General features: G+C 42.0%; 48 protein-coding genes and 1 rRNA gene (1 of these 49 cut by a window edge). 28 read left to right on the top strand and 21 right to left on the bottom strand.

The genetic code is table 11. The annotated features are described in order from the left end of the window. The 14 genes from mnmG (at position 1) to glmU (ending at position 12,834) form a co-directional block, all read left to right on the top strand. Positions 1 to 1,896: a tRNA uridine-5-carboxymethylaminomethyl(34) synthesis enzyme MnmG gene (gene mnmG / locus VCASEI_RS12885; protein ID WP_086959098.1), complete on the top strand. Its 1,896-nt coding sequence runs from the start codon at positions 1 to 3 to the stop codon at positions 1,894 to 1,896. Next, complete coding sequence (gene rsmG / locus VCASEI_RS12880; protein WP_086959099.1) at positions 1,893 to 2,543, top strand: 16S rRNA (guanine(527)-N(7))-methyltransferase RsmG; 651 nt, start codon at positions 1,893 to 1,895, stop codon at positions 2,541 to 2,543. Before mnmG ends, rsmG begins: the two co-directional genes overlap by 4 nt. Before the next feature lie 13 nt (positions 2,544 to 2,556). After that, a complete protein-coding gene (locus tag VCASEI_RS12875) occupies positions 2,557 to 3,333 on the top strand; it encodes a ParA family protein (RefSeq protein WP_089110361.1) in 777 nt (258 codons plus the stop codon). A 39-nt stretch (positions 3,334 to 3,372) separates the two neighbouring features. After that, positions 3,373 to 4,251: a ParB/RepB/Spo0J family partition protein gene (locus tag VCASEI_RS12870; protein WP_086959103.1), complete on the top strand. Its 879-nt coding sequence runs from the start codon at positions 3,373 to 3,375 to the stop codon at positions 4,249 to 4,251. 149 nt (positions 4,252 to 4,400) lie between these two features. Continuing rightward, a complete protein-coding gene (locus VCASEI_RS12865) occupies positions 4,401 to 4,745 on the top strand; it encodes an ATP synthase subunit I (RefSeq protein ID WP_086959104.1) in 345 nt (114 codons plus the stop codon). 12 nt (positions 4,746 to 4,757) lie between these two features. Then, entirely contained in the window at positions 4,758 to 5,534 is a 777-nt protein-coding gene (gene atpB / locus VCASEI_RS12860; protein ID WP_089110360.1) for a F0F1 ATP synthase subunit A, read from the top strand. A 35-nt stretch (positions 5,535 to 5,569) separates the two neighbouring features. Beyond that, positions 5,570 to 5,797: a F0F1 ATP synthase subunit C gene (gene atpE / locus VCASEI_RS12855; RefSeq protein WP_086959108.1), complete on the top strand. Its 228-nt coding sequence runs from the start codon at positions 5,570 to 5,572 to the stop codon at positions 5,795 to 5,797. A 51-nt stretch (positions 5,798 to 5,848) separates the two neighbouring features. Then, entirely contained in the window at positions 5,849 to 6,319 is a 471-nt protein-coding gene (gene atpF, locus VCASEI_RS12850; RefSeq protein WP_086959109.1) for a F0F1 ATP synthase subunit B, read from the top strand. Positions 6,320 to 6,334: 15 nt separating this feature from the next. Then, positions 6,335 to 6,865: a F0F1 ATP synthase subunit delta gene (gene atpH / locus VCASEI_RS12845; protein WP_089110359.1), complete on the top strand. Its 531-nt coding sequence runs from the start codon at positions 6,335 to 6,337 to the stop codon at positions 6,863 to 6,865. A 13-nt stretch (positions 6,866 to 6,878) separates the two neighbouring features. Beyond that, positions 6,879 to 8,420 (top strand): F0F1 ATP synthase subunit alpha, encoded by a 1,542-nt coding sequence (gene atpA, locus VCASEI_RS12840; RefSeq protein WP_089110358.1) that lies wholly within the window; start codon positions 6,879 to 6,881, stop codon positions 8,418 to 8,420. A 93-nt stretch (positions 8,421 to 8,513) separates the two neighbouring features. Next, complete coding sequence (gene atpG / locus VCASEI_RS12835) at positions 8,514 to 9,380, top strand: F0F1 ATP synthase subunit gamma (RefSeq protein ID WP_086959115.1); 867 nt, start codon at positions 8,514 to 8,516, stop codon at positions 9,378 to 9,380. A gap of 69 nt (positions 9,381 to 9,449) precedes the next feature. After that, the gene (gene atpD / locus VCASEI_RS12830; protein ID WP_086959117.1) at positions 9,450 to 10,853 is read left to right on the top strand and encodes a F0F1 ATP synthase subunit beta; all 1,404 of its coding nucleotides are present in this window, start codon (positions 9,450 to 9,452) and stop codon (positions 10,851 to 10,853) included. 56 nt (positions 10,854 to 10,909) lie between these two features. Continuing rightward, positions 10,910 to 11,332 carry a F0F1 ATP synthase subunit epsilon gene (locus VCASEI_RS12825; protein ID WP_086959119.1) on the top strand — a complete coding sequence of 141 codons (423 nt, stop codon included), beginning with the start codon at positions 10,910 to 10,912 and terminating at the stop codon, positions 11,330 to 11,332. A 143-nt stretch (positions 11,333 to 11,475) separates the two neighbouring features. Beyond that, positions 11,476 to 12,834: a bifunctional UDP-N-acetylglucosamine diphosphorylase/glucosamine-1-phosphate N-acetyltransferase GlmU gene (gene glmU, locus VCASEI_RS12820; RefSeq protein ID WP_086959121.1), complete on the top strand. Its 1,359-nt coding sequence runs from the start codon at positions 11,476 to 11,478 to the stop codon at positions 12,832 to 12,834. Positions 12,835 to 12,923: 89 nt separating this feature from the next. Here glmU and punC read toward each other — a convergent pair whose 3' ends face one another. Continuing rightward, positions 12,924 to 14,111, bottom strand: coding sequence for a purine nucleoside transporter PunC (gene punC, locus VCASEI_RS12815; protein WP_089110357.1), 1,188 nt, complete (start codon positions 14,109 to 14,111; stop codon positions 12,924 to 12,926). 150 nt (positions 14,112 to 14,261) lie between these two features. On the opposite strand from punC, the gene punR reads away from it, so the two are divergent. Then, positions 14,262 to 15,161, top strand: a complete 900-nt coding sequence (gene punR, locus VCASEI_RS12810) for a DNA-binding transcriptional activator PunR (protein ID WP_089110356.1) — start codon at positions 14,262 to 14,264, stop codon at positions 15,159 to 15,161. A gap of 114 nt (positions 15,162 to 15,275) precedes the next feature. Here the strand turns inward: punR and murP are convergent, their stop codons facing one another. Next, positions 15,276 to 16,724: a PTS N-acetylmuramic acid transporter subunit IIBC gene (gene murP, locus VCASEI_RS12805; protein WP_089110355.1), complete on the bottom strand. Its 1,449-nt coding sequence runs from the start codon at positions 16,722 to 16,724 to the stop codon at positions 15,276 to 15,278. Between the two features lie 56 nt (positions 16,725 to 16,780). After that, positions 16,781 to 17,680 carry an N-acetylmuramic acid 6-phosphate etherase gene (gene murQ, locus VCASEI_RS12800; protein ID WP_089110354.1) on the bottom strand — a complete coding sequence of 300 codons (900 nt, stop codon included), beginning with the start codon at positions 17,678 to 17,680 and terminating at the stop codon, positions 16,781 to 16,783. Positions 17,681 to 17,916: 236 nt separating this feature from the next. On the opposite strand from murQ, the gene VCASEI_RS12795 reads away from it, so the two are divergent. Next, complete coding sequence (locus tag VCASEI_RS12795) at positions 17,917 to 18,771, top strand: SIS domain-containing protein (protein ID WP_089110378.1); 855 nt, start codon at positions 17,917 to 17,919, stop codon at positions 18,769 to 18,771. 79 nt (positions 18,772 to 18,850) lie between these two features. Here VCASEI_RS12795 and ilvA read toward each other — a convergent pair whose 3' ends face one another. From ilvA to ilvG, 5 genes are all read right to left on the bottom strand, one after another. After that, complete coding sequence (ilvA, locus tag VCASEI_RS12790; protein WP_086959134.1) at positions 18,851 to 20,404, bottom strand: threonine ammonia-lyase, biosynthetic; 1,554 nt, start codon at positions 20,402 to 20,404, stop codon at positions 18,851 to 18,853. Positions 20,405 to 20,408: 4 nt separating this feature from the next. Continuing rightward, positions 20,409 to 22,250 carry a dihydroxy-acid dehydratase gene (gene ilvD, locus VCASEI_RS12785; protein ID WP_086959136.1) on the bottom strand — a complete coding sequence of 614 codons (1,842 nt, stop codon included), beginning with the start codon at positions 22,248 to 22,250 and terminating at the stop codon, positions 20,409 to 20,411. Between the two features lie 76 nt (positions 22,251 to 22,326). Continuing rightward, the gene (locus VCASEI_RS12780) at positions 22,327 to 23,265 is read right to left on the bottom strand and encodes a branched-chain amino acid transaminase (RefSeq protein WP_086959138.1); all 939 of its coding nucleotides are present in this window, start codon (positions 23,263 to 23,265) and stop codon (positions 22,327 to 22,329) included. A 30-nt stretch (positions 23,266 to 23,295) separates the two neighbouring features. Continuing rightward, on the bottom strand, positions 23,296 to 23,550 hold the full coding sequence (ilvM, locus tag VCASEI_RS12775; RefSeq protein WP_086959140.1) for an acetolactate synthase 2 small subunit: 255 nt from the start codon (positions 23,548 to 23,550) through the stop codon (positions 23,296 to 23,298). Beyond that, positions 23,550 to 25,196, bottom strand: a complete 1,647-nt coding sequence (gene ilvG / locus VCASEI_RS12770; RefSeq protein ID WP_086959142.1) for an acetolactate synthase 2 catalytic subunit — start codon at positions 25,194 to 25,196, stop codon at positions 23,550 to 23,552. The genes ilvM and ilvG overlap by 1 nt, the downstream gene beginning before the upstream one ends. A 439-nt stretch (positions 25,197 to 25,635) precedes the next feature. On the opposite strand from ilvG, the gene VCASEI_RS12765 reads away from it, so the two are divergent. Next, positions 25,636 to 27,159: a YifB family Mg chelatase-like AAA ATPase gene (locus tag VCASEI_RS12765; RefSeq protein WP_089110353.1), complete on the top strand. Its 1,524-nt coding sequence runs from the start codon at positions 25,636 to 25,638 to the stop codon at positions 27,157 to 27,159. Between the two features lie 83 nt (positions 27,160 to 27,242). Here the strand turns inward: VCASEI_RS12765 and VCASEI_RS12760 are convergent, their stop codons facing one another. From VCASEI_RS12760 to VCASEI_RS19785, 5 genes are all read right to left on the bottom strand, one after another. Next, positions 27,243 to 27,842, bottom strand: a complete 600-nt coding sequence (locus VCASEI_RS12760; protein WP_089110352.1) for a thiol:disulfide interchange protein DsbA/DsbL — start codon at positions 27,840 to 27,842, stop codon at positions 27,243 to 27,245. Positions 27,843 to 27,875: 33 nt separating this feature from the next. Continuing rightward, positions 27,876 to 28,880, bottom strand: a complete 1,005-nt coding sequence (locus VCASEI_RS12755; RefSeq protein WP_170924547.1) for a serine/threonine protein kinase — start codon at positions 28,878 to 28,880, stop codon at positions 27,876 to 27,878. A gap of 107 nt (positions 28,881 to 28,987) precedes the next feature. Then, positions 28,988 to 30,370: a cytochrome c oxidase accessory protein CcoG gene (ccoG, locus tag VCASEI_RS12750; protein ID WP_089110351.1), complete on the bottom strand. Its 1,383-nt coding sequence runs from the start codon at positions 30,368 to 30,370 to the stop codon at positions 28,988 to 28,990. 215 nt (positions 30,371 to 30,585) lie between these two features. Then, entirely contained in the window at positions 30,586 to 30,852 is a 267-nt protein-coding gene (locus tag VCASEI_RS12745) for a YihD family protein (protein ID WP_086959148.1), read from the bottom strand. 110 nt (positions 30,853 to 30,962) lie between these two features. Next, positions 30,963 to 31,088: a hypothetical protein gene (locus VCASEI_RS19785; protein ID WP_258954845.1), complete on the bottom strand. Its 126-nt coding sequence runs from the start codon at positions 31,086 to 31,088 to the stop codon at positions 30,963 to 30,965. 207 nt (positions 31,089 to 31,295) lie between these two features. Here VCASEI_RS19785 and VCASEI_RS12740 point away from each other — a divergent pair, with 207 nt between their 5' ends. Continuing rightward, positions 31,296 to 32,081, top strand: coding sequence for a sporulation protein (locus tag VCASEI_RS12740; protein ID WP_086959150.1), 786 nt, complete (start codon positions 31,296 to 31,298; stop codon positions 32,079 to 32,081). A gap of 104 nt (positions 32,082 to 32,185) precedes the next feature. Continuing rightward, positions 32,186 to 32,845 carry a PAQR family membrane homeostasis protein TrhA gene (gene trhA / locus VCASEI_RS12735; protein WP_086959152.1) on the top strand — a complete coding sequence of 220 codons (660 nt, stop codon included), beginning with the start codon at positions 32,186 to 32,188 and terminating at the stop codon, positions 32,843 to 32,845. A gap of 129 nt (positions 32,846 to 32,974) precedes the next feature. Here the strand turns inward: trhA and VCASEI_RS12730 are convergent, their stop codons facing one another. The 5 genes from VCASEI_RS12730 to def all read right to left on the bottom strand — a co-directional run bounded on the left by VCASEI_RS12730 (position 32,975) and on the right by def (position 38,816). Continuing rightward, complete coding sequence (locus tag VCASEI_RS12730; RefSeq protein ID WP_086959154.1) at positions 32,975 to 34,420, bottom strand: TrkH family potassium uptake protein; 1,446 nt, start codon at positions 34,418 to 34,420, stop codon at positions 32,975 to 32,977. 17 nt (positions 34,421 to 34,437) lie between these two features. Next, positions 34,438 to 35,814 carry a Trk system potassium transporter TrkA gene (gene trkA / locus VCASEI_RS12725; protein ID WP_086959156.1) on the bottom strand — a complete coding sequence of 459 codons (1,377 nt, stop codon included), beginning with the start codon at positions 35,812 to 35,814 and terminating at the stop codon, positions 34,438 to 34,440. 67 nt (positions 35,815 to 35,881) lie between these two features. Continuing rightward, positions 35,882 to 37,162: a 16S rRNA (cytosine(967)-C(5))-methyltransferase RsmB gene (rsmB, locus tag VCASEI_RS12720; RefSeq protein ID WP_086959158.1), complete on the bottom strand. Its 1,281-nt coding sequence runs from the start codon at positions 37,160 to 37,162 to the stop codon at positions 35,882 to 35,884. 97 nt (positions 37,163 to 37,259) lie between these two features. Further along, on the bottom strand, positions 37,260 to 38,222 hold the full coding sequence (gene fmt, locus VCASEI_RS12715) for a methionyl-tRNA formyltransferase (RefSeq protein ID WP_086959160.1): 963 nt from the start codon (positions 38,220 to 38,222) through the stop codon (positions 37,260 to 37,262). Positions 38,223 to 38,300: 78 nt separating this feature from the next. Further along, complete coding sequence (gene def / locus VCASEI_RS12710) at positions 38,301 to 38,816, bottom strand: peptide deformylase (RefSeq protein WP_086959162.1); 516 nt, start codon at positions 38,814 to 38,816, stop codon at positions 38,301 to 38,303. Between the two features lie 131 nt (positions 38,817 to 38,947). Here def and VCASEI_RS12705 point away from each other — a divergent pair, with 131 nt between their 5' ends. Genes VCASEI_RS12705 through VCASEI_RS12690 form a run of 4 tightly spaced genes read left to right on the top strand, consistent with a single transcriptional unit; the run spans position 38,948 to position 42,385 of the window. Continuing rightward, positions 38,948 to 40,096 (top strand): LysM peptidoglycan-binding domain-containing protein, encoded by a 1,149-nt coding sequence (locus tag VCASEI_RS12705; protein WP_089110350.1) that lies wholly within the window; start codon positions 38,948 to 38,950, stop codon positions 40,094 to 40,096. 14 nt (positions 40,097 to 40,110) lie between these two features. Then, positions 40,111 to 41,259, top strand: a complete 1,149-nt coding sequence (dprA, locus tag VCASEI_RS12700) for a DNA-processing protein DprA (protein WP_089110349.1) — start codon at positions 40,111 to 40,113, stop codon at positions 41,257 to 41,259. Between the two features lie 34 nt (positions 41,260 to 41,293). Continuing rightward, on the top strand, positions 41,294 to 41,764 hold the full coding sequence (locus tag VCASEI_RS12695; protein WP_086959167.1) for a DUF494 family protein: 471 nt from the start codon (positions 41,294 to 41,296) through the stop codon (positions 41,762 to 41,764). 15 nt (positions 41,765 to 41,779) lie between these two features. After that, on the top strand, positions 41,780 to 42,385 hold the full coding sequence (locus tag VCASEI_RS12690) for a DNA topoisomerase family protein (RefSeq protein ID WP_089110348.1): 606 nt from the start codon (positions 41,780 to 41,782) through the stop codon (positions 42,383 to 42,385). A 43-nt stretch (positions 42,386 to 42,428) separates the two neighbouring features. Here the strand turns inward: VCASEI_RS12690 and VCASEI_RS12685 are convergent, their stop codons facing one another. Further along, on the bottom strand, positions 42,429 to 43,553 hold the full coding sequence (locus VCASEI_RS12685) for a 5-(carboxyamino)imidazole ribonucleotide synthase (RefSeq protein ID WP_086959171.1): 1,125 nt from the start codon (positions 43,551 to 43,553) through the stop codon (positions 42,429 to 42,431). A gap of 5 nt (positions 43,554 to 43,558) precedes the next feature. After that, positions 43,559 to 44,044: a 5-(carboxyamino)imidazole ribonucleotide mutase gene (purE, locus tag VCASEI_RS12680; RefSeq protein WP_086959173.1), complete on the bottom strand. Its 486-nt coding sequence runs from the start codon at positions 44,042 to 44,044 to the stop codon at positions 43,559 to 43,561. Positions 44,045 to 44,280: 236 nt separating this feature from the next. Between purE and VCASEI_RS12675 the strand changes: the two genes are divergently transcribed. Genes VCASEI_RS12675 through VCASEI_RS12660 form a run of 4 tightly spaced genes read left to right on the top strand, consistent with a single transcriptional unit; the run spans position 44,281 to position 46,882 of the window. Beyond that, positions 44,281 to 44,838, top strand: a complete 558-nt coding sequence (locus VCASEI_RS12675; protein WP_086959189.1) for a Sua5/YciO/YrdC/YwlC family protein — start codon at positions 44,281 to 44,283, stop codon at positions 44,836 to 44,838. Positions 44,839 to 44,841: 3 nt separating this feature from the next. After that, a complete protein-coding gene (hemF, locus tag VCASEI_RS12670; RefSeq protein WP_086959175.1) occupies positions 44,842 to 45,744 on the top strand; it encodes an oxygen-dependent coproporphyrinogen oxidase in 903 nt (300 codons plus the stop codon). A gap of 22 nt (positions 45,745 to 45,766) precedes the next feature. Beyond that, positions 45,767 to 46,600 carry a shikimate dehydrogenase gene (aroE, locus tag VCASEI_RS12665; RefSeq protein ID WP_089110347.1) on the top strand — a complete coding sequence of 278 codons (834 nt, stop codon included), beginning with the start codon at positions 45,767 to 45,769 and terminating at the stop codon, positions 46,598 to 46,600. A 21-nt stretch (positions 46,601 to 46,621) separates the two neighbouring features. Then, positions 46,622 to 46,882 (top strand): DUF1488 family protein, encoded by a 261-nt coding sequence (locus VCASEI_RS12660; protein ID WP_086959177.1) that lies wholly within the window; start codon positions 46,622 to 46,624, stop codon positions 46,880 to 46,882. 9 nt (positions 46,883 to 46,891) lie between these two features. Here the strand turns inward: VCASEI_RS12660 and VCASEI_RS12655 are convergent, their stop codons facing one another. Further along, on the bottom strand, positions 46,892 to 47,431 hold the full coding sequence (locus VCASEI_RS12655) for a gamma carbonic anhydrase family protein (RefSeq protein WP_089110346.1): 540 nt from the start codon (positions 47,429 to 47,431) through the stop codon (positions 46,892 to 46,894). Between the two features lie 591 nt (positions 47,432 to 48,022). Here VCASEI_RS12655 and VCASEI_RS12650 point away from each other — a divergent pair. Further along, positions 48,023 to 48,185 (top strand): 16S ribosomal RNA (locus VCASEI_RS12650) (it continues 1,394 nt past the right edge of the window).

Raw genomic sequence — 48,185 nt, 5'->3', positions numbered from 1 at the left:
ATGTTTTATCACGAAAACTTTGACGTCATCGTCGTTGGTGGTGGCCATGCAGGAACGGAAGCTGCTCTTGCGTCTGCTCGTACAGGCCAAAAAACGTTATTACTAACTCATAACATCGATACTTTAGGTCAGATGTCTTGTAATCCAGCGATTGGTGGGATTGGCAAAGGACACTTGGTAAAAGAAGTGGATGCTCTAGGTGGATTAATGGCTCAAGCTATTGATAAATCAGGAATTCAATTTAGGACGTTGAATGCATCAAAAGGACCCGCAGTTCGTGCTACTAGAGCTCAAGCCGATCGTATTCTATACAAAGCAGCCGTACGTACTACCCTTGAAAATCAGCCTAATCTAACTCTTTTTCAACAAGCCGTTGATGATGTGATCGTTGAAAACGATCAAGTGACCGGCGTCATAACTCAAATGGGTTTAAAGTTTAAAGCCAAAGCAGTGGTATTAACCGTCGGTACTTTCCTTGGCGGAAAAATTCATATTGGCTTAGAAAACTTTTCTGGTGGCCGTGCGGGGGATCCACCCTCTATCGCTTTAGCGCAACGTTTGCGCGATCTTCCATTTAGAGTGGATCGTTTAAAAACAGGGACACCACCTAGGATTGATGCTCGAACCGTTGATCTTGAAAGTCTTGAAAAACAACATGGTGATACCCCGATTCCTGTATTTTCATTTATGGGAAAAGCAAGTGATCACCCTGATCAAATACCGTGTTTCATTACACACACCAATGAAAAAACACATGATGTGATCCGAAAGAATCTTGATCGTAGCCCTATGTACTCAGGGGTTATTGAAGGAATTGGGCCTCGTTACTGCCCATCGATTGAAGATAAAGTCATGCGTTTTGCGGATAAAAACAGCCACCAAATTTTCATTGAACCTGAAGGATTAACCACAACGGAACTGTACCCAAATGGCATATCAACCAGCCTTCCATTTGATGTTCAAGTTAGTATCGTTCAATCAATGAAAGGATTTGAAAATGCTCAAATCATTCGCCCAGGCTACGCGATTGAATATGATTTCTTCGATCCTCGTGATTTAAAGCAAAGTTACGAAACCAAATTTATTGATGGATTATTCTTTGCCGGTCAAATTAACGGTACTACGGGGTATGAAGAAGCCGCTGCACAAGGTTTAATGGCGGGTTTGAATGCATCACTGTATACACAAGGTAAAGAAGGTTGGAATCCACGTCGTGATCAAGCTTATATGGGCGTGTTAATCGATGATCTTTCCACAATGGGTACCAAAGAACCTTACCGTATGTTTACTTCACGTGCGGAATATCGTTTGCTGCTTCGTGAAGATAACGCAGATTTACGTTTAACGGAAAAAGGTCGTGAGTTTGGTTTAGTCGATGATGCTCGTTGGGCACGTTTCAACCAAAAAGTTGAAAATATAGAGTTAGAGCGCCAACGATTGAAAGATATCTGGGTTAATCCTAAATCGGCGAATATTGATCAATTAAACCAATTACTCAAAACAGACATTACCCGTGAAGCGAGCGGTGAAGATCTTTTGCGTCGACCTGAAATGACGTATGAAAAATTAACCTCATTGGATCTTTATATTTCAGAAATGGATGATCAACAAGCCACTGAGCAAGTTGAAATCCAAGTCAAGTATGAAGGGTATATTCAACGTCAAAAAGAAGAAATCGAAAAATCACTCAGACATGAAAATACCAAATTACCGATTGAGTTAGATTATTCTCAGGTGAAAGGGTTATCCAATGAAGTCGTGGCTAAGCTTAATAATACCAAACCCGAAACAATTGGAATTGCCTCACGTATTTCAGGTATTACTCCAGCCGCTATTTCTATTTTGTTGGTACACTTAAAAAAACACGGTCAATTAAAGAAAGGTGATGCAGCATGAATCTCAGTTTAATCAATAAAGAATTGAGAGAAAAATTGGATGCATTATTATCTCAAACTGATCTTGAAGTCAGCCATCAACAAAGGGATCAATTAGTTGGCTATGTGTTATTGCTAGATAAGTGGAATAAAGCATATAACTTGACCTCTGTACGTAATCCAATGGATATGTTAGTGAAACATATTATGGATAGCGCCGTTGTCAGCCCCCATTTATCAGGCTCTCGCTTTATTGATGTAGGTACCGGCCCTGGGCTACCTGGTATTCCTTTGGCTATTTTAAATCCTGATTGCCAATTTACGTTGCTTGATAGCCTTGGTAAAAGAATTCGTTTTATCAAACAAGTACTGCATGAGTTGGCGATAAAAAATGTTAATCCAGTGCAAAGTAGAGTAGAAGAGTTTCAACCTGAAGAAGGCTTTGACGCCGTGATTAGTCGAGCATTTGCTTCCATTATTGATATGGTGGAATGGTGTCATCATCTACCTAAAGTTAATGGTGGGGTTTTTCTTGCGTTAAAAGGACAATTACCTGAAGATGAAATTGCACTGCTACCTAATGCATTCAATGTGCTAGATATTAAAGTATTACAAGTTCCAGAATTAGAGGGTGATCGCCACTTAATCGTTTTGGATAAAAAGGATTAATAACGAGGTATTCGTGGGTAAAATCATTTCAATTGCCAACCAAAAAGGCGGTGTAGGGAAAACGACAACATGTGTCAACCTAGCTGCTTCTATGGCCGCAACTAAAAGAAAAATTCTTGTTATTGACCTTGATCCTCAAGGCAATGCCACAATGGCGAGTGGTATTGATAAATACGATGTCGATTTTACCGCTTACGATCTTCTTGTGGAAGAAACACCATTTAATGAAGTAGTTTGTAAAAATACTCCAGCAGGTTATGACTTAATTGCTGCAAATGGTGATGTAACGGCCGCTGAAATTAAATTAATGGAAGTTTTTTCACGTGAGTTACGACTCAAAAACACATTAGTGAATGTGATAGATCAATATGATTATATTTTTATTGATTGTCCCCCGTCGTTAAATTTATTGACGATTAATGCCATGGCTGCGTCTCAGTCCGTTCTCGTGCCAATGCAATGTGAGTATTTTGCTTTAGAAGGTTTAACGGCGTTGATGGATACCATCAGTAAATTGGCTGCTGTCGTCAATCATGATTTAAAAATAGAAGGTATCCTTCGAACCATGTTCGATCCAAGAAATCGTCTATCTAATGATGTTTCTGAGCAGTTAAAGAAACACTTTGGAGATAAAGTGTATCGTACCGTTATTCCTCGTAATGTGCGTTTAGCAGAAGCGCCTAGTCATGGTAAACCTGCAATGTATTACGATAAATATTCAGCAGGCTCAAAAGCCTACCTGGCTCTTGCTGGCGAAATGCTACGTCGTGAAGAAACATTAATGACATAATGTCATAATCATTTATTGAAGATAAAGGAATCCGCTCAGATGTCTAAACGTGGTTTAGGTAAAGGTCTCGATGCTCTACTTTCTACAAGTTCACTTGCGAGAGAAAAGCAACAAAAAGTAGCGCATAGCCAAGCTTTGTCGTCTGAAGGACAACTGGCCGAAATCTCTATTTCTCAGCTTATTGTCGGAAAATATCAACCAAGAAAAGACATTCAACCTGAAGCGCTGGAAGAATTGTCCTCATCCATTCGTTCACAAGGTATTATTCAGCCTTTAGTCGTACGTAGAGTTTCTGAGTCTCAATTTGAAATTATTGCGGGTGAGCGTCGTTGGCGCGCGGCTAAATTAGCAGGTTTGACTCAAGTTCCTTGTGTGATTAAAAATGTTCAAGACCGTGCTGCTATTGCAATGGCGCTGATTGAAAATATTCAACGTGAAAACTTGAATGCGATTGAAGAAGCACAAGCGTTAGAACGCTTACAACAAGAATTTGAATTAACTCATCAACAAGTGGCTGATGCGATAGGTAAATCTCGTACAGCAGTGACCAATTTATTGCGACTCAATACGCTTGATGACGGCGTAAAACAATGCGTTATATCAAAAGAACTCGAGATGGGTCATGCCAGAGCCTTATTATCACTCGAATTATGTGATCAAAATAATGTTGCAAAAATTGTTGTTGCTAAGAAATTAACCGTTAGACAAACTGAAGCTCTGGTGAAGAAACATTTAGAGCCTAAAACAGAAACAGTCGAAGATACTTCAGCATTGGTTTTTTCAGAACGACTGTCTGAAAAGCTTGGTACAAAGGTGGTTATTCGTCGAAATTCCAAAGGAAAAGGTAAAATTACCATTGATTTTGAGGATATGGAGCAAGTTTTAGGCCTCCTTAACACAAACTTAAGTAGAAATTAACTCTGTTAGTAGAATATCGCTAAACATTTAACAGAATGTAAAAATAATCATTTTACATCTTGCTCTTTTCTGTAATAGAAGCGGAGTAAGGTGTAGTATGTCCTGCGCATACAGCTGAATCAAAATAAATGTAATTGGGTGTAAATAGAATGTTTTATTTAATTTTAACTCAGTTTATTGTTATTGGCGCTTTAAGCTTGATCAGTTTGTATGTTCAGGGAGTAATGGCAAGTCAATCTGCCATTTTTGGGGGGCTGGTGTACTGCATTCCGTATATTGTAACGAGTTTATATTTAAATAAACCTGGTGCAGATACGGCAGCAAAAGTCATGGCGAAAGCCTATATAAGCATAGCTTATAAGTTTGTGATTACCGGCGCTCTATTTGTGTATTTTTTTAAATATACTGAAGTGCACCTTATTACTTTCTTTTTAGGTTATATATTGGCCTTTGTTGTGCAATGCATTATGTCATTTGGTTTTAAACGTAATTAGACAGGATATCTAATGGCTGGTTCAGGTGAACTAACTCCTCAGGAGTACATCTCACACCATTTACAAAACCTACAAGTAGGTAGTGGATTCTGGACATTTAATATTGATTCATTAATTGTATCAGTCGTTTTAGGCTGTGCTTTTTTATGGATCTTTTATCGCGTTGGTCAAAAGGCCACGAGTGGTGTTCCTGGTAAGCTACAATGCTTTATTGAAATGTTGGTTGAGTTTGTCGATGCCTCAGTAAAAGATATTTTTCATGGAAAGAGTGCTCTATTAGCTCCGTTAGCGTTAACCGTATTCGTATGGATTTTCCTAATGAACTTAATGGATCTAATTCCAGTCGATTTTCTTCCTCATACAGCAACTCTCTTAGGTATACCTTATCTTAGAGTTGTACCCACTGCAGACGTAAACATTACCATGTCTATGGCATTAGGTGTGTTCTTATTGATCATTGGTTACAGTATCAAGCTTAAGGGTATTGGTGGATTTGCTAAAGAGTTGGGGTTACAACCGTTTAATCACTGGGCTTTTATTCCAGTAAATCTAGTGTTAGAGACGGTTACATTATTGTCTAAACCTGTTTCTTTAGGGCTGCGTTTATTCGGTAATATGTATGCAGGGGAGTTGATTTTTATTTTGATCGCAGGGCTTTTACCTTGGTGGTCACAATGGCTTCTTTCCGTGCCTTGGGCGATATTCCATATTTTAGTTATCGTTTTACAGGCATTTATCTTTATGACTTTGACGATAGTGTATCTATCTCAAGCATCTGAAGAACATTAAAAAATTATTTAACAAAAAAACTTGGAGTTTTTATTATGGATCTGATTTACATATCTGTTGCAATCATGCTTGGCCTTGCTGCTGTGAGTGCTGCGATTGGTATCGCTCTACTTGGTGGCAAATTTTTGGAAGGTGCAGCTCGTCAGCCCGATCTAATCCCTGTCCTACGTACTCAATTCTTTATCGTTATGGGCCTTGTTGATGCTATTCCTATGATCACTGTAGGTCTTGCACTGTATTTATTGTTTGCGGTTGCCGGATAATTTAGTTACTCAGGTATTGGTTTTTTTACAGCAAACAAAGGAGAGTATGCGGTGGATATAAACGCAACTCTGTTAGGTCAAGCGCTAGCTTTTGCTTTATTTGTGTTGTTCTGCATGAAATTTGTATGGCCTCCACTTATAACAGCTATTGAAAACCGTCAGAAAAGTATTGCTGATGGTTTAGCAGCCGCTGATCGCGCAGCTAAAGATTTAAGCCTGGCACAAGCTAATGCTTCGGACAAATTGAAAGAAGCAAAGAAAGCCGCTGCTGAAATCATCGACCAAGCTAATAAACGTAAAAGTCAAATTTTAGAAGAAAGCCAAACTGAAGCTCAAATAGAGCGTCAGAAGATCTTAGATCAAGGTCAAGCTGAAATTGAAACTGAACGTAACCGAGCTCGTGATGAATTACGTAAACAAGTCGCTGTATTAGCTATAGCCGGTGCTGAGAAAATTTTGGAGCGTTCTATTGATCCGAATGCACACCAAGATATTCTCGATAATATTACTGCAAAACTATAACCAGAGGGGTAGCATATGTCTGATTTGACTACAATCGCACGCCCCTATGCTAAAGCAGCTTTTGAATTTTCGGTTGAGAAAGAAGCAGTAGACCAATGGTCAGAAATGCTTTCTTTTGCCGCAGAAGTCACAAAGAATGAAGATGTTATTGGCTTATTAAATAAAGCGCTTGTCGCTGAACAATTAGCTGAAATCTTTATTTCGATTTGTGCAGAGTTTGATGAACATGGTCAAAACTTTATTAAAGTTCTTGCCAAGAATGGCCGCCTAAAGGCCCTTCCTGAAATCTGTGAAGAGTTTTTAATTCTTAAAAAAGAATTAGACAATCAGGTTGATGTAGAAATAACGTCTGCAACAACATTGACTGAAACACAACTTGCAGAACTCAGCAGCAAACTCGAGCAGCGTCTTGATCGTAAAGTAAAGCTGAATTGCAGTGTAGATGAGACTCTACTTAGTGGAGTTATTATTCGAACCGGAGACTTAATAATCGACAACTCAACTCGCGGTCGTTTGAACCGTTTGAGTGACGCATTAATGTCTTAATGGGGATTGGAGCATGCAACTTAATTCCACAGAAATTAGCGAACTGATCAAACAACGTATCGAGAAATTCGAAGTTGTGAGTGAAGCGCGTAATGAAGGTACTATCGTTTCAGTAAGCGATGGTATTATCCGTATTCACGGCCTAGCGGACGTGATGCAGGGTGAAATGATTGAACTACCGGGTGGCCGTTATGCACTTGCACTTAACCTTGAGCGTGACTCGGTTGGTGCGGTAGTAATGGGTCCGTATGCTAACCTTCAGGAAGGCATGAAAGTAACGGGTACTGGTCGTATCCTTGAAGTACCTGTAGGTCCTGAAATGCTTGGTCGTGTGGTAAACACGCTGGGTGAGCCTATTGATGGTAAAGGTCCTATTGATGCAAAATTAACTTCTCCTGTAGAAGTGATTGCACCAGGTGTTATAGACCGTAAGTCAGTTGATCAACCAGTTCAAACTGGTTATAAGTCTGTTGACTCAATGATTCCAATTGGTCGTGGTCAGCGTGAGCTTATCATCGGTGACCGTCAGACTGGTAAAACAGCGATGGCGATTGATGCTATCATTAATCAACGAGATTCTGGAATCTTCTCTATCTACGTAGCGATTGGCCAAAAAGCCTCTACGATTGCTAACGTAGTACGTAAACTTGAAGAGCACGGCGCACTTGCAAACACTATAGTGGTTGTAGCATCGGCTTCGGAGTCTGCGGCATTGCAATATCTGGCTCCATATTCAGGTTGTGCGATGGGTGAATACTTCCGTGATCGTGGTGAAGATGCACTGATTGTTTATGATGATTTATCTAAACAAGCAGTCGCTTATCGTCAGATTTCTCTACTTCTAAAACGTCCACCTGGCCGCGAAGCCTTCCCAGGTGATGTTTTCTATCTTCACTCTCGTCTTCTCGAGCGTGCATCTCGTGTAAGCGAGCACTATGTAGAAAACTTTACTAAGGGTGAAGTGAAAGGTAAGACCGGTTCTTTAACCGCGCTTCCTATCATTGAAACTCAAGCGGGTGACGTATCTGCATTCGTACCGACTAACGTAATTTCGATTACTGATGGTCAGATCTTCCTACAAACTGAGCTATTTAATGCTGGTATTCGCCCTGCGGTAGATCCAGGTATTTCGGTATCTCGTGTAGGTGGTTCAGCGCAAACTAAGATCATTAAGAAACTGTCTGGTGGTATTCGTACTGCACTTGCACAGTATCGTGAACTAGCAGCGTTTGCTCAGTTCTCATCTGATCTAGATGCAACGACGAAAAGACAGCTAAACCATGGTCAAAAAGTAACTGAATTGATGAAGCAAAAGCAATACGCTCCGTTCTCAGTGTTTGATCAGGCTCTTGTGATTTTTGCTGCTGAGCGCGGTTACCTAACGGATATCGCTCTTAACAAGCTAGCGGATTTTGAATCAGCACTACTGTCGTATGCTCATGGTCAACATGCTGATTTCGTTTCTGAAATCAACAAAACGGGTGCTTATAACGATGATATCGAAGCGAAACTTAAAAAGTTAGTTGATGATTTCATGGCAACCCAGACCTGGTAATTCGTTTGTGATGTGTTGTGCTTTTTATAAAAAGTAGATACATCACTTAATCGAATATCCATAAACGGGCTCTTCTATTAACGGAGAAATACGATGGCCGGCGCAAAAGAAATTCGTACCAAAATTGGTAGTGTTAAAAGCACACAAAAAATTACGAAAGCGATGGAAATGGTAGCAGCTTCCAAAATGCGTCGTTCGCAAGACGCAATGGAATCTTCTCGTCCATATGCACAAACAATGCGTAAAGTGATCGGTCATGTAGCAAACGCTAGTCTTGAGTATAAGCATCCTTATCTCGAAGAGCGTGAAGCTAAAAAAGTTGGTTATATCATTATTTCAACTGATCGTGGTTTATGTGGTGGTTTAAACATTAATTTGTTTAAGAAAACCTTAAATCACATGAAAGATTGGTCTGAAAAAGGCGCAGGTGTTGAAGTTGCGGTAATAGGCACTAAAGCCACTGCCTTTTTCAAAAGCACAGGTACTAAACTATCAGCTCAAATTTCAGGTTTAGGGGATAACCCTAGCTTAGAAGCTTTGATTGGTAGTGTAGGCGTAATGCTACAGAAATATGATGAAGGTGAGTTAGATCGCCTTTACGTGGTATTTAACAGTTTTGTTAATACCATGGTTCAAGAACCAAAGATCGATCAATTGCTACCTTTGCCTAAATCGGATAGCGATGACATGAAACGCACACATTCTTGGGATTACATTTATGAGCCCGAGCCAAAACCATTACTTGATGCCTTGTTGAAACGTTATGTTGAATCGCAAGTGTATCAAGGTGTGGTGGAAAACCTTGCTTGTGAGCAAGCGGCGCGAATGGTGGCGATGAAAGCTGCAACAGATAATGCAAGCAACCTGATTGATGATTTACAACTTGTGTACAACAAAGCCCGTCAAACGGCGATTACACAAGAGTTGTCTGAAATCGTATCAGGTGCAGCAGCGGTTTAGTCTTGTTATTAGACACATGGTTATTAAATTTTAGTGCTTAGGTAATTAAATAGTTTAGAGGATTTAACGATGGCTACAGGTAAGATCGTACAGATCATCGGTGCAGTAGTCGACGTAGAGTTCCCACAGGACAGTGTACCTCGTGTATACGATGCCCTGAATGTTGTAGAGTCAAAAGAACGTCTTGTTCTTGAAGTTCAGCAACAACTTGGCGGTGGCGTGGTTCGCGCAATCGTAATGGGTAGCTCTGATGGTTTACGTCGTGGTTTGGAAGTATCGAATTCAGGTGCTCCAATATCAGTACCAGTAGGAACAAAAACACTTGGTCGCATCATGAACGTGTTAGGTGATGCTATCGATGAGTGTGGTGACATTGGCGCAGAAGAGCATTATGCTATTCACCGCGCAGCACCAAGTTACGAAGAGCAATCTAATGTAACGGAACTGCTAGAAACCGGTGTTAAAGTAATCGACTTAATTTGTCCATTCGCTAAGGGTGGTAAAATCGGTCTATTCGGTGGTGCTGGTGTAGGTAAGACCGTTAATATGATGGAACTTATCAACAATATCGCATTGCAACACTCAGGTTTATCTGTATTTGCCGGTGTTGGTGAGCGTACTCGTGAAGGTAACGATTTCTACTTTGAAATGCAGGAAGCTGGCGTTGTAAACGTTGAAGAACCTGAAAAATCAAAAGTAGCAATGGTTTATGGCCAGATGAATGAGCCACCTGGAAACCGTCTACGCGTAGCATTGACTGGCCTGACTATGGCGGAACGTTTCCGTGATGAAGGTCGTGATGTACTATTGTTCATTGATAACATCTACCGTTATACCCTTGCGGGAACAGAGGTTTCGGCTCTACTAGGTCGTATGCCATCTGCGGTAGGTTATCAACCAACTCTAGCAGAAGAAATGGGTGTTCTTCAGGAACGTATTACTTCGACTAAACAAGGTTCTATTACCTCTGTTCAGGCGGTATACGTACCAGCGGATGACTTAACCGATCCATCTCCTGCGACGACGTTTGCTCACTTGGATGCAACCGTTGTACTTAACCGTAATATCGCAGCAATGGGTCTATACCCTGCGATTGACCCACTCGATTCTTCATCTCGTATGTTGGATCCATTAGTGGTTGGTCAAGAGCACTACGGTATAGCTCAAGGTGTTCAAACAACGCTACAACGTTATAAAGAGTTAAAAGACATCATCGCGATCCTAGGTATGGATGAGTTATCTGAAGAAGATAAGCAACTTGTATCTCGTGCTCGTAAGATTGAACGTTTCTTAACTCAGCCTTATCACGTTGCTGAAGTATTTACTGGCGACCCTGGTGTGTATGTTTCATTAAAAGAAACATTGCGCGGCTTTAAAGGTCTGATTGCTGGTGATTACGATGATATTCCAGAGCAAGCGTTCATGTACTGCGGTACGATTGACGATGCTGTTGAGAATGCTAAGAAGCTTTAAGTTTATAAAAACTCAACTCAAGTTTTATTAAGTTATAAAGCGAATTAGGAGGCAACATGGCTATGACTTTTCATCTAGACATCGTAAGTGCTGAGAAGAAACTTTTTTCAGGTACGGTTGAGTCTTTTATGGTGACAGGTAGTGAAGGTGAACTTGGGATTTATCCTGGGCACACCCCGCTTCTGACTGCTATTAAGCCTGGCATGGTGCGTTTAGTGAAACAACACGGTCACGAAGAAATTATTTATATTTCTGGTGGTATGGTCGAAGTTCAGCCGGGTATTGCAACTGTACTGGCTGATACGGCGATTCGTGGTGAAGAGCTTGATGCCGCTAAGGCTGAAGAAGCCAAACGCAAAGCTGAAGAGAATATTCAAAATCAGCATGGCGATATTGACTTCGCACAAGCGGCAAGTGATTTAGCGAAAGCGATTGCTCAGCTACGAGTTATTGAGTTAACTCGTCAGTCTCGCCGCTAGTTATTAGCATTAGCAGAGTAGATAAAAGGCGACCATTGGTCGCCTTTTTTATAGTTATTTGATTTGAGTTTTACTAAATTTTAATCAAAAAATTATATTAGTGAGTTAACATTCTTAGAGTGAATCAATATAAGGGAATTTAAATGAATTTTAGCGCTGTTATTCTTGCTGCGGGTAAAGGCACTCGCATGTATTCTGAAAAACCAAAAGTCTTGCATACTTTAGCCGGTCGTCCAATGGCTAAGCATGTTATTGATACTTGTACGGGTCTTGGCGCAAAAAACATTCATTTGGTTTATGGTCATGCTGGCGATCAAATGAAGCAAGTATTAGGGAAAGAACCCGTTAATTGGATTTTGCAAGCAGACCAATTAGGGACTGGGCATGCCGTTAATCAAGCTGCCCCTGATTTTTCTGACGATGAAAAAGTGTTAGTACTTTATGGTGATGTTCCGCTGATTTCTCGAGAAACCATTGAAAACCTTTTAGAAGCTCAGCCTACAGGCGGTATTGCATTATTAACAGTTATCTTAGATAAACCAGTAGGTTATGGTCGTATTATTCGTAAAAATGGCCCTGTTGTGGCGATTGTTGAACAAAAAGATGCCACTGAAGAACAAAAACAGATAAAAGAAGTCAATACTGGTGTCATGGTGGCAACCGGTGGTGATCTTAAGCGTTGGCTATCGGCGTTAAAAAATGAAAACGCCCAAGGTGAGTATTATCTGACAGATGTGATTGCAGCGGCTCATAGTGAAGGTCGTGCAGTTGAAGCTGTGCATCCTGTTAACCCGATTGAAGTGGAAGGGGTTAATGATCGCTCTCAACTTGCACGCTTAGAGCGAGCTTATCAATCAATGCAAGCACAAATCTTGTTAGAACAAGGGGTTATGCTACGTGATCCTGCTCGTTTTGATCTGCGTGGTGAATTGCAATGTGGTATGGACACTGAAATTGATGTGAACGTGATTATTGAAGGCAGTGTGAGTCTAGGTCATAACGTCTTTATCGGGGCAGGTTGTGTTCTAAAAGATTGTGAAATCGATGATAACAGTGTGATCAGTCCATACACCGTGATTGATGGTGCAACGGTGGGTGAAGAATGTACAGTTGGCCCATTTGCACGTTTACGTCCCGGGACTGAGCTTAAAAATAAAGCGCATGTGGGTAATTTTGTTGAAATTAAAAATTCGAGTTTAGGGGAATTATCGAAAGCGGGTCATTTAACTTATCTCGGCGATGCTGAGATTGGTGAGCGTGTTAATGTTGGTGCTGGTGTTATTACGTGTAATTACGATGGCGCAAACAAATTTAAAACGATTATTGGTGATGATGTCTTTGTTGGCTCCGATGCACAATTAATCGCACCAGTGACCATTGCGAATGGGGCAACGATAGGAGCGGGTACTACGCTGACTAAAAATGTTGCTGAAGGTGAGTTAGTGATCACTCGAGCCAAAGAGCGTGTGATTACTGATTGGAAACGCCCAACTAAGAAATAAAAATATTACCAATACCAAAAAGCCACGATTTCTCTGTGAAGTCGTGGCTTTTTATTTTTGAGGCGGTTTTTTATTGTGGGTGTCGTCGATTAACGCTCTTCAACAAACTCTACCGCATCAGCTTTCTTAGAAACTGATAAGAAGTACCCAACCAATAAACCTAGGGTACATAAAATTGCTGTAATGCCAGTTGTTGGTAGTGCTTGGCTAGCGTAAGTTGCGACTAGGGCACTGGCTAAGCCACTAATACAAATCTGTAGGCTATTTTGCAAACCAGCCGCGGTAGCTGGGCTATTTTTACAACTGGATAAAGCACGGTTAACCACGATTGGGTAAAGCGCGCCATTAGCCACTGCAATAAAACAAAATGGAATTAATACCGGCCAAATAGTACTGATGGTCATATGAGAGGCAACAAACATGATGACAGCAGAAACAGTGAACAGCCCTAGTAAAACTTTTAATACTTTTGCATCGCCAAGTTTGGTTACGTAACGTTTACCAAAATAGCCACCAGCCATAAAAGCAATGGTTTGAGGAATAAAGCTTAATCCAATGTCTTTCGCATCATAACCCATTGATGTCATGATTTCTGGCATACCGGTAAGATAGGCAAAGAAACAGGCTGAAGCCATGGCGAACATCATCACATTCCCCAAGTACACTCGAGAGTTAAATAGCGCTTTGATATCCTGCTTGATTGAAGTCTGTTTCGGTTCTTCGGCTTCATCTTTTGGCTGAGCAAGAGTAAACCAAGTTAATGCTGCGCCGACAACAGTTAAAAAGATGAAAATACTCGACCAACCAAAATGTGCCATTAAAAACACGCCAAGTTGTGGTGCAATAGCGGGAGAAAGCGCTACTAGTGGCATGATAGATGCAAATACTTGTTGGCTCATCGAGCTTGAATAGCGCTTAATCACCATCGCTTGCCAAATTACCGCTGGCGCACAAACTCCAATCGCTTGAATAAAGCGTAGGGTTAACAATTGCCACACTTCTTGGCTAAAACCTAACCCCAGTGATGCTAAAGAAAACAGCACTAAACCAGTGGCTAGCGTATTACGATGACCAAACTTATCAGACGCTAAACCCCATAATAGTTGACCTGAAGCCATGCCGGCTAAAAAGATCGATAAAGATAAAGCAATCGATTCTGGGCCAGTTGAAAAGTGGGCTTCTAGGGTCTTAAATGCCGGCAAGTACATGTCGGTGGCAACGAAGCCCAACATGGATAAGGCAGCAAGATAAAATAATTGTGTTTTTGCGATATTCATAAAACGACCATTGAATGTGGGTAAATAGGCTGGATGCCAATCTTAATGAGCGGATTATAAATTCTTCTATCTGAGAAATTAAACGTTATAATTTTAATCTACCATTCAAATTTTTTGATAGGTAAGTAAGTCGGTTTATTGGGAAAGAGTATGTATTCAAAACAGTCACTACAAATGCTTGATACTGTAGCGCGTATGGGCAGTTTTACTGCAGCGGCAGAGCAATTACACAAAGTCCCTTCCGCGATAAGTTATGCGGTACGTCAGGTCGAAAAAGAGCTTGGTGTGAAACTATTTCATCGATTAACTCGCAAAGTGGAATTAACCGAAGCCGGTGAACATTTTATTAAAGAAGCGCGCCAGTTATTGCGTCAAATGGAAGAAGTGAAAGCGCAAACCAAGCGAGTCGAAAGTGGCTACCATAAAACAGTTAAATTAACCATAGATAATATTGTTAAGCTTGAGCAGTTAAAGCCTTTAATTGAAGATTTTTATAACACTTTCGATTATGCCGAATTGCAGATCAACATGGAGGTGTTTAATGGTTCATGGGAAGCAATTTCTGAAGGGCGCGCTGATGTCGTGATTGGAGCAACTTCGGCGATTCCAGTCAGTGGCGATTATGGTGTCAAACCTATGGGCAGTATTGATTGGGCGTATGTAATGGCCGCCGATCATCCATTAGCGAGTCAAAGCGAACTAACCGATGAAGATTTAGCTGCGATTCCCGCGATTTGTTTAGATGATACCTCGACCATATTACCCAAGCGTCATACTTGGCATTCCGCACAGCAGCGTCGTTTATTACTGCCTAATTGGTTTAGCGCGATTGAGTGTTTAAAAAACAAAGTCGGAATGGGGTATATGCCACGTCATATGGCGACGTTTTTTATCGAGCAAGGCGATTTAATTGAAGTGAATCTAACCGGTGATAAACCCTTAAGTGCCTGTTGTTTAGTATGGCGTAAAAATCAAGATAACAAGCTGGTGGAGTGGTTAATTGATTATCTCGGCGACAGCCAAAAAATGTATCAAGATTGGCTTAAGTGAGCCGTTATTGGTTGGTATTGATATTAGTTGAGCAAATAAAAAAGCGCCTTTACCGGATGGTTTAGTCGTAAAGGCGCAAGCTAGAGTCTAGGGGGGGATCTAGCTAAAATAAGGTTAACTTAAATCCACATCTTTGGTGCCAAAGAAGTAGGTGGCAAGGAAGCCAACAACGTAAGAAATCAGTAGGCCAACTAAGAACACCATCATAGCTGGGAAGATACCACTAGCCGATGTCATCAGTGGCAGAGCAACAATACCAGATGGGCCAAACACCGTATTTAGGCCAACAGGCAATCCAAGATAAGAGACTAAGCCAATAAAGAAACCACCCGCTGCGCCACCTAAACAAGCGGTTACGAAAGGTTTCACGCGAGGTAATGTCACGCCATAAATTAACGGCTCACCAATCCCTAAAATCCCTGGAATAATCGCCCCTTTTACTTGTGTTCTTAGTAGCGCATCTTTATTGGCTTTAAAGTAAAGAGCCATCGATGCACCGACTTGACCGCCGCCTGCCATGGCTAAAATAGGGAATAGTGAGTTAAACCCTTGTGCTTCCATTAAAGCAAAGTAGACCGGAACAAAGCCTTGGTGAATACCAAACACCACCGAGATTAAGAACAAACCAGCTAAAAGAGCTGCGCCGATAGGGTTGTCATTTAAGTTTAAGAACAACCAAGACATGCCTTTAAATAGCTCGCCACCAATTGGCATGATCACAACGAAAGTCACCACACCCATAATTAATAGCGTGACAACAGAAGTTAAGATCATATCGAGGTCATCGGGCATATATTTACGCACAAACTTTTCGACTTGAGCGCCAATGATCGCCGCCATTAATACCCCGATAATGTTGCCGCGTGGGTCAATTGTCATACCGAAGAACTCACTCATACCAGAGTAAATACCAGAGGTGGCATCTGGGTTATATCCGAGTATAAACAGTGAGGCTAAGATGGCGCCATTGACACCGGAACCGCCAAACGCTTGTTGGGCGTTATAGCCAATTAAAATACTTAAGAAAGCAAACAGGCCTTTGCCAAATACTTTCATATAAGCGATAAGATCGACCATGAAAGTACTTGGCGTTTGATCTAATACGTAAATTTGTTCAAGTAGCGTAGCAAAGCCAAGTAGTAAACCTGCCGCAATAAAGCCTGGGATCAGCGGGGTGAAAATGGTGGCAAACTTACTTAAAAAACGTTGTACCGAGCTGGTTTGTTTGCTCTTCATTTGTTTCTTTTGTTGAGAAGCGATATTCGATAAATTTTGGTCTTCGGTTGGTTGCGTCGTTTCAGAGCTTGAGTTGGCAATTAAGTCATTCATCAGATCGGCAGCAGTTTGCGCTTTACCTGGGCCTAAAATAATTTGCAGTTGTTCATCACCTTCAACCACTCCCATAACACCCGCTATTGACTTCAGGCTCGCTAAGTCAATCAATCCATTGTTATTTAGTGACAATCGTAAACGTGTCATGCAGTTACCGCATTTATTGATATTTGCACTGCCGCCTACGGTCGCTAAGATGGTTTCCATCATCGCTGAGGTTATTTTCGCCATGATTTATTTCCTAATAATTATTATATTTTGGTTGTGTTTACTTGAGTAGCCAATGGTTAATTAGTGAGCGCTGCTCTAATAAAGCCGTTATGTTGGGTTAAGCGTTGTTTCGCTTGCTTGGCATCAATATCCGCTAGTAGCATTAAGATGGCAGTTTTGCAGTGACGGTCACAAGCATTCAGCGCTTGTTCGGCTTGTTCACTGGTAACGCCAGTTGCTTCAACCACAATATTGGTTTGGCGTTGAATCAACTTGGCGTTGGTGGCTTCAACATCTACCATTAAATTGCCAAAGACTTTACCGCTGCGAATCATTGCGCCAGTGGTTAACATATTGAGTATCAATTTTTGTGCGGTCCCTGCTTTCATGCGAGATGAGCCGGTGACGACTTCTGCGCCGACAATCGGAGTGATCACGATTTTGGCTTGTGCTTCCATTGGGCAACCTGGATTGCAAGCGAGTGATACGGTGGTCGCACCTACGGAATTGGCATATTTCAAACCGCCAATCACATAAGGGGTACGGCCACTGGCGGCAATTCCCACCACCACATCTTTGCTAGTTAGATTTAGTGACACAAGATCTGATTGACCGAGTTCAACGTTGTCTTCGGCATTTTCTACCGCTTTTAAAATCGCTTGATGACCACCGGCAATTAAACCGATAACGAGATCGGGGTTGCTTCCATAGGTTGGTGGGCACTCACTGGCGTCAAGAATACCAAGTCGACCTGAAGTGCCTGCGCCCATGTAAATTAATCGGCCACCTTCGGCAAATGCTTGAGTGATGACATCCACTGCTTGAGCGATTTTGGGTAATTCTGCTTTAACGGCGAGAGGGACTTTTTGATCTTCTTGGTTAATGATGGTCAGCATGTCTTGTGTTGAAAGGGTATCAATTTCAGCACTGGCGGTATTTCGGCTTTCCGTCACTAAATGGGTTAAATCAATTTTCATCGTCTTTCTCTCTGGTGGAAGGTCATTTGATGGAGATAATATGGAATAATTTATTCCTTATCGGTGATCATGATCACAGCTGAAGTTATTCGTTTTTTGCTCAAATGTGGAATAATGACTAGGCTAGTTTGGCTTTTTTTAATTTACTTTGATTGGTATTTAATTTAATCAATGGCTTATTCTTGGTTGTTTTTATTCCTATTGATGGAATAATTTATTCTTATATTGGGGTTTTTATGTCGGTTTTTCATAAAATGATGAAACAAAGAGAATCGTTTTCTATCAGCGGACGTAAAATTATTGATTGGATTAGCCATAACCCCGAGTTGGCTTGCCATTCAACCAGTCAAGAGATGGCGGATTTCATTGAGGTCAGCCAATCAAGTATTGTAAAGCTGACTCAGAAGCTCGGTTATAAAGGTTACAGTCAATTTAAACTCGCGATTAATGAAGATTTTATTCGCCGTAATTCCGCTCAAGTGACGCCTTTGCATCATGATATTTTATCCGATGATCCCTTAACGGTGATTGCCCAGAAGCTGGTGCAAACCAAAATAGATGCAATGGTCAATACTACCAATGCCTTGTCGATGGAGGTGTGTGATCAAGCGATTCGCTGGATTGATGCGGCTCAGAGGGTACAAATAGTAGGTATTGGTGGTTCGGCATTAACCGCCAAAGATTTAAGCTATAAACTACTTAAGCTTGGCATTACCGCTTTAACCGAATCGGATACTCATGTGCAAGTCGCGGTGGCTCGTATCTTGACTCCGCAGGATATACAAATTGTGATTTCATTTTCAGGGGATAAGAAAGAGGTGTTATTGGCAGCAGAAACGGCTAAGCAACAAGGCGCGAAAGTGATCGCGTTAACGTCGCCAAAAAGCAGTAAGTTAAGAAAAATTGCTGATCTTTGTTTTGATACCATTGCCGATGAAAGTGAAAACCGCAGTTCTTCGATTGCATCACGTACTGCGCAAAACGTGATTACTGATTTGTTGTTTATTCACTTAATACAATATAAGGAGGATATTGCGAGGGTGTTAATTGATGAAATTCGTTCAGATGTCGAACGGTTTTCTTCAAAGTGATCGCCAAGAAAAAGCACCTATCATCGTTATGTGTTGGATGATAAGTGCCTTGATTTTTTAGACTAGCTTGTTGTTAAAGTTAACTTAAAAAGAACTTATACGATGGGCTGTCATTTTCATCTTTATATTGGTAACCCAACTCTTTTAGATGAGCAGAGAAGCGTTCTAAGTCGGAATCTTCTAGCTCAAAACCACATAACACTCGACCATAATCGGCGCCATGGTTACGGTAGTTAAATAAGCTGATGTTCCAGTGAGTGCCTAGGGTACTGAGGAAATTCAGTAGTGCACCTGGAGATTCAGGAAACTCAAAGCTGTATAAACGCTCTTTGAGTGGTTTCAGCGGTTTTCCACCAATCATATAACGAACATGCAGCTTAGCCATTTCGTCATCAGAAAGGTCTGCTACTGGATAACCGCCGTTACGTAAATCCTCTACGATATGATCGAGTTCTTGCTGGCCTTCTTGCAACCGTACCCCAACAAAAATATTGGCTTGTTTATCATCGTTATAACGATAGTTAAATTCAGTGACGGCACGACCACCAATTAGGTTACAGAATTCGAAGAAAGCGCCTTTGCGTTCAGGAATGGTCACGGCCAATAAGCCTTCGCGCTTTTCACCTAATTCACAACGTTCAGACACATAACGCAAGCCGTGAAAATTGGTATTCGCACCAGACAATATCGCGCCAAGTTGTTTGTCTTTGAGTTGGTTTTGCTCGGCGTATTTTTTCAACCCAGCTAAAGCCAGTGCGCCAGAAGGCTCAGCAATCGCACGGGTGTCTTCAAAAATATCTTTAACCGCTGCGCAAATTTCGTCGCTAGAAACACAAATGTGCCCATCAAGATATTCCTGACATAAACGGAAAGTCTCATTGCCGATGATTTTAACCGCTACGCCATCCGCAAACATACTGACGCGCTCCAGTGGCACAGGTTTTCCTGCATTAAGCGCTGCTTTTAAACATGCTGAGTCTTCAGGCTCTACCGCAATCACTTTGATTTCCGGCATAAGTTGCTTGATAAGTACAGCCACACCTGCGGCTAAACCACCACCACCAACGGGTACAAATATATAATCTAAGTGACCATTTTGTTGCAGCATTTCCATGCCAATAGTGCCTTGCCCTGCGATCACTAAAGGATGATCAAAGGGAGGCACATACGTGTAAGCATGTTCGGCGGCTAAACGCTCTGCTTCTCCTTTGGCTTCATCAAAATTATTACCATGTAATACGACTTCACCGCCATAACCGCGTACCGCATTGACTTTTATGTCAGGTGTGGTTTTGGGCATGACAATGATGGCGCGAATAGATAGATGCTTACCTGAAAGCGCAATACCTTGAGCGTGATTGCCCGCAGAGGCGGTGATCACGCCCGCCTGTTTTTGTGCATTGGTTAAACTGGCAACCATGTTGTAAGCGCCACGCAATTTAAATGAATGCACCGGTTGTCTGTCTTCACGTTTAAGCTGGATGTGATTGCCTAAACGCTCTGATAAACGGGTTAAAGTTTGCAGCGGTGTGACTTGTGCCACTTCATAAATAGGTGCGCGCAAGATCTGGCGCAGGTATTCTGCGCCAGTGTATGGAAGGTTTAGCTTAGATTGCTCACTATCTTCGGCCATAGGATTACCCTTCTAGCTTAGATTTATCACGTACCGCGCCTTTATCTGCGCTGGTTGCTAGCATGGCATAGGCTTTTAGTGCATAAGAAACCACACGCTCACGAGCAACTGGTTTCCAGCCTAGTTGCTCTTGTTTGGCATGACGTTCTGCCAGTTCTTGTTCGGTTACTTTTAGTTCTATGGTGCGGTTTGGAATATCAATCGTAATGATATCGCCTTGATTAACTAATCCAATGGTACCGCCATTGGCCGCTTCCGGTGAAACGTGACCAATGGATAAACCAGATGTTCCACCCGAGAAGCGACCATCGGTTAATAACGCACACTCTTTCCCTAAGCCCATTGATTTAAGATAAGTGGTTGGGTAGAGCATTTCTTGCATGCCAGGGCCGCCTTTAGGGCCTTCATAGCGAATCACCACCACATCACCAGCTTTGATTTTACCGCCTAAAATGCCTTCAACGGCGCTTTCTTGGCTTTCAAATACGACGGCTGGACCTTCGAATGTTAAACTGTTTTCATCAACACCGGCTGTTTTCACAATGCAGCCATCAAGGGCGATATTACCGCTGAGTACGGCAAGGCCACCATCTTGGCTAAAGGCGTTTTCTTTAGTGCGAATGCAACCATTCTCACGATCATCATCGAGTGTGTCCCAACGGCAGTCTTGTGAGAAAGCTTTGGTGGTACGAATGCCTGCTGGACCGGCGCGGAAGAACTTTTTCACCTCTTCCGATTGGGTTTGCATGATGTCATAGTGGGCAAGCTGCTGCTCCATTGTCATGCCTAATACGGTATTGGTTTGATTGTTGATAAGGCCGGCGCGATTAAGCTCACCTAAAATCGCCATCACCCCCCCAGCTCGGTGTACATCTTCCATATGGTATTTAGGCGTGGAAGGCGCCACTTTACAAATGTTTGGAATTTGACGAGAAATACGGTCAATGTCTTCCATGGTGAAGTCAATCTCACCTTCTTGCGCGGCGGCGACTAAGTGAAGAACAGTGTTGGTTGACCCTCCCATTGCGACATCTAATGCCATAGCGTTTTCAAAGGCCGCACGTGAGGCAATGCTGCGAGGTAGAGCAGACTCGTCATCTTCTAAGTAATAACGCTTTGCTAGATCAACAATACGTTGACCCGCGGTAAGGAAAAGTTGTTCGCGATCGGCGTGAGTAGCGAGCATTGAACCATTACCCGGTTGGCTTAGCCCCAGCGCTTCGGTTAAACAGTTCATTGAGTTAGCGGTAAACATACCAGAGCATGAACCACAAGTTGGACAAGCAGAGCGTTCTACTTGCTCACTTTGTGCATCCGAGACTTTTGGATCGGCGCCTTGGATCATGGCATCTACTAAATCAAGTTTGATGATCTGATCGGAAAGCTTGGTTTTACCCGCTTCCATTGGACCGCCAGAGACAAATATCACTGGAATATTTAAGCGTAGTGACGCCATCAACATTCCCGGAGTGATTTTGTCACAGTTTGAAATACATACCATCGCATCGGCGCAGTGGGCATTGACCATGTATTCAACGGAATCAGCGATAAGCTCACGCGAAGGCAATGAATACAACATACCGCCGTGCCCCATCGCAATACCATCATCGACAGCGATGGTATTAAATTCTTTGGCAATACCACCGGCTTTTTCTATTTCAGCTGCAACTAGTTGACCCATGTCTTTTAGGTGTACGTGACCCGGAACAAACTGGGTAAATGAGTTGACCACGGCAATAATTGGCTTACCAAAATCTTCTTCTTTTACACCGGTGGCGCGCCATAAAGCACGAGCACCTGCCATGTTTCGTCCATGAGTGGTGGTGGCAGAGCGATAGATTGGCATAATTAATTCCCTTTAATACAAATGTTTAAATTTAAAATGAGTTAAAAAGGAAGGCGTTATTTCCTTCCTTTTATTTTTATTTACTTTGTGGGTAGACTGGATCGAGCCAGCCCCACTTATCTTCGGTTGTGCCATTAAATAGGCCAAAGAAAGTCGATTGAATTTGTTCAGTGATCGGGCCTCGTTTGCCTTCACCAACGGTAATTTGGTCAACACTACGCACCGGAACGATTTCAGCGGCGGTGCCTGTCATAAAGACTTCGTCTGCAAGGTAGAGCGCTTCGCGAGCAATATCTGCTTCGATAACCTCGTAACCTAAATCACGAGCTAGCGTTACAATAGAATCACGAGTGATACCCGGTAGAATTGAGCTGGTGGCAGGTGGTGTGACAATTTTTCCGTTTTTAATCACAAAAATATTTTCACCCGCACCTTCTGAAATATAACCGTTCACACTTAAGGCAATACCTTCATCGTAACCGTGACGACGCGCTTCGCCGCCCACCAGTAAAGATGAAAGATAGTTACCACCGGCTTTAGCCGCGGTTGGAATAGTATTCGGCGCGGCGCGATTCCAGCTGGAAATCATGGCATCAACGCCATTAGCAAGCGCTTCTTCACCTAAGTAAGCGCCCCATGGGAAGGCCGCAATGATCAATTCCATTTCTGAATCAACGGGTGGGCAAACGCCAAGGCCGACATTACCAATAAAGCCAAGTGGACGAATATAAGCCGAATCGAGCTTGTTGGCTCGCAATGTCTCACGACAGGCTTCCATGATTTCATCCACCGAATAAGGGATTGGGAAGCGATAAATTTTAGCGGAATCTTTTAAGCGCTGCATGTGTTCACGGTGGCGGAAGACGATCGGCCCGTTCGGTGTATCGTAACAACGAACGCCTTCAAAAACCGAGGTGCCATAATGCATTGAGTGCGTTAAAACATGCACATTCGCGTCTGCCCAAGGTACCATTTTTCCGTTAAACCAAATAAAATCCGCTGTGTTTGTTGACATTATTTTATCCCTTCTTCAATCCGTCGAGGCTCACTCTGAGAGGTGAGTTTGTAATAGTTGTGTTTCTACCGTGCGAATATCCCATAGCTTTTCTATTTGGTTAATAAGAATGCTGATTGGACGGCCGCTATCGACAATGATTTCGACGCTGGCAATATTACTTTCATGATTAACTGTGGCTATTACTTGTCTAATTATAAAACCACGATGGCGGATGACACGCAATACCCGTTCTAGTAATACTGGTTTATCATCGGCTTTGATGTTTAATTGATATCTGTCCATTAGGTATTCTCCAACATATCTTGGTTTGCGGCACCCGGTGGCACTAATGGCCAAACGTTTTCTTCTTCAGAAATTAATACATGTAATAAATACGAGGTCTTACTGGCGAGCATTTCTTGTAATGCTGGCTCTACTTCCTCTTTGCGTGTAATGGTTTTTCCTGGAATATCAAACGCTTTGGCGAGCATGATGAAATCTGGGTTGTCATCTAAAATTGTTTCACTGTGCCTTCCATCAAAAAATAGGGATTGCCATTGGCGAACCATACCCAAACGTTGGTTATTCAGTAGTACCATTTTTACTGGGATTTGGCGGCGCTTTAAAGTACCAAGCTCTTGAATATTCATCATAAAAGAACCATCTCCAGTGATGAGGATGGATTCATCATCTGGGCGAGCAACTTTAGCGCCCATAGCCGCTGGAAGGCCAAACCCCATAGTGCCAAGGCCAGCTGACGTGATGTAATTTTGCGGAGCGCGAGGTTGAATATGTTGAGCCGCCCACATTTGGTGTTGACCTACATCCGTGGAGACTATAGCGCTGTCCGGCATCATGTCGCTTAATTGTTTAAGGAGTTTTGGAGCATAGATAAGATCGCCGGGATGGTCATAACGCCACTTGAATTTAGTGCGTAAGCGATTGCAGTGGTCAACCCACTCCGTTATGTCATTACTCAATTCCAACTGAGGCAATAACAGGTTGAGATCGCCACGTAATGACGCATGAGCTAAACGAAGCTTGTTAAATTCAGCAGCATCAATATCTAAATGGATTACTTTGGCGTGTGGAGCGAAGGTGTCGAGCTTTCCGGTTACTCGGTCGTCAAAGCGCGCGCCAACAACAATCAATAAATCTGCTTCTTGTACCACTAGGTTAGCGGCTTTGGTGCCATGCATTCCAAGCATACCAAGGTAGTGTGGGTAATGGCGCTCTATGGAACCTAAGCCTTTTAAGGTGCTGACGGCTGGCATAGGGTTTAGCTTTAGAAATTCTCGAACCGTATCGGTGGCTTTGGCTAGCTGTACGCCTCCCCCAACATACAACACTGGTTTACGGCTTTTCGCTAAGACTTGTTGAGCTTGTTCAATGGCAGTTTTGTTGGCAACAGGAATTGGGGGGGGGGTAAATTCAGGTAAGATTTTTACCGGTGCTTCGGCTAATTGCACATCTTTTGCGATATCAACTAAAACGGGACCGGGTCGACCTGATTTTGCCACTTCAAATGCTTCTGAAAGAATAGGGGCGAGATCATTTATATCGGTGACTAAATAGCTGTGTTTACAGCAAGACAGCGACATGCCAATCACATCCATTTCTTGAAATGCATCAGTACCTATGTGACTGCTGGCAACTTGCCCAGTAATGGCCACAATTGGGATAGAATCCATTAATGCATCGGCAAGGCCTGTGACTAAATTAGTGGCACCTGGGCCAGATGTTGCCATGCATACCGCAACTTCTTGCGTTGAACGTGCCATGCCAATGGCAGCCATGACAGCGCCTTGCTCATGACGGCATAGGATGTGTTCAACCCCACCATCATACAACGCGTCATAAATTGGCATGATGGCCCCTCCTGGGTAACCAAATATGGTTTTGATGCCTTCTTGTTGTAACGCGCTGACGACCAGCTCCGATCCATTCATGAGTGATTCTCCCTTGAGCTAGTTGCTTTCCTTAATGATTTCCACATTGACATTCCCTTGCCCCATTTTAATTTGTTCTTATTTTTTGATTCTTTAATGATAAAAAAAGCCCCCGGACTTGAGTGCGGGGGCTTGTTAGTGTTGGTGTTTACTTATCGCTCACTAATCCCCGCGCGGATCGAATAATGACCACGAGAATGACAATAATGAGAAGGTTTAGCTTAGCGATTTTGTTCATTAATTTTCCATGTAAATGCATATATTGAGTTTCAAATAAGCACTTTAGTAAACGTGTATTGTTAGTGGTATCACAGACTCTGCTTATAATACAAGCAAAAACTCACACTTTTTTAACCATACGACCCAGCTCAAAGCTTGTATATAAAGCTATACAGATAAAAAACAGTCAATTATGGCAAATTAATTAATGGATAAAAAAATGGAATTGGCAATCATACATAGCCGAGCGTGTGTTGGGGTGGAAGCTCCTGAAGTGACCGTTGAAGTGCATATTAGTAACGGCATGCCGGGGTTCTCTTTGGTGGGTTTACCAGAGACGACGGTCAAAGAATCTAAAGATCGCGTTCGCAGCGCCATTTTAAATTCTAATTTTGAATTTCCGGCTAAACGCATCACTGTCAATTTGGCGCCTGCTGATTTACCCAAAGAAGGGGGGCGTTTTGACTTACCAATAGCATTAGGGATTTTGGCTGCTTCTCAGCAAATTGCGATCAATAAGTTAGAGCATTATGAGTTTGTTGGGGAGCTTGCATTATCGGGAGAATTGCGCCGTGTGAAAGGCGTATTGCCTGCCGCATTGGCGTGTAAAAAGCAGCAACGATGCTTGGTGGTGCCGAATGATAATGGCGATCAAGCGGCGTTGGTTGGGGAAGGGTTACATAAATCAGCCGCGACGTTATTGGAAGTTTGTGCGGATTTATGTGGTCAACAAAACCTAAGCCTTTTTATTGCTCCCCACCAACCAGAAGTGAAAACCAACGAACGAGATCTTCAAGATATCATTGGGCAGCAACAAGGCAAGCGTGCGCTTGAAATCGCCGCCGCAGGTTCGCATAATTTACTGTTTCTCGGGCCTCCCGGTACTGGTAAAACAATGTTGGCGTCTCGGTTGTGCGATTTACTCCCCGAGATGGAAAATGATGAAGCATTAGAAAGCGCATCGGTAGCCTCACTGACAGAGTTAGATATTAATCATCATAATTGGAAAACCCGGCCTTTTCGTGCACCACATCACTCCAGTTCAATGGCGGCATTGGTAGGGGGTGGTTCGATCCCAAGGCCGGGAGAGATATCATTGGCTCATAATGGATTGTTGTTTTTAGATGAGATGCCAGAATTTGATCGAAAAGTACTCGACTCTTTACGTGAGCCATTAGAGTCTGGTGAAATCATTATCTCGCGCGCTGCAGGTAAAACTCGTTTTCCGGCACGTTTTCAATTGGTGGGCGCGTTAAATCCTAGCCCAACGGGGCATTATGAAGGGTCTCAGTCTCGTACCAATCCTCAACTGATCTTACGGTATTTAAGCCGTTTATCTGGCCCGTTATTAGATCGATTTGATATGTCGATAGAAATTCCCGCGTTACCTAAAGGGATGCTATCTCAAGGTGGAGAGCGAGGTGAGCCGACTGAGGTGGTTAAAGCGCGTGTATGGCAAGCCAGACAAGTAATGTTAAAACGCAGCGGTAAGGTGAATGCATTATTGGGGAGCAGAGAAATTGAACATTACTGTCAACTAGAAAAGCAAGATGCGGAGTTTTTAGAGCATGCCTTGCATCAGCTTGGATTGTCAGTGAGAGCGTATCACCGTATTTTAAAAGTAGCGCGTACTATTGCCGATTTATCTGGTTGTGAAAACATCCAAAAACCCCACTTAGCGGAAGCATTAGGTTATCGAAATATGGATCGTTTATTGAAGCAACTTACCGCACAAGCGGTGTGATTCTTTTATTTCGAAGGCGGTAGAATGGCGAGTATAAAAAACGAGAAGCTGACTAAGCTTCCCGTTTTGTTTGTGTTATCGAATTATTTTTTCAATAAAGAATCAATTAAATCGAAGTATTCGTTGATGTCTTTTATTTTGCTCGCATCGACAACGTATTTATTGTTGACGACAACGGTTGGAACACCCGATAGCCCACTATCTTTAAAGGATTTGTCGAAACGGCGAACCATAGAGTCCACCGCGAAACTATTGTAAGTACCATCAAAATCAGAGGCAGATACACCGTTATCTAAGAAAATTTGGCGAAGATCTGCTTCATCTTTTGGTGGGTTACGTTGGGCGTGAATGCGGTTAAACATCACAGGGGTTAATTTATCATCCACATTTAAAGACACCATGGTTGCATAAGCTTTACTCATTGGCTTACCCATGTTGCCCCCCATAAAGGAAACCGGTACTTTTTCGAATTCGGCCTTGCCATCAAGGTGCTTTTTAAGGGCGCCAATCATAGGTTCAAAGTCATTACAGTGTGGGCAATAAAAAGAGAAAAACTCAGTCACAATAGGACTTGATGAACGTGGTAAGTCGATAACTTTATAGTAATCGCCTTCAGGAAAACGTTCTGCTTGGACTGCAAAGCTTAGTAAAAGCGCAGCAAAAAAGGTAACAATTTTTTTCATTAGTGAATCAACTCCATTTCATTTAAAAGCGAATTACCATTGTGGGGTTAATGATAATGTTGGTTCTTGTAAAGTGGCAATTTGTTCTTTAAATGCCAGTACTTGATTTTCCCAGTATTTTGCATCGTTAAACCATGGAAATGCAATCGGAAAAGCTGGATCGTTCCAGCGTTTTGCCAGCCACGCCATGTAATGCACCATCCTAAGACCTCGCAAAGGCTCAATCAGTTTCAATTGATTGGTATCAAAATGTGAAAACTCTGAATAAGCCTCTAAAACTATGTCCAGTTGCATCGTTTTATCTTGGCGATCACCGCTCAGTAGCATCCATATATCTTGAATCGCGGGGCCATTGCGGGAGTCATCTAAATCGACAAACATAGGGCCATCACGCCATAAAATATTCCCCGGATGGCAATCACCATGTAATCGAATAATTGATTTAGGTTCTGTCCAATGTTGCTCTAATTGATCAATCAGCCTATCTAGGTCACTAAAAAAGCTGTTTTCTAAATAGCTTGGAATGAAGGGACTGTTATTAAGAAGTTTGCGTGGTTGATATAAGTATTCTTCTAAACTCATGGTAGGACGGTGAAGAAAAGGCTTAGCTTGTCCCACTTGATGCATTCGACCTAAAAATCGCCCAACACCTTCTAATTGATCAAGGTTATCGACTTCAAATTGACGGCCCCCGACACTGGCGAATAGTGCAAAGTAATACCCTTGGTATTGGTGTAATGTCATGCCGTTTATTAGACAAGGTGGCGCGACGGGAATATCTTGTTCTAATAATTCGAGGGTGAAATGATGCTCTTCCAATATTTGTTGTTGTGTCCAACGTTGTGGCCGATAAAATTTCACAACATAACGTCGTTTGTCTTCATCGATAAATTGGTACACACGGTTTTCATAGCTGTTTAGTGCCAGCAGCCCAGATTCGGCTCGAATACCAATGCTTTCTAGTGCATACCACATGAAATCAGGCGTTAAGGCTTCAAAATTAAAAGCCATATTCAGTTGTACGTCGGTATCGTTCATAAAATAAAAGGGCTTGTTACCAAGCCCTTCCTTGTTGTATTACGGAATGTGAATACGTGACGAAAAGCTCTTTTCGTTTATAAACGTGTTGTTGGTAATTGTGCTCATTATAACTTTTTAATAAAGCGGCTTTCTACTTTTAAGCTAAAGCCATCATTGTCTGAGAGTATAAACTCAAACTTAACTATCGGCGATGTTAATTCATCTGGGCTTACCGCTAAGCTTAACGGTTTACTTACCAATTGACCCGCCGGTACAGAAATGGTTTGCGAGCCATACCATTTCACATTTTTTAACTCTGCCACATCAATGTTATATTGTTGTTCTTGTTGGGTTTTGTTAAGGATTTTTAAGGTATAAGTATTTTCAATCCAGCCATTACTATCAATACGGTACATTTGATTACGATCGCGCAGAACGCTCATATTAATGGGATCAACGGTGACTACTTGAGCGATAAACAAAGCCAGCATCAGCACCAAAGCAACGCTATAACCAATCAATTTTGGACGCATGATTTTGGTTTTGTTTCCTGCCAATTTATGTTCCGTGGTGTAGCTAATGAGCCCTTTTTCATAGCCCATGCGTTCCATAGTGTGATCGCAAGCATCAATACATGCTCCGCAATTGATGCACTCATACTGTAATCCATTACGAATATCGATTCCGGTTGGGCACACTTGAACACATAAATTACAGTCAATGCAGTCGCCTAAGTCTTTTGGTTTTTTTGCTTTTAGTGAGCGAGGGCCTCGTTTTTCTCCGCGTTTTGTATCATAACCGACGATGTAGGTGTCTTTATCAAACATGGCTGATTGGAAGCGGGCATACGGACACATGTGCAAACACATGATCGCACGCATCCAACCTGCATTTCCATAAGTACAGGCGGCAAAGAACCACACCCAAAAAGCAGGTAAGAAACCTAATTCAAAAGTGAAAAATTCAATAGAGAGTTCTTTGATTGGAATGAAGTATCCTACAAAGACTAACCCTGTGATGATAGACACAGCCCACCATGCAATATGTTTAAGGGTTTTACGGACAATAAGGTGAGAGGAGTACTTATTATTATCTTGTTTACGGCGTTTGTTAGCTGGGCCTTCGAGTTTTTCTTCAAACCAAATAAAAATGAAAGTCCAGACAGTTTGTGGGCATAAATAACCACACCAAACTCGGCCCAAAAAGGTGGTCAGAAGGAATAAACCAAAGGCAGCAATAACAAAAATTAAGGCAAGCAAAGTGAGGTCTTGAGGGAAGAATGTTGCCCCAAAGAAAAGAAATTGTTGTTTACCTAAATCAAATAAAATCGCTTGTCTACCGTCATAAGAAATCCATGGTAATAAAGCAAACAGCAGCATTAAAAACCAGCCACCATAACGCCGAAGCTTTTGATAAGCCCCTTGACTTTTGCGCACGTAGATCTTGCCATTGGCATCACGATTTGTTTTGGGAACGATAATTTTCACATCGATTTTATTTGGATCCATTGCTGCTTCCTTATCCTCTATCAAAGTGCTTTGCTTTGATTTATTTACGCGGGATTATTGTGCCACAGTATATAGGAAAGGCTGTAGGGAAGTCGTTACGCGCTTCAAGGTTTATCGTAAATTCACATCGATATATTATGTGAACAATTGAAATTAAAAGAAATAAAGCCAAGCTGATAGAAAAGATGTGGTGAACTTGGCCAATCAAGTGGTGTCTACTTTATAATGCCACGCGCACGCAATAATGCGGTTTTAAAATCGTCTTCTTGATCTTTAGCTAAGCCTGGAATCATCTCTTCCTTTGCGCTATTTCGCATTTTAAGATGATAAATGAGTACATCATCCGTCAGGTTTTCTAGTGGGCCCTCATAGCCAGCTTCTTTGCTAAGCTTGATGAGGAATTGAAGAAGATTAAGCTCCGGATCTTTTTGCCATTCAGGGTGAAGCAGTTCCATCAGCTCGTTTACACGGTGACATTTCATTTTATTTCCATAGTGATAATAAGGATTTTGTAAGGATACGGTATCAAATTATAAAAAAAAGCGCAGCACCTAAATGATGCTACGCTCTTGAATAAGTTCAGTGTGTTGCATTACTGTTGATTAGGCGTGTTTGTTGGCGCTTTAACAGGCTTTGCTACAGGAGCTGCAACAAAGCAATGGCGACGACGAGACGCTGAACCACGAGAACATGAAGCACGAACAGGAACGGGACGCATATAGTAACTACCTATAAAAACGCATATCCATTGCTATTGTTAGCTGATCCAATCATTATTTATTCTGATTGTTTGTCCAATTTACGACCAGCAATCGAACAACTTTTCGACTGTGTAATAGTATAGTCACAAATATTTGCTAATGCGATAACCTTTTTAGTGGTAAGTGAATAATTTACTTAAATTTAAAAAAGATGAGGAGTCGATATGTCATTTTTTAAGAAAACCTTAGCCAGTTTAGGAATTGGTTCGGCTCGAGTAGATACGATTCTTAAACAAGATGTTGTATACCCAGGGCAATCTGTTGCCGTTGATGTTCATGTTTATGGTGGCGCTACGAAACAATCGATTGACAATATTCATCTGAAATTATGCTGTCGATACCAAATGGAGCGTCGAAACCAAGATGACCGACAAATGCCAGGACAAAAAGTGGCTAAAACCTATGTATTAGCCAAGTGGTCATTGCCTGAAACGTTTGATATTGAGCCTCAACAAGATCGCGTTTTTTCTGTGGTATTGGATGTGCCATGGAATACGCCGATTACACTTGGTGATTCTAAGGTGTGGCTTGAGACTAGTTTAGACATTGCACTGGCTTCTGATCCTACCGATAAAGATGAAATTACAGTGCGTCCAGATCCGTTAGAAGATGGCATTTTTTCTGCTTTAGAAGAAGCGGGTTTGCGTATTCGCCAAGTAGAATGTGAAGCGGTTAAAGGCTTTGATCTTCCTTTTGTTCAAGAGTTTGAGTTTGTACCAGTTCATGGCGAGTTTCATGGACGCTGGAGGGAGTTAGAGATTGTCACTTATCGCAGTCAAGACGATTTAACGATTTGGTTTGAGGTTGATCGTCAGAAAAAGGGCATGGGCGGTATGTTATCTAACTTAATTGGTGGTCATAAGCTTAAGCGAGAGTTAGTGCTGCAACATGATGAAGATCCAAAAGCGGCAGGTAATAAGGTGATTGCTTTTTTAGATCAATCTTCTTAGTTTTATTTTATGAAATGAAGGTTTTAAATAATTTAAGCTTACAAGTGTAAGTTGAATGTGCCAAAATATTACCACCAATATCGGAAATCATTTAGGTTGTTCTTATGTCATCACCTGAATACACATACAAAGAAGAGCTTGCCAACAGTATTAGCCACGGTTTAGGGGTGCTGTTTGGCGTGGTGGCTTTGGCTATGTTGTTAATAAAGTCTTATACCTACCAAGCGGATACTTTAACCTATGTGAGTATGGGGGTGTATGGGGCGAGTATTATCGTCTTATTTTTGGCGTCGACTTTGTACCATGCGATTGCTAACCCTTTAGCAAAACGATGGCTTAAAACATTGGATCATAGTGCGATTTATTTATTGATAGCAGGCAGTTACACCCCGTTTTTATTGGTGGGGCTGAGAACGGAGTTGGCCATTGGATTGATGGTGGTGATCTGGATTATTGCGATACTGGGGGTGATTATGAAGGTGTCTTTTGTGTATCGATTCAAAGCATTTTCACTATTAAGTTATCTTGCTATGGGGTGGTTGTCTTTGGTGGTGGTTTATCAATTGGCAACACACCTGGATATTATGGCGGTCGTGTGGTTGGTGGCTGGTGGCATTATTTACTCATTAGGCGTTATTTTTTACGCTAGTCAACGTATTCAATATAATCATTCTATTTGGCATTTGTTCGTATTAGGTGGTTGTATTTGCCATTTTATCAGCATTTATTGGTATGTTCCGGTTGTGGCGAAAGTTGTGGCTTAAGTGGTACCTGCCTACTCGCGTTAGTTCGATTAACGTGGACAATGAGAGCAGCAGTTTTATTTTATATAAAAAAGGCGGATTCTTTTATTAGAATTCGCCTTTTGGTTTTTATTTAGGAGACGGGTGGGTTTAGGTTCGCCAGAACGCAGGGAAAAAGACAACTAAAATTGTGAGGATTTCTAAGCGTCCCATTAACATACCAAAACTGAGTAGCCATTTTGCCGCATCGGGGAGTGATGCAAAGTTTCCTGTTGGGCCAATGACAGAACCCATTCCCGGTCCAACGTTGGCAACCGCCGTCATGGCGCCACTAATGCTGGTAATTGGGTCAAGACCCATCGCGCTTAACCCACCAGCAATGAAGATAATTGTTAGCACAAAGGTAAGAACAAAAGCCACCACAGAGCGCACAATATCATCATTAACTGGGCGATGATTGTATCGTTGGACAAACACGCCTGATGGGTGGATTAAGCGCATCATTTGTTTATTGAGTAATGTTGAAGCGATTTGAAATCGAAAAATTTTGATACCACCTGCTGTAGAGCCAGAACAAGCACCAACAATCATTAAAAAGGCAAAGATGACAGAAGGAAGACCTCCCCATGAGGTAAAGTCATCTAAACCAAAGCCCGTTGTGGTTAACACTGAAATGATGTTAAAGGTCGATATTCTAATGGCATCGGTAAATGCATACTGGTCTTGAAAAGTCATCCAAAAAGCGACGATGAGACTAGCAGAGACGACTAAGTAGAAAAAGCCACGAACTTGAGCATCAAGCAGAAGTGTTTTGGGGCTTTTTTTACGCAGAGCACCAATAAAAAGTAAGAAAGGTAATCCCCCTAAAAACATGAAGATAGAGCCTATCCAATGCGCACCATGAGAGAAGTGATTCATTGATTGATCGGTGGTTGAATAACCTCCGGTTGAAAGCGTGGTAAAGGCATGATTAATGGCGTCAAACCAACCCATACCAGTCATAAAATAACCAAGAATACAAAGCAGCGTAAGAATTAAGTAGACCCATACAATATTTTTAGCGACATTTTTGGCTCTTGGGCTGCTTTTATCTGACCAGTCGGATGATTCTGTTTGGAATAACTTCATCCCCCCGACATTTAGCATTGGCAAGATAGCAACAGCCATGACGATAAAACCGACACCACCTATCCATTGTAGTGTTGAGCGCCATAATAGAATACTTGGTGCCATGTTATCCAAGCCACTCAATACCGTTGAACCTGTTGTGGTAATGCCTGACATCGTTTCAAAATAAGCGTCAGTAAAGCTGATATGGTTGAGAAACATGAATGGTAATGCAGCAAAACAGCTGGCGATAGTCCACACAAGGCTAGTAATGAGGAACATATCTCGCACGCCAAGGCGAAAATCTTTGGTGCGACCAAGGGTGAGTAGTATGAATGAGGCGATATGAGTGATGATCACAGCTTGGCCAAATTCAATGAACCCATCGGTTCCGGTAAAAAAAGCCATTAATGTTGGGACGTACATGAACAGTGCTATTTTCGATAGTACGAGTCCAAGAACGAATAATATTGGGCGATAATTAACCATGGTTTATATTGCCATCTTTATAAGAAAAACGGACTCGGTTGGAATAGGCGTTCAACATCTGGCACATATTTCTTATCCACTAAGAACATCACAACGTGGTCATCTTGTTCAATGATGGTTCGGTCGTGAGCGATTAATACTTCTTCACCGCGAACAATGGCGCCGATGGTCGTGCCTGGTGGTAGTTTTATATCGCCAATCGCTTTACCTACAACTTTGGATGTGGTCTCATCGCCATGGGCAATGGCTTCAATGGCCTCTGCAGCCCCACGTCGTAAAGATGAAACGTTGACAATATCAGCACGGCGTACGTGCGTTAGTAGTGCCGAAATGGTGGCTTGTTGAGGAGAAATTGCCACATCAATAGCGCCACCTTGTACTAAATCGACATAAGCGCTACGTTGAATCAGCACCATTACTTTTTTGGCACCTAAGCGTTTTGCTAGCATGGCCGACATGATGTTGGTTTCATCTTCGTTTGTCAGTGCGATGAACACATCCACTTGGTCGATATTTTCTTCATTGAGTAGCTCTTGATCGGCGGCATCACCGCAAAACACGATGGTATTTTCGAGTTCTTCAGAAAGTTGTTCGGCACGTTGATAACTGCGTTCAATCAGTTTGACGCTGTAATCTTTTTCTAATCGCTTAGCGAGGCTAGATCCGATATTACCACCGCCGACAATCATAATGCGGCGATAGGTTTTCTCTAAGCGTTGCAGTTCACTCATGACTGCGCGAATGTGGTTACTGGCGGCGACGAAGAACACTTCATCATCTGCTTCTATGATTGTGGTGCCTTGAGGGCGAATAGGGCGACCTTGACGGAAAATAGCGGCAACCCGAGTATCAATATGAGGCATGTGATCGCGTAGGGCTGAAAGTGCATTCCCCACTAACGGGCCGCCATAGTAGGCTTTTACAGCAACAAGACTGACTTTACGTTCAGCAAAGCTGACGACTTGTAAGGCGCCAGGATATTGAATGAGCCGCTCAATATAACTGGTTACTAACTCTTCTGGCGCGATTAAATGATCAACTGGAATGGCGCCAGATTGAAAGAGAGCATCTTTTTCAGCGAGGTATTCTGGTGAACGAATGCGAGCAATACGGCTTGGAGTATTGAATAATGTGAAGGCCACCTGACATGCAGCCATGTTGGTTTCATCTGAATTGGTCACAGCCACTAGCATGTCGGCATCTTGAGCGCCAGCCTCGCGTAATGTATCGGGGTGGCTAGCATGGCCATTGACCACCCGTAAATCGTACTTATCTTGTAATTCTCGCAAGCGATCGGTATTGCGGTCTATGATCGTAATATCGTTATTTTCACCAACTAAGTTTTCTGCCAGCGTACCGCCAACTTGTCCAGCGCCAAGAATAATGATTTTCATAGTGTGAGTAATACCTAAGTTAAGCTTGAGTTAATTAGCGATAAATTAATGCCATATAAAATAAGAACTAAATTGTTTTGCGTAAAACGGCGTAATAAAATCCATCCATATCTTCTTCACCTGGAAATATTTGGCGACCTGGCTTATTAATATCAGAATTGATTAATTGTGCGTTTGATGTACGTTGTAAAAAAGCACGAATTTGCTCAACATTTTCTTGTGGTGTGACTGAACATGTAGCGTAAACCAAAGTACCTTCTGGTTTTAATTGTCTCCACATCGCGTCTAGAATTTCGCTTTGTAATACCGACAATGCTTCAATATCACTGGCTCGACGTAACCATTTAATATCAGGATGGCGGCGAATGACACCGGTAGCAGAGCAAGGGGCATCGAGTAAAATGCGATCGAACTTCTCACCATGCCACCACTCTTCCGGGTAGCGAGCATCGCCACAAATCACATCAGCGCGTAATTGTAGTCGCTCAAGGTTGTCATAAACTCTGTCTAATCGTTTAACATCACTGTCAATCGCCACGACTTCTGTATCTTCAGTATGTTCTAAAATATGAGCCGTTTTTCCGCCGGGTGCGGCGCAGCAATCTAAGATCAATTCACCATTTTGTGGTTGTAAGTAGTTGACGGATAATTGGGCTGCGGCATCTTGGACGGAAACCCAGCCTTGGCTAAACCCGGGCAGCACAGTGACATCACAAGGTGACGATAGCTTTATCGCATCTTCTGCTTCTGGATGAAGGGTATATTCGATATTTTCTTGATCCAGCAATACTTGATATTCAGCACGAGTATGGTGTTTACGGTTTACACGCAACCACATTGGTGCCTTACTATTATTGGCTTCAACCAAAGCTTCCCATTGCTCTGGGTAGCTTTCTTGTAATAATTTTAGTAACCAGCTTGGGTGACCATATTTACCTGCATTATGGCTAACCGACTTGGAATCTAATGCCTCTTGATCGCGTAAATAGCTACGTAATACCGCATTGATTAAACCGCTGAGACTTGGGCCTCGGAGTGTTTTTGTGCCTTCTACCGTTTCTGCTACTGCGGCATGAGAAGGAATACGCATGAAGCTTAATTGATAAATACCGACTAAAATAAGATGATGGAAAACGCGCTTTTTCCCTTTTAGTGGGTTATCCATTAGTTCGTTAGCAATAGATTCCAAGCGAGGTAAATAACGCAGAGCGCCGTAGCAAATTTCTTGCAGCAAAGCGTAATCTCGTGGCTTAATTGTTTTTTGAGCGGCAGGTAAAGCGTGTGATAACGATTGACCTTTGTCGACCACTTGAAAAAGGACATTGGCAGCGGCTGCGCGAACATTCATTGTGTTTTCTCTTGTCAGTAACTCGCAAACGCAAGCCACAAAATAATGGATAAAATAAAGAAAGGCACATTCCCGTACCTTTCAATGATGCCAAGCTTTAGTTTAGTTGGTTGCCAACTTCAAACCAGTGGCTGCGAGCATTTAATGTGTCTTGTACCGATAATGCTTTTTTGCCTGGGATCTGCAATTGCTCTAGCACTAAAATATCTTTTCCGGTTGCAATATAAATACCGGTCTTATCCGCTTGGATAATTTTACCTGGAGTATGAGCTGTCAGCGTTGTTTCTACTCGGGATTGCCACACCTTAACATTGCTTTGTTTGCTATCACTTTCTTCAATACTAAAATAGCTCATCGGCCAAGGGTTAAAAGCGCGAATGCAACGCTCAATATGCTCTGCGTCATGGTTCCAATCAATTTTGGCTTCTTCTTTCGTTAACTTTTTGGCGTAGCTGGCTTCATCATCATTTTGCTTCTGGGGTGATATTTGATTATTGGCAATATCGACTAGGCACTGCGTCAAGGCGGTAGGTCCTAACTCTGCCAATTTTTCATACATAGACGCGCTGGTATCAGTATTTTCGATGGGTAAGGTAGCAACAGATAGCATGTCACCAGTATCCAACCCAATATCCATTTGCATGATGGTCACACCGGTTTGTTTATCTCCTGCCCAAATAGAGCGTTGAATAGGCGCCGCGCCGCGCCAGCGAGGCAAGATGGAACCATGTACATTTATACACCCTAAGCGCGGAGTATCGAGTACGGCTTGAGGTAACAATAAACCGTAAGCGACTACAATCATTAAATCAGCATTCAAGGCTTTGAGTTGTTGTTTTGCTTCATCTGATTTGAAATTTTCAGGCTGAAATACTGGAATATTATGCTCTAACGCTAATGTTTTGGTTGGGCTTGCTGTGAGCTTTTTACCACGACCAGCTGGGCGATCGGGTTGAGTATAAACGGCAATAACATCATGCTCCGAAGACAACAACGCCGCCAAGTGACGGGCGGCGAAATCCGGAGTACCTGCAAAGACAATTCTTAAAGACTGACTCAAGGTAGGTTTCCTTCTCAATTTTATATACTCAAGATTACTGAAAGAGTTTCTCAATAATATTGGGTATTATGTTGGCTGTTACTTATCTTGTTTCTCGTTGAAACGCTTGATTTTGGTAAGCTTATCTTGAATGCGTTTACGCTTTAACGGTGATAAATAATCGACAAACAATTTACCCATCAAGTGGTCAAGTTCATGTTGAACACAAATGGCGAGTAAATCATCAGCTTCAAACGTAAATTCTTTGCCATCTCTATCTAATGCTCTAACGGTAACTTCTGCTGCTCTAGGAACTAAAGCGCGCGCGCCAGGCACAGAAAGGCAGCCTTCCTCTATTCCATCTTCACCACGTTTTTCTAAAATCTCAGGATTGATTAATACCATAGGTTGATCTCTTTCATCAGAAACGTCGATCACGACAATTCGTTGGTGAAAATCAACTTGGGTAGCCGCAAGGCCGATACCTTCTTCGTCATACATGGTTTCAATCATGTCATCGATGAATTTTTGAAGCTCAGATGTCACCTTATCTACCGGTTTTGCAACGGTACGAAGGCGATCATCTGGGAATGTTAATACTTGTAATACAGACATATACACTCTAAATATTGAACTGTGCCGAAAACAGCTTAAACCTTATGGCTACAATTCTAGACATTTTAGAAGGCAAATGACAGCATCCAATGACATTAAGCGACAAAATGTCGACCAAGGAATCTAAGGTCATGTCTAAAGTAACGCGATTTACATGTAAAATTTTTGTTTTTCTATTGGTAAGTTTTTCAGTTTTTGCCTCAACATCGGTTCAGCAGCCACTGTTGTTGAAACAAGATGCACCAACGACCTATGTGGTGAAAAAAGGTGATACATTATGGGATATTTCGGCACTGTTTTTAGATAGCCCTTGGCTATGGCCTCGTTTGTGGCAAGTCAATCCTGAAATTTCAAACCCACATTTGATTTACCCTGGTGATAAATTGACCTTAACATGGCGCAATGGTGAGCCATTATTAAGTTTAAAACCGATGAAAAAAATGGGTCCTCATGTCCGTAAACAGAATAAAAAGGCAATCCCAACACTGGCTGAGGGCTTAGTGATACCTTATTTGAAGTCTGATTTATTATTGACCGATGATGATAAAAAAAGTGCACTACGTGTTTTAGGTACCAGTGAGGGGCGTAAATTTTTAAGTCATAATGAACGTATTTATATCGATGGGAAAGTGACGCATCCTGATTGGACTATTTATCGTTTGGTTAATCAATATGAGCGTAGTGGTGATGATGTGGATGCGAGTGCTTACTCACTTCGTTTGGTTGCGCGCGCTAAACTAAAAGAAACCAGTGATAAATACAGTGCTCTGCAAGTAATTAATCAACAGCAAGAAATTATGATTAATGATATTGCGCTGCCTGTTATTGGTAATGATTTAGCACTATCAACTGTATTTCATCCAAACCCAGCACCCGCGGGAATGATTGCCAATATTAAAGGTTCAATGGACGGTCATTATTTTATGGCCCTTAATCAGGTGGTGGTGATTGATCGTGGTTTTGATGACGGTTTGAGTCAAGGGAGTACGTTTGAGTTATCCAAACAAGGTGCGGTGATTTATGGTGGAAAAGGTAGCTACCGATATAAAAAAGAAATTGGTGTGAATGGGTTTAGTTCAGCAGAACTTCCACCGATCGCTATTGGTCAGATGGTGGTTATTCGTCCTTACGCTAAATTTAGTTTGGCTTTGATCACCCAAAGTGACGAGCCAATTGGAGTGAACAGTATTGCAATTTCCCCCGTTCAAACTAATCACGTGAATCCTTCAACCCAAAACACCGCTAGCTCGGAATCTTCTCAAGGTGATGACAATGCTTAACCGTTTAATGTCCAATGACTGAATCTCAACTTTGTGCATGGTTAACTTTAAGTTTCACCCCTAAATTAGGTGGGGTATCAATATCTCGCCTTTTATCGGTCGATTCTCCGAAAAATATTATTAGTTATTCTGTTTTAGAGTTACAAAGTTTGGGATTAAAACCGGCTCAGATTCAATATATTCAACAAGAATCTAATGCTGACGTTGATCAGTGTTTAACTTGGTTAGCGAGTTCAGGATTACACTCAATTGTGACACCTTTATCCGATCGTTATCCCAGTCTGATGAAGCAGATGTCATCTCATCCTCCAGTATTATTTGTTAAAGGTAATCTTGATGCTTTGCATCAATCACAAATTGCCATAGTTGGGAGTCGTAATGCGAGTATTGATGGGCTTCGCTCCTCTCGTGAATTTTCCTATGAGTTTGCTTCTCAAGGTATGGCGGTAACGAGTGGTCTGGCGTTGGGGATCGATGGGCATGCGCATGATGGGGCGTTGCAAGCTCAAGGAACCACTATTGCGGTATTAGGTTCTGGAGTTGATCAGGTTTATCCTTCACGTCATAAAGGCTTAGCTGAGCGGATTGTGCAACAAGGTGGTGCGTTAGTCTCTGAGTTTCGCCCTAACGCCAAACCAAGACCTGAACATTTTCCTCGTCGAAACCGTATCATTAGTGGATTATCTCAAGGTGTGTTGGTGATTGAAGCTGCCGAACGCAGTGGATCTCTAATTACTGCCCGTTATGCACTGGAGCAAAACCGTGATGTATTTGCACTGCCCGGCTCCATTTATCATTCTGGACACGCTGGAACGAATCGTTTAATTCAAGATGGTGCAATAATGGCGCTATGTGCTCAGGATATTCTTGATGAAATGAATCCAGTGTTTGCTCGGTCTTTATTGGGGAATAATGCTTATAGTTACCAACCTGTTCAATCCCAATTAAGTTTTGAATCAACATCAACATCAACATCGCAACAGCAAGCATTGCCATTTCCTCAACTGTTGGCTAACGTAGGAAATGAACCTACCCCGGTTGATATTTTGTCTGAACGTACCCATATACCGGTACATGAGATAATGATGCAAATTTTGGAGCTTGAATTAGCGGGGCATGTTATTTCGGTTCAAGGAGGCTATATTCTTAATAATAAGAATTAGCTAATTTAACGTTGTTGCCGCGGAGGGTAAAGCTATGATGGACATTCTTATGTACCTGTTTGAAACTTATATTCATAGCGATGCAGAGCTCATGATTGATCAAGATGAACTTGAAGATGAGTTACTAAGAGCCGGCTTTCATCAACAAGAAATTTATAAAGCACTTCATTGGTTAGAAGGTTTGGCTGCCTTACAGCAAGGTGAACGCCTTGATATGGCAACAGGATCGGCTAATTCAACCCGCATCTATACTCAAGATGAAACCCTACGACTTGATGTAGAGTGTCGTGGTTTTCTTCTTTTCCTAGAGCAAGTAAAAGTACTCACTACCGAAACTCGTGAAATGGTAATTGATCGAATCATGGGATTAGAAACGCAAGAGTTCACTTTGGATGACTTAAAATGGGTCATTTTAATGGTTCTATTCAATGTGCCTGGTAATGAAAATGCTTATACCCAAATGGAAGAGTTACTTTATTCTACTGAACAAGGCTTAGTTCATTAATTTGAATTCATTATAATGAGCAAAAAAATCGATCAGAAGTTATTTTCAGCCCATGAACATGCTTTAGAGCACGAAGCTTGTCCAAAATGTCATGAGACACAGCAAGGTGAGCTTCAGCTTCGTCATGGTAAACATGGTCCCTTTCTGGGATGTAACCACTATCCGAGCTGTGATTATATTCGTCCGTTACATCAAAATGATGGGCATATTATTAAAGCGTTAGGTGTGGTTTGTCCTGAATGTGCTAAGCAAGCAGAAAGTGATGTGCAGCAAGGTGAGTTGGTGTTACGTCAAGGCCGATATGGTATGTTCATTGGTTGTAGCCGCTTTCCTGAGTGCCACCATATTGAATCTTCCGATCCAAAACCTGAACAAGCTGCGGAATTGAACTTAACTTGTCCTGAATGTAAAAGTGGTCAATTGGTTGAGCGTCAGTCTCGGTTTGGGAAAAGCTTTTATGCTTGTGATGCTTATCCAAAGTGCAAATTTTCTATCAACTTGCTTCCTGTTAAAGGGAAATGCCAACAGTGTGGCTTTCCTTTATTGGTTGAAAAGCGTTTAGTTAGTGGGGTGAAAATTCAGTGCGCTGATCGTAAATGTCAGAAGGTTCAACTTGATTAAAAGTGGGCATTGATGGCCCACCCACTGGTCATAGTCTAAAAACTTAGTGCTTATGTAAGGCCGGAAAGTCGGCAACTGGAAGAATGCTGGCTAGTTTTTTCAGGGTATCGTTTAATTGCTCAGATGAATCAGCGCAAATGTTTATATGGCCCATTTTTCGTCCAGATCGTTTTTCTTTCCCGTACCAATGCGTGTGACAGTTTGGTATATCGAAGATGGCTTCTGGTAAAGTATCCAGGCCGAGAATATTCACCATTGCTGTTGGACGAATAAGACGAGTATCGCCTAGCGGTAAATTACACACGGCACGTAAATGGTTCTCAAATTGACAAACTTCGGCACCTTGTTGTGTCCAGTGACCAGAGTTATGAACGCGCGGAGCGATCTCATTAACCAGTAGCAGCCCTTCTACATCAAAAAACTCAATGGCCAAAACACCAACGTAATTGAGTTTGTCTGCAATAGCGATAAACATTTTTTTTGCTTGTTCTTGGAGCTCTGGTTCATTAATAGCGGTGGAAAGGCTTAATACTCCATCGACATGAATGTTTTCAGCTAATGGGTAGACGACGATGTCTCCATTGGCTCTACGGGCTCCAATCAAAGACACTTCTCTTCCGAAAGGAACAAACTCTTCAGCCACGATGGCTTGGTGTGGGGTATTCAATAAGCTTTGTTCCATTTCTTGCCAAATAGACTCGACTTGTTCAAGTTGTTTTAAGCGCCATTGTCCTTTTCCATCATAACCACCTAAAGCGGTTTTTAGCACCATAGGGACACCGACATAGGCAATAGCTGCGTCGAATTCAGATCTATTGGTAATGATGGTGTATTTGGCATTTGCGACGTTCGCATCGTCAAGTAATTGCTTTTCAATGCGACGATCACCACCTGCTTTAATCGCTTGAGTGGAAGGCTGTAATTTCCCGCTTCTTTCACAAACCTCTAAGATAGAATGGGGAATGTGTTCAAACTCGGCAGTGATGACATTGGCTTGAGCGATGGCGTTATTTAATCCATGACCAATAACATGTTGTGTTAATGGGTGAATGATTTTTTCGCTATCGACATCAAAAGCGGCAATATCAATATTTAATGGCGCGCCAGCTAACGACATCATTCGAGCCAATTGACCCGCACCCAAAACAAGAACTTGCTGATTTACCATAAGTCTTAATCCTCAGCCGGGTTTGGATTCGCTAAAACGGTGTCAGTTTGCTCTTTACGAAAAGCTTCAACTGAAGCCATGATCTTTTCATCATGGGTACCTAAAATTTGCGCGGCGAGAATACCCGCGTTTGCTGCTCCGGCTTCACCAATTGCTAAGGTGCCCACTGCAATGCCTTTTGGCATTTGAACAATCGAATAAAGAGAATCAACTCCAGAGAGTGCACGAGATTGAACCGGCACACCCAATACCGGTAAGCTGGTGAAGGCTGCAGCCATGCCTGGAAGGTGAGCGGCACCGCCAGCCCCAGCAATAATGACTTTAAGTCCACGCGCTTTTGCACTTTCTGCGTATTCAGCTAATAAGTGAGGAGTTCGGTGAGCGGAAACCACTTTGGTTTCATAAGGCACATTGAAACGATCTAACATTTCAGCGGCAAGTTTCATGGTTGGCCAATCGGATTTTGAACCCATAATGATTCCAACTTTCATCGAAAACTCCTTAACGTAGGTCTTTTATAAGTGAATTAGGGGAATTGTTCGACATTATACGGTTAAAACTCACCAAGGAAAACGTTTGCGTTAGGTTGTTTGGTTTAAAAGTGAAATCTAATTGTATTGCGGTTAAAGAAATTAAGATTGAAATGAAAAATTTTTAGGCATGAGCACCAAGGTTTTATACACTGGTCAATATAAAGTGAACTGACACACTCTAAGAGGAACAAATGTTGGATAATTTTGATGCTGTTGTACAAGCGCTGCACCAAGGTGACGTGATTGCTTACCCAACTGAAGGAGTATTTGGTGTAGGTTGCGATCCTGATAACTTGTCGGCGATTGAGAAATTACTTCAGCTTAAGCAGCGCCCAATAGAAAAGGGGCTAATTTTGATTGCGGCGAGTTATCAACAATTATTTCCTTACATTGATGACTCTCAATTAACTGATGAGCAACTTCAAACGGTTAAAGCTAGTTGGCCTGGTCCTGTTACCTGGGTTATGCCGGTTAATAAGAATGTTTCCTCTCATCTTACTGGACAGTTTCATTCTATTGCGGTACGAGTGACCGATCATCCATTAGTTCAAAAGCTTTGCTTGTCTTTTGGTAAGCCAATAACCTCAACGAGCGCTAACTTAACCGGTCTTGAACCTTGCCGTACGACTGAAGAGGTTCAATATCAGTTTGGTGATAAACTCATTGCTATTTTGGAAGGTAAGGTGGGCGGCAGAACAGTGCCAACTGAAATTCGAGATGCCAAAACATCCAATGTATTAAGACAAGGATAAATCATGCAAAAGGTCGACAAATCAGCGGTGAAAGCCTTTTTAATGTCGTTGCAAGATTCTATTTGCCTTCAGTTGGAAACGGTGGATGGAGGAGCATTCTTACAGGATGAGTGGGATCGCGAGCAAGGTGGTGGTGGCCGTAGCCGTGTTATTCGAGATGGTGGTGTGTTTGAACAAGGTGGCGTGAATTTTTCCCATGTGTTTGGTAATAAAATGCCAGCATCGGCAACAGCTCATCGTCCCGAGTTGGCTGGTCGTCAATTTGAAGCTATGGGGGTTTCTTTGGTTCTCCACCCTAAAAACCCTTATATCCCCACTTCACACGCTAACGTACGTTTTTTTATTGCAGAAAAAGAGGGTGAAGAACCTATTTGGTGGTTTGGGGGGGGATTTGATTTAACGCCTTTCTATCCATTTGAAGAAGATTGCCAGCATTGGCATGACACAGCTAAAGCGATTTGTGCACCATTTGGTGAGCATGTTTATAAAGCACATAAAGCATGGTGTGATAAATATTTCTTCTTACCTCACCGTAATGAAACTCGTGGTGTGGGAGGTTTATTTTTTGATGACTTAAATCAATGGGATTTTTCAGTCTGCTTTGATTACATGAAATCTGTGGGGGAAGGGTTTACTCAAGCTTATTTGCCTATCGTGAAGAAAAGACGAGATCATGAATATGGTGAACGGGAGCGTCAGTTCCAGTTATATCGTCGTGGTCGTTATGTTGAATTCAATTTGGTTTATGATCGCGGTACTCTGTTCGGTTTACAAAGTGGTGGGCGTACTGAGTCAATCTTAATGTCAATGCCCCCATTGGCGCGCTGGGAATATGATTATACTCCAGCAACTGGATCAGCAGAAGCGTCTTTATACCAAGATTACTTAAAACCAAGAGATTGGTAATGACTATTTAAAAGGCAAGGATATGGCCATTAATAAACTAGATCGCTATGCTGTTTTTGGAAACCCGATTAAACACAGTAAATCACCATTCATTCACACTTTATTTGCTCGTCAGACGGGTCAGCAAATGGAGTACGGTATTATTGAAGCACCGGTTGATGGTTTTAAAGTGGCTGTAAGTGAGTTTTTTGCTCAAGGTGGCAAAGGGTGCAATGTGACAGCGCCATTTAAATTGGATGCTTTTGAATTTGCCGATCGTTTAACCGAACGAGCGCAATTGGCTCAAGCGGTGAATACACTGAAGAAGTTGGATGACGGACAAATCATTGGTGACAATACTGATGGTGAAGGGTTGGTTCAGGACTTATTGCAATATCAGTCACAGATAAAAGGAGCTAAAGTTTTATTGTTGGGTGCTGGTGGTGCGGCAAGAGGGGCTTTGAAGCCACTATTAGATCAACATCCTGCTGAAATAGTCATTACCAACCGCACCTTTGAAAAAGCCAAAGCGCTCGCCGATGTGTTTTCTCCTTTTGGTCATATCCACGCCATGCCAATGGAAGAAATTGACACTTCTTTTGATATTATCATTAACTCAACGTCAGCTGGGCTAAGTGGAAACTTGCCAGATATCAGTATCAATATTTTTACTCCGCAAAGTATCAGTTATGACATGAGTTATGGTTCGAAGAATACCCGTTTTAATGATTGGGCAAAATCTCATAGTGTTATTCATGCATATGATGGTTTAGGAATGCTTGTTGGACAAGCTGCCGAAAGTTTTATGCTGTGGCGAGGTTTGAGGCCGAGTAATCAGCAAGTATTACGTGAATTAAGAAAAAATTTTGGTAGTTGAATATTAGTGCAAGGTCGTTTTATGAATCAAAATATATTATTTCCTGATATTCAAACTTGGGTAGAGGAACGTAACGTTATTATTTTTCCTGCTCAACAAGCCGGAAAACTTATTGAATGCGTGGTTTCATTGGGAAAATTGTCCGAAATGGCTGGCTATCAAATTCAAGAAAATGAAATATTAGTGGAATTTGACGCTTTACGATTTGATTTAGAAGAATTAGCTGAAAAAGCGATAGAAAATGAAGATTTTAACCTAGTTGGAGAAGTCGAACTAGGTTAAAGGTGACGGCTACTTTATCTCGGTAAGATAGTCGTTTTTATTCACTACGTAATTATCTGCTGATTTTAATAGAAAAGCTCTTTCTTCTTCTTTTAAGGGGCGAGCTTGCTTCACCGGGCTACCAATATAAAGATAACCACTTTCTAATCGCTTATTTGGTGGGACTAAACTTCCAGCTCCGATAACGACATCTGATTCAACAATTACCCCATCAAGAACAATCGTACCCATTCCAACTAATACACGATCGTGAATAGTGCATCCGTGTAGCATCACTTTATGACCGACCGTCACATCATTGCCGATAATCAGTGGATAGCCTTCTGGATTTTCAGTATTTTTATGAGTGACGTGTAATACACATCCATCTTGTATGTTAGTACGTTCGCCAATATAAATGTGGTTAACATCGCCTCGAGCTGCGACTAATGGCCAAATACTGGAATCTTCACCAAGTACAATATCTCCAACTAAAACTGAAGACTCATCAATATAAACATCCTTACCAATTTTAGGGTAAATGCCTTTATAGTTACGAATATGATTCATTTTGACTCCTTAGTTGGTTTGATTATGATGAAAAACAGCAAAGAAACTATCAAAAACAAGCCTTTTTGCTTCAAAAGTAATCAAACGATCAAAAAAGTAAGAAAAAGATAAAAAAGGGCTTGCCAATGTGATGAGCTTCTCTATAATGCGCCCTCACTGACACGGAGCACACAGCCTAACGGCGCTGCGAGTCAGAGGTCAAAACCTTCTCAAAAAGGATTAGAAAATAAGTTTCAAAAAGTGTTTGACACTGAAGCTTAAATGACTAAAATGACCGACCTGTTCACTGAGGCGAAAGCCGAAAGAACAACGCTCTTTAACAATTTAAACCTATCAATCTGTGTGGGCACTCGTTGATGATAATCAAAAAGAATTATCAATGAACTGAGTGACCAAACGGCTATTAATAAGAACAGCTTTGAGCTTGTTTGATTTCACTTTTTAAAGTGAAAGTAATAATAGCGGCACAGTCAATTCATTATCATTTCCTGCTGGGAAATGGTAATAAACTTTAAAGTTACTTTCTACCTCGGTAGAAATGAGTTTGAAGTCAGTAATCATTGAGCCGATGCGAAAGCATCAACAAAACTTTAATTGAAGAGTTTGATCATGGCTCAGATTGAACGCTGGCGGCAGGCCTAACACATGCAAGTCGAGCGGAAACGAGAAGTAGCTTGCTACTTCGGCGTCGAGCGGCGGACGGGTGAGTAATGCATAGGAAGTTGCCCTAACGAGGGGGATACCAGTTGGAAAC

The organism is Vibrio casei (genome assembly GCF_002218025.2).
In the GTDB taxonomy this organism is placed as follows: Bacteria; Pseudomonadota; Gammaproteobacteria; order Enterobacterales; family Vibrionaceae; genus Vibrio; species Vibrio casei.
The sequence above is the reverse complement of the archived record's forward strand: the minus strand, read 5'-3'. Positions and strand labels throughout refer to the sequence as shown.

Coding starts and splice junctions, on each gene's coding strand:
- mnmG (WP_086959098.1), top strand. CDS start 1: ATGTTTTATCACGAAAACTTTGACGTCATCGTCGTTGGTGGTGGCCAT.
- rsmG (WP_086959099.1), top strand. CDS start 1,893: ATGAATCTCAGTTTAATCAATAAAGAATTGAGAGAAAAATTGGATGCA.
- VCASEI_RS12870 (WP_086959103.1), top strand. CDS start 3,373: ATGTCTAAACGTGGTTTAGGTAAAGGTCTCGATGCTCTACTTTCTACA.
- VCASEI_RS12865 (WP_086959104.1), top strand. CDS start 4,401: ATGTTTTATTTAATTTTAACTCAGTTTATTGTTATTGGCGCTTTAAGC.
- atpB (WP_089110360.1), top strand. CDS start 4,758: ATGGCTGGTTCAGGTGAACTAACTCCTCAGGAGTACATCTCACACCAT.
- atpE (WP_086959108.1), top strand. CDS start 5,570: ATGGATCTGATTTACATATCTGTTGCAATCATGCTTGGCCTTGCTGCT.
- atpH (WP_089110359.1), top strand. CDS start 6,335: ATGTCTGATTTGACTACAATCGCACGCCCCTATGCTAAAGCAGCTTTT.
- atpA (WP_089110358.1), top strand. CDS start 6,879: ATGCAACTTAATTCCACAGAAATTAGCGAACTGATCAAACAACGTATC.
- atpG (WP_086959115.1), top strand. CDS start 8,514: ATGGCCGGCGCAAAAGAAATTCGTACCAAAATTGGTAGTGTTAAAAGC.
- atpD (WP_086959117.1), top strand. CDS start 9,450: ATGGCTACAGGTAAGATCGTACAGATCATCGGTGCAGTAGTCGACGTA.
- VCASEI_RS12825 (WP_086959119.1), top strand. CDS start 10,910: ATGGCTATGACTTTTCATCTAGACATCGTAAGTGCTGAGAAGAAACTT.
- glmU (WP_086959121.1), top strand. CDS start 11,476: ATGAATTTTAGCGCTGTTATTCTTGCTGCGGGTAAAGGCACTCGCATG.
- punC (WP_089110357.1), bottom strand. CDS start 14,111: ATGAATATCGCAAAAACACAATTATTTTATCTTGCTGCCTTATCCATG.
- punR (WP_089110356.1), top strand. CDS start 14,262: ATGTATTCAAAACAGTCACTACAAATGCTTGATACTGTAGCGCGTATG.
- murP (WP_089110355.1), bottom strand. CDS start 16,724: ATGGCGAAAATAACCTCAGCGATGATGGAAACCATCTTAGCGACCGTA.
- murQ (WP_089110354.1), bottom strand. CDS start 17,680: ATGAAAATTGATTTAACCCATTTAGTGACGGAAAGCCGAAATACCGCC.
- VCASEI_RS12795 (WP_089110378.1), top strand. CDS start 17,917: ATGTCGGTTTTTCATAAAATGATGAAACAAAGAGAATCGTTTTCTATC.
- ilvA (WP_086959134.1), bottom strand. CDS start 20,404: ATGGCCGAAGATAGTGAGCAATCTAAGCTAAACCTTCCATACACTGGC.
- ilvD (WP_086959136.1), bottom strand. CDS start 22,250: ATGCCAATCTATCGCTCTGCCACCACCACTCATGGACGAAACATGGCA.
- VCASEI_RS12780 (WP_086959138.1), bottom strand. CDS start 23,265: ATGTCAACAAACACAGCGGATTTTATTTGGTTTAACGGAAAAATGGTA.
- ilvM (WP_086959140.1), bottom strand. CDS start 23,550: ATGGACAGATATCAATTAAACATCAAAGCCGATGATAAACCAGTATTA.
- ilvG (WP_086959142.1), bottom strand. CDS start 25,196: ATGAATGGATCGGAGCTGGTCGTCAGCGCGTTACAACAAGAAGGCATC.
- VCASEI_RS12765 (WP_089110353.1), top strand. CDS start 25,636: ATGGAATTGGCAATCATACATAGCCGAGCGTGTGTTGGGGTGGAAGCT.
- VCASEI_RS12760 (WP_089110352.1), bottom strand. CDS start 27,842: ATGAAAAAAATTGTTACCTTTTTTGCTGCGCTTTTACTAAGCTTTGCA.
- VCASEI_RS12755 (WP_170924547.1), bottom strand. CDS start 28,880: ATGAACGATACCGACGTACAACTGAATATGGCTTTTAATTTTGAAGCC.
- ccoG (WP_089110351.1), bottom strand. CDS start 30,370: ATGGATCCAAATAAAATCGATGTGAAAATTATCGTTCCCAAAACAAAT.
- VCASEI_RS12745 (WP_086959148.1), bottom strand. CDS start 30,852: ATGAAATGTCACCGTGTAAACGAGCTGATGGAACTGCTTCACCCTGAA.
- VCASEI_RS19785 (WP_258954845.1), bottom strand. CDS start 31,088: ATGCGTCCCGTTCCTGTTCGTGCTTCATGTTCTCGTGGTTCAGCGTCT.
- VCASEI_RS12740 (WP_086959150.1), top strand. CDS start 31,296: ATGTCATTTTTTAAGAAAACCTTAGCCAGTTTAGGAATTGGTTCGGCT.
- trhA (WP_086959152.1), top strand. CDS start 32,186: ATGTCATCACCTGAATACACATACAAAGAAGAGCTTGCCAACAGTATT.
- VCASEI_RS12730 (WP_086959154.1), bottom strand. CDS start 34,420: ATGGTTAATTATCGCCCAATATTATTCGTTCTTGGACTCGTACTATCG.
- trkA (WP_086959156.1), bottom strand. CDS start 35,814: ATGAAAATCATTATTCTTGGCGCTGGACAAGTTGGCGGTACGCTGGCA.
- rsmB (WP_086959158.1), bottom strand. CDS start 37,162: ATGAATGTTCGCGCAGCCGCTGCCAATGTCCTTTTTCAAGTGGTCGAC.
- def (WP_086959162.1), bottom strand. CDS start 38,816: ATGTCTGTATTACAAGTATTAACATTCCCAGATGATCGCCTTCGTACC.
- VCASEI_RS12705 (WP_089110350.1), top strand. CDS start 38,948: ATGTCTAAAGTAACGCGATTTACATGTAAAATTTTTGTTTTTCTATTG.
- dprA (WP_089110349.1), top strand. CDS start 40,111: ATGACTGAATCTCAACTTTGTGCATGGTTAACTTTAAGTTTCACCCCT.
- VCASEI_RS12695 (WP_086959167.1), top strand. CDS start 41,294: ATGATGGACATTCTTATGTACCTGTTTGAAACTTATATTCATAGCGAT.
- VCASEI_RS12690 (WP_089110348.1), top strand. CDS start 41,780: ATGAGCAAAAAAATCGATCAGAAGTTATTTTCAGCCCATGAACATGCT.
- VCASEI_RS12685 (WP_086959171.1), bottom strand. CDS start 43,553: ATGGTAAATCAGCAAGTTCTTGTTTTGGGTGCGGGTCAATTGGCTCGA.
- purE (WP_086959173.1), bottom strand. CDS start 44,044: ATGAAAGTTGGAATCATTATGGGTTCAAAATCCGATTGGCCAACCATG.
- hemF (WP_086959175.1), top strand. CDS start 44,842: ATGCAAAAGGTCGACAAATCAGCGGTGAAAGCCTTTTTAATGTCGTTG.
- aroE (WP_089110347.1), top strand. CDS start 45,767: ATGGCCATTAATAAACTAGATCGCTATGCTGTTTTTGGAAACCCGATT.
- VCASEI_RS12660 (WP_086959177.1), top strand. CDS start 46,622: ATGAATCAAAATATATTATTTCCTGATATTCAAACTTGGGTAGAGGAA.
- VCASEI_RS12655 (WP_089110346.1), bottom strand. CDS start 47,431: ATGAATCATATTCGTAACTATAAAGGCATTTACCCTAAAATTGGTAAG.